Genomic DNA, 57,671 nt, shown 5'->3' on the forward strand with positions numbered 1-57,671 from the left:
CTCCGGGCACGGGCTTTCCCTCCAATTTGGCCTGAATACGCCAGTTGTAAAGGGTAGCTTCCGATATTCCTTCTTGCTGTGCAAGTGCGCTAACAGTCATGTTGTGAGGAGGTAATAATTTGTCCAAAACAGCAGCTTTACGTTCAGGTGAATAACGTTTCATGTCAGGCTCCACTACCCCCAATTAGATTTTCAGTAGGGAGTGCCATCTATCCTGACAGGGGGGGTTAGCAAGCGCCATTGATGATCATAGAAAGACAATTAGTAAATAAGTTAAGATAATTATGGTTCAGACTTCCCATATTCCTATTTAAAAAATTTAAACTTTTATTTTTATCAAACCCAACTCACTAAAAGAAATGTCCTTCCTATTTTTATCGTAAAAAGCCTGATAGAATTTGAAATCTTCTCTTCCTGACTCTACACATTTCTTCTCGATAACTTTCATGATTTTTATTTTGTCATCCAGTTTAGTTTTGATACCAAATATGATACCTTTCGATGAATGAAAATCATAAGGCAACAGTCTGTCAGCTAATTTATTATGTTCTGAAAACATATCTGAAATTATCATTCTGTACTCATTTTCGTATTCCCAATCTTTGGATTTAACTGTAATATCTCTATAAAATTCCTTCCAGTAATTTTCTCTCCATAATGAGATTGATTCATTCATCTGCTTCGCACACAAACTCATTTCACCCTCAAAGGAGTACCAAACTTTATTGAGGGTTGGTATCGGTAATCGCCCTAACTTCCTGAAGAAATCAACTTCACCGTAGCCTTTCACATAGTCTATCGCATGTAATTTATGCAGCACATTATCGTAAACTGCACCGTTCATTCCATGCCCTACTTTACTTTTTAAATTTATAAAATGCTCTCCGTTTTTTTCTTCACCATTAAAGATTAGACATACTCCTGTATGGTTATCACCATAGCTCCCCCAAACTGATGAGTTTCTACACTCTGACATAAAACAAGCTGTATACCAGTTTGGGAAGACTAGCTTTTCCAATTGTTGGATATATTCATTAGGGAAATCCAAGAAAACCAAGAAAACCAAGAAAACCAAGAAAACCAAGAAAACCAAGTTCTTATTTTTAGTCTTTGTAGATGTTTTATTGGTTAAGTAGTTTATTATATCTAATTGCCCCAACGTATGCTTTTGATCTGCGAATAAAGTATCAATATCTTCTGACTTTACATTTTCTTCAATATTATTAATAAAACCAGAATCAATTACATCCTTTATTGGCTTTTCATAATCTATATCAGGCGTAGCATTATCTTGCGGAACTAATCCATTTTTCTGATAACAACTATGAATGATGTCAATTGCTAAAAAATGCACCATCCTAATATAAAAAAATAATTCATTTCGTCTTACGGCAGAGCTTCTTTTAGAAATAGCATTTATTAGATTTATTATTATTTCTTTTGAAAAGAATGATTCTGATACTTCATTAAATAATTTTTCATACTCAGGTATTGGAAATGTAAAGTCAGTCAACACTGGTATATCTTCTTCTGACAGCGGATGTTCTTCCCCTGATATCCATAATAAAGAATAACTTCGTTCGAGGCAAAACAAATAGTGTTTAAATAAGTTATTCCAAATTATCTCATCCCCGTCCCAAAAAAAATCCCTAAACCCTTCAATTGGATCATTTAATGACGATGGTTCAGCAAAATAAATAACTTGCTTTTCTAACTCTTTGTATTTTTCACCAATCAGTTTTTCAACACTTCTAAACCTATAAAAATCCTTAGTCATATCATCTCCATAATTAAATAATAAATTAAAGGGGTAATGGCGGATATTCTTTAGATGCTAACAAAGAGTTATATAAAATAGGTGATTTTGATAATATGTTTAGTTCAATCCTTTGTAAAGCTTCTCTTAGCCTTTTAAACTCAGGTTCCGCATAACGTTCAGTTGGATCAACAGTATTTCTATGATTTAGCAACCTTTTGACTACTGCATAAGAGGTTAGCTCTTCTGCAATGCGTCCGAATGTTCTCCTTAAATCATGCATACCTAACTTAACGATTCCAGCTTCCTCGCAGATTTTAATACGTAGTTCTTTCGAATCCGAATAATGCCCTGTTTTGCTAAACTTTGATCTCGCTGGAAAGACATATTTTTCTTTTCCAATAGAACCAATACTAACTTCGTTGATCAAAGACCTTCTTTCATCAAGAATACGATACATTGCATCGCATATAGGCAACGTATGATTATTCCTATTTTTAGTATCATAGAAAAAAAGTATCCTGTTATTAAGGTCTACGTAGTTCGTTCGCTTAGCTTCTTCATCTGTTAACTTTTCACGCCAACATAATGATGCTGATTCTTCTTTCCTTGTCCCAGATAGAATTGTCACGAGTAAATAGTCAGCACCTAACCTGTTAGTAAACCTTTTATAATAAAGTGCATCTAGGAACTGTTTTAAAGTATCGCGAGGTGATAGAGGGTTTCGGATGTTCTTTTCTCTATAACTATCTTCTAACTCTGAACGTGTTCTATATTTTTTTCTGCACCGCCAAAATTGTAAATGGATTATAAATAATGCTAGACTGTCTTTGTTGTGTTTGTGCATTAATAGCCTCAATCTCAATAGCATATTTCACTGCAACATTGATCCATCTAAATGTTTGTTCTGCGGCAGTCCGTGCTTTAACTGATATTTCGTCAAACTTTTTTAGGATCTCATTCCCAGTGAGATCTTTAACTCGTAATTTAGCCCAATCAGATAGCCTATTTTGTGCTTTATCGAAGACAATTAAAGTATTGGGTTTAGCTGGCTTTGAGCGTGTAGTTAAATGCCTTCTGTATTGCTCGAAGATCTCTTTTATCATTAGTTCCGAAGCATGTGTTTCACGTTTGACTTTATTTGGATTACGCTTCGTCTGTTTCATCTGTTGAACATAACGACGGGCTTCATCACGGGCTTGTGCAATGTTATCAAAGTCGCTAACGCTACCAAGAGTAGCCCGAATCACTTGCATTCCAGAATCCGAGTCAGAAACCCTTCTCTGGATATAGTAAACCTTCTTGTTGGTTGAAACCTTTACACCAAACCCGACTGGCGCGTCACGATGAGCATCTGTGATAAAGTACGGTTTACGGTCTTCGTTCAGTTCAAAGATCAATTGGCCGTCAGTTAAGATCTTCGGCTTATAATCAATAGATAATGTCTTAGCTACAAGCTGTTGATTTAGATTGATTTTCATATGATTTGTATACCAGTTCTTTTTTTGTTCAGCAGCAAGAGTGGCTGATATACATATAGTATACATTTTTTGCAGTGCGTGTGTTTATGTATACCAAAACACACTCACTCCAGAGCTTTATAAAATGGAAAAATACAGTAAAATCAACGACAAAAATGTTATAATTAAAGGCACGGAAAACCACACACCGATGATGCAGCAGTACTTCAAGCTGAAATCGCAACACCCGGAAATTCTGCTGTTCTACCGTATGGGCGACTTCTATGAGCTATTCTATGACGACGCCAAACGCGCTTCTCAGCTTCTGGATATCTCCCTGACCAAACGCGGCGCTTCCGCCGGCGAGCCGATTCCCATGGCCGGCGTCCCGCACCACGCGGTTGAAAACTATCTTGCCAAGCTGGTGCAACTGGGCGAGTCAGTCGCTATTTGCGAACAGATCGGCGATCCGGCCACCAGCAAAGGACCGGTAGAACGCAAAGTGGTACGTATCGTGACCCCCGGCACCATCAGCGACGAAGCCTTATTGCAGGAAAAACAGGACAACCTGTTGGCTGCGATTTGGCAGGATGGCCGTGGATTCGGCTATGCCACGCTGGATATCAGTTCCGGCCGTTTCCGGGTTGCCGAACCGGGCGATCAGGAAACCATGGCTGCCGAGTTGCAACGCACCAATCCAGCCGAATTGCTTTATCCGGAATCGTTTGAATCCATGCCGTTGATTGAACATCGTCACGGTCTGCGCCGCCGCCCATTATGGGAATTTGAACTGGATACCGCCCGTCAGCAACTCAATCTGCAATTTGGTACGCGCGATCTCAGCGGATTTGGCGTTGAACAGGCGAAGCTGGCGCTGAGAGCAGCCGGTTGCTTGCTGCAATACGCCAAAGATACCCAGCGCACGTCTCTGCCGCATATTCGCGGCATCACCATGGAACGGCAGCAGGACGGCATCATCATGGATGCCGCCACCCGGCGTAATCTGGAACTGACGCAGAATCTGTCCGGCGGAACAGAAAATACACTGGCGGCGGTGCTCGATCGCACCGTAACCCCCATGGGCAGCAGGATGTTGAAACGCTGGATCCATATGCCGATCCGGGAGATCGCCGCGTTGACACGGCGTCAGCAGGCTATCAGCACGTTACGGGACATTGCGCCAGATTTGCAGCCTTATCTACGGCAGGTCGGCGATCTGGAGCGAATTCTGGCGCGTCTGGCGCTGCGCACTGCCCGTCCGCGCGATCTGGCGCGCATGCGTCACGCTTTCCAGCAATTTCCCGCTATTCGGGCGCAACTGGCCCCGTTGGAAACCGACGCTATCCGACAGTTGGTGGATCAGATTGGTCAATTCGACGCGTTGCAGGATCTGCTTGAGCGCGCCGTCGTCGAAACGCCGCCGGTACTGGTTCGTGACGGCGGCGTAATCGCGCCGGGTTATCATGCCGAAATGGATGAATGGCGGGCGTTGGCTGACGGCGCCAGCGATTATCTGGACAAGCTGGAAATCCGTGAACGTGAAAAGCTGGGGCTGGATACGCTTAAGGTCGGTTTTAATGGCGTACATGGCTATTATATTCAGGTCAGTCGCGGCCAAAGCCATTTGGTGCCAATACATTATGTGCGACGCCAAACGCTGAAAAATGCCGAACGCTATATTATTCCTGAACTGAAAGAATATGAAGATAAGGTGCTGACATCCAAAGGCAAAGCGCTGGCATTGGAAAAAGCCCTTTATGAAGAATTGTTCGACCTGCTGCTACCCCATCTGGCCGAACTTCAGCAAAGCGCGGCGGCCCTCGCCGAGTTGGATGTGCTGGCGAATCTGGCGGAACGCGCGGATACGCTGAACTATGTGTGTCCGACGCTCAGCGATAAACCCGGCATCAAGATTAGCGGCGGTCGTCATCCGGTAGTGGAACAGGTTCTCAGCGAACCCTTTATCTCGAATCCGCTGGCGCTCTCCCCTCAGCGTCGCATGCTGATCGTGACTGGTCCGAATATGGGCGGGAAGAGCACCTATATGCGTCAGGCGGCGCTGATCGTACTGATGGCGCATATTGGCTGCTTCGTTCCTGCTGATCATGCCGTTATCGGTCCGGTGGATCGCATCTTCACCCGTGTTGGCGCCGCGGACGATCTGGCCTCCGGTCGTTCAACCTTCATGGTGGAAATGACGGAAACCGCCAATATTCTGCATAATGCCACGGAAAACAGTCTGGTGCTGATGGACGAGATCGGTCGCGGAACCTCAACCTATGACGGTTTATCCTTAGCCTGGGCCTGTGCTGAAAATCTGGCTAACCGCATCAAAGCCATGACGCTGTTCGCAACCCACTATTTTGAATTGACCAACTTGCCTGAAAAAATGGAAGGCGTTTTCAATGTGCACCTGGACGCGCGCGAGCATGGCGATACCATCGCATTTATGCACAGCGTTCAGGACGGCGCCGCCAGCAAGAGTTATGGGCTGGCGGTGGCGGCCTTAGCCGGTGTCCCGAAAGATGTAATAAAGCGAGCGCGCCAAAAGCTCAAAGAGTTGGAGACGCTATCCAACAACGCATCCGCCAGCCATATTGACGGCGCGCAACTGGCCTTACTGGGGCAAGAAGCATCTTCACCGGCGCTGGACGCGTTGGAATCAATCGATCCCGATGCGCTGACGCCACGTCAGGCATTGGACTGGTTGTATCAATTGAAGAAAATGCTGTAAGCGGGACGAAGAGAAATCAAGGCGCCGTGCCTATCGCGGCACCTTGATTTCTCCCTGTTATATGCGGGCAATTTGCCAGTCGGCAAAGGTAATTTCCAGACTATTCTTATCATCCGACAGCCAGATCGTACCTTCCTGCAAAGTGGCCTGTAATGTCATGTTCCGTTGGACCAGAGTAGCAAGCTGAGCTAACTGGCGATCATCAAGAAAACGGATAGTCAGGTTTTTATATCCGGCAACGTTATCCGCGATATTTTGCCACCACACCTGCGCGGCACGCTCGCTGTAGGCGTACAACACCACCGAACGGGATTGATTACACGCTTTTTTCAAGCGCCGTTCATCCGGTAACCCTAACTCAATCCATAATTCAAGTTCCATCGTGTCATTACGCAACCAGATTTCAGGCTCATCATCAGCACTCAATCCTTTGGTGAAGCGCAAGTTTTCATCCGCATGACCGATCCAGGCCAGCAAGCGCAGCATCATGCGTTGCTCGGTTTCTGAAGGGTGTTGGGCGATAGTCAGGCTGGCATCATGGAAAAAATGGCGATCCATGTCCGCAATATTAATGGTTGCTTTGTAAACCGTTGCTTTTAATGCCATCTGTTACCTCGTATTTATCCGCCCACAGTGTACTTGAGTTCGTACTATCCTCACAGTAATGGTGATATTCGCCACATAATGGGTGGATTAGGTGTCTGAGGAATACTGATATCCTGCCGGAGCCTATGCTATAGTCGTTTAGATAAAGAGTTTATCTTAAAGGGCTTATAACATCAGGTGCCGTCAAAGTGATGATGCATGAATGTCTACCGGGTTAAGCTTTGAAGGGAGGATATAGTGCAGCAATACTGTGAATTAGTACGCCGCTTATACGCAGAGATCGCCAGTGGCGATCTGGGCTATATACCCGACGCGCTGGGTTGTGTATTGAAAACCCTGGATGAAATCGCTGCGAATACGGCATTGCCATCCTCTGTCAGGGAACAGGCGGCCTACGCCGCCGCTAACTTATTGGTGAGCGATTATGTCAATGAGTAACGAATATCAACCCATCAACTGTGATGATTACGACAACCTGGAAGCGACCTGTCAGCAGAATTTAACGCTGACGCTGGAACTGCGTAATGGTGAGATCGTTACCGGCAAAGCCAGTGATATGATCTCGCGTAAACATGTGGAATACCTGGTGATCGAAGAAGCGGGTTCGACACGCGAACTGCGACTGGATCACATCGTCAGCTTCAGCCATCCCGAAATAGGAAAAGTCGTCGTCAGCGAATCCTGACGCCCCGCCCGCTTTCCTGCAAAACGGACAACCTGTGAACACCCCCTGGTTGTCCGTTTTCATTTCAACCTTTAGCAAAAATGACTCAATTTTTTCGCCAGGCGATATGCCAGCAGGGACGCTGTTTTTCCGCCTGACCTTCCCAGGTGACGAACCGTCCCAGTGCGGCGATCAATTGGTCGCCATAAAACACCAATGGCGTTCTGTCGCGGCACCACGGCGGCACCTCCAGTTCTTGCCAGAGTTTCTTGATCTGACGCCCACGCGATCGGCCAACCATATGGATCATGCCAGTTACCGTAAAGCGGATGCTGACAGGCTCATCCGCTCGCGGCACGCGTATCGCGGTTCCGTGTTGCGCTAATGCCAGCGATCCCAATCCATCCGGCAAGGTCAACGGCCCCCATAGCGGTTGCCACGGTAATACACAGCGTTTCAGCGATAACATCAGCGGCAGCGCATAAAGATGCTGACGAAAGCGCCGGATTTGCCATCGACCAAGCTGTAGCAGCGGCTCGGCATCCTGACGACTGATCGCCACCTCATGCCATAATCGCTGTAATTGGCCACGTGTCGGCATTGGCACATCATGCTCCGATAGCCAACGACGCAGTAATGCGCCGCGCCGCGCTGGGCTCAACGGACGCAATCCCTCAATACTCAGCGCCCCGTCAGACTGACGTAATGCATGCAGCGATTCAGCCAGCAGTTCATCCAGCAGTTGTTCCTGCTCGGCGCACAGTTGCGCACTACGCGCCACGGCGGTGGGAAAATGCGGCCAACGCGCTGTCAGCGGCGGCAGGATCTGACGCCGCAAAAAATTCCGGTCAAAGCGTTCGTCCTGATTACTGTCATCTTCAATCCAGCTTAGTTGATGCCGCGTAGCGTATTGCTCCAACTGCTGACGGGAGAAACCTAACAATGGTCGTAATAAGCGGTGCTCAGCAAGCGACGCGCTAACGCCCATGGCGGAAAGACCGGCTGGCCCGCTGCCGCGTTTGAGCGCCAGCAAAAAAGTCTCGCACTGGTCATCAAGATGCTGTGCTGTCAGCAAGATTTCATCGCGGTGCAAATGTGCGCTCAACGCCTGATAACGCGCCGTCCTCGCCGCCGCTTCAATCCCCCCGTTTTGCGCATCCACGGCGACAGGCAACGAAGCAAACGGCACCTGCCACTGTTGGCAGCGTTGCCGACAATGTTCCGCCCAACTGTCCGCCAGCGGATTCAGGCCGTGATGCACATACGCGGCGCGGATAACCCGCTCATCGCGCTGGCGTAACGTAACCAGAAGATGCAATAACACGCTGGAATCCAATCCACCGCTATACGCCACCAGGATCTGCCGATGGCCTGCGGTACATTCAGCTACCGCGTTGAGTAAGGTTTCCGTGTTCTTCACGGGTTAAACCTCATACAGTTCTAAGGGCAATCCATCGGGATCGCAGAAAAAAGTAAATCGCCGCTGCGTTTCAGGATCGATACGCACTGGTTCGCAGTTCACACCGGCATCAGCCAGCGAAGCCATCGCCTGCCCGACATTCTCAACAGCAAAAGCCAGATGTCGCAGGCCGCACGCTTCAGGCTGAGTGACCCGCGGCGGTGGAGAAGGAAAGGAAAACAGTTCGATGACATAACGGTCGTTCAACGACAAATCGCCTTTCCACGAATCTCTCCCGGCGCGATATACCTCGTTTTTCAGCGAAAAACCCAGCACATCACAGTAAAATGCCTTGCTGCGCTGATAGTCAGCGCAAATAATCGCCACATGATGAATATCGAGTATTTTTAGCATGATCACCTGTTTGTACGATATATGACGAATTTGGTGATAATCGCAGACCAGCAGCCGGACGCGCCTTTCCGCATCGTCTCAGATCGTCGTCAGCATAGCAAAAGTCCGCTCTCATTGCTGACAGCGGACTTTTGAATGACGGCATTATGAATAAAATCAGCAGTAGCCGTAATTCATCAGCCGCTGATAACGACGGTTCAACAGTTCTTCTTCGCTCAGGCTATCCAGATCGAGCAGATCGGCCAGCAGTTGTGCTTTCAAGGACGCCGCCATCGCAGCAACATTGCGGTGCGCCGATCCCAACGGTTCAGGGATAACCGAATCAATCAGTTTCAGTTCTTTCAGACGCGGCGCCGTAATGCCCATCGCTTCTGCGGCTAATGGCGCTTTGTCCGCGCTTTTCCACAAAATTGAGGCACAACCTTCCGGGGAAATCACGGAATAGGTGCTGTATTGCAACATGTTCACTTTATCGCCGACACCAATAGCCAGCGCGCCGCCGGAACCACCCTCGCCAATCACGGTACAGACAATCGGCACCCGCAGCGTCGACATTTCACGCAGGTTACGCGCAATCGCCTCGGACTGACCACGCTCTTCCGCGCCAACGCCAGGATAAGCGCCCGGCGTATCAATAAAGGTGATAATCGGCATGTTGAAACGTTCAGCCATTTCCATCAGGCGCAACGCTTTGCGGTAACCTTCCGGGGCGGGCATGCCGAAGTTGCGACGAATTTTTTCTTTGGTTTCGCGTCCCTTCTGATGACCAATGATCATCACCGGACGCCCATCCAGCCGCGCAATGCCGCCGACAATCGCTTTATCGTCTGCATAGGCGCGATCGCCCGCTAATTCATCAAAGTCGGTAAAGATATGCTTAATATAATCAAGCGTGTACGGACGCTGCGGGTGACGCGCCAATTGCGCGACTTGCCAGGCGCCAAGATCGGAGAAGATTTTACGCGTCAGTTCAACGCTCTTTTCACGCAGACGCTGTACTTCTTCGTCCAGATTAATATCTAATTTTTCGTCTTGACGGCTGACTGCGGTCAGCGAGTCAATTTTCGCTTCCAACTCTGCAATCGGCTGCTCAAAATCAAGAAAATTCAGACTCATAGTATTCCTATATTAGTCAAATTCCAGTTCCACCTGCTCATTACCCACTAATGTGCGCAACTCATTGAGTAACGACTCCGTCGGCGTTATACGCCATGCGGCGCCGAAACGTAACCGGGCTCGCGCATCTTCCCGCTGGTAGTAGAGATGCACTGGGATCGTCCCCGAACGATGGGGTTCCAACGATTGACGAAGACGGTTTAATAGCTGGTCATCAATTTGCCTGTCAGTCAGCGAGATAGCAAGCCCGCGCGCATATTTTTCCCGCGCTTCGCTGATATCCATTAATTCGCGGACCATCATTTTAAGTCCGCCGCTAAAGTCATCAAAGCTGACCTGTCCACTGGCGATCAGAATACGGTCTTTTTCCAATAAATGCTGATATTTTTCCAATGCATCGGTAAACAGCATAATTTCAAGGCGACCGGAACGATCGTCCAGCGTACAAACGCCAATGCGGTTTCCCCGCTTAGTCACCATGACGCGGGCCGCTAAAACCAGCCCGACGGCAGTGGTCATTTTGCCCCGATCCGTCGGGTGCATATCTTTCAAACGCAAACCGGCGGCATAGCGTTCGATCTCCTTAAGATACTGCGTGATCGGGTGGCCGGTCAGATACAACCCCAGCGTCTCCCGTTCGCCATCCAGCACCACCTGTTCCGGCCACGGCGGAACCGTGCTGTAGGATTGCTCAACCTGTTCGGGCGCTTCCGCCAGCACGCCAAACATATCAACCTGACCGATGGCTTCCGCTTTGGCATGCTGATCGGCTGCTTTGAGCGCATCGCCCAGCGAATTCATCAGCGCGGCGCGGTGCGGCCCAAGACGATCAAACGCCCCGGACATAATCAGCTTTTCCAATACCCGACGGTTCAGTTTCTTGATGTCCGTCCGGGCGCAAAGATCAAACAGTTCTTTGAAATAACCGTCCCGGTTACGCGCCTCGATAATGGCTTCGATCGGGCCTTCGCCGACGCCTTTGATCGCCCCGATGCCGTAAACGATTTCACCTTCATCATTGACGTGAAAATGGTAAAGCCCGCTATTGATATCCGGCGGCAGGATTTTTAACCCCATCCGCCAGCATTCGTCAACCAACCCCACCACCTTATCGGTGTTGTCCATATCGGCGGTCATCACCGCCGCCATAAACTCCGCGGGATAGTGCGCTTTCAGCCATAAGGTTTGATAGGAAACCAGCGCATAGGCCGCCGAGTGCGATTTGTTAAAGCCGTAACCCGCGAATTTCTCCACCAGGTCGAAAATTTTAACCGCCAGTTCGCCATCCACACCGCGCGATTTGGCCCCTTCTTCAAAACCGCCGCGTTGCTTGGCCATTTCGACCGGGTTCTTTTTACCCATCGCCCGCCGCAACATGTCAGCGCCGCCCAGCGTATAGCCAGCCAGAACCTGAGCAATCTGCATCACCTGTTCCTGATACAGAATAATACCATAGGTCGGTTCCAGCACCGGTTTGAGCGATTCGTGCTGCCACTCGATATCAGGGTAAGAGATCGCCTCACGTCCGTGCTTACGGTCGATAAAGTTATCCACCATGCCGGACTGCAACGGGCCGGGACGGAACAACGCCACCAATGCGATCATATCTTCGAAGCAGTCGGGCTTCAGGCGTTTGATCAAATCTTTCATGCCGCGCGATTCAAGCTGGAATACCGCCGTGGTTTCCGAACGCTGCAACATGTCAAAACTCTTCTTGTCATCAAGCGGGATCGCGGCGATATCTATCGGCTCAAGCCCCTGTTTCGCCCGCCGGGCATTGATCATTTCAAGCGCCCAGTCGATGATGGTCAGCGTGCGCAGGCCAAGGAAATCGAACTTAACCAGTCCGGCGTACTCCACATCGCTCTTATCAAACTGGGTAACCGGATGATTACCTTCCGCATCGCAATACAACGGCGAGAAATCGGTGATTTTGGTGGGCGATATCACCACCCCGCCGGCATGTTTCCCGGCATTGCGCGTCACCCCTTCCAGCTTGCGCGCCATATCGATCAGGGCTTTGACTTCCTCGTCAGCCTCATAAATCTCCGGCAACTGAGGTTCGGCGGCGAAGGCTTTTTCCAGCGTCATTCCCGGATCGGGCGGCACCAGTTTGGAAATACGATCGACAAAACCATAAGGATGGCCCAGCACCCGGCCCACATCGCGGATAACCGCTTTCGCCGCCATCGTACCGAACGTAATAATCTGCGAAACCGCATCGCGGCCATACATTTCCGCAACATGTTCAATCACCAGATCGCGTTTTTCCATGCAGAAATCGACGTCAAAGTCAGGCATGGAGACACGTTCAGGATTAAGGAAACGTTCGAACAGCAGGTCGAATGCCAGCGGGTCAAGATCGGTAATTTTCAGCGCATAAGCCACCAGCGATCCGGCGCCGGAACCTCGTCCCGGCCCCACCGGGACATTGTTATCCTTGGACCACTGGATAAATTCCATCACGATCAGGAAGTAACCGGGGAACCCCATCTGGTTGATAACGCCAAGCTCGATATCCAGACGCTCATCATATTCGAGGCGTCTTTGTGCGCGGACTTCCGCCTCAGGAAACAGAAATTCGAGGCGTTCTTCCAGTCCCTCTTTTGCGCGTTTGACCAGATAGTCTTCGGTGCTCATGTCCCCGGTGGGGAACTGCGGCAAGAAGTATTCGCCCAATTGGATGGTAACGTTGCAACGTTTGGCGATTTCGACGCTGTTGACTAATGCTTCCGGCACATCGGCAAAGAGCTCGCACATTTCATCTGCCGTGCGCATATATTGCTGCGGACTGTAATTGCGAGGACGTTTGGGATCGTCGAGCGTATAACCGTCGTGGATAGCAACCCGAATTTCATGCGCGTCGAAATCTTCTTCACTGATAAAACGCACATCGTTGGTGGCCACCACGGGAATGCCGTGTTTGGTCGCCAGCGCAATAGCGGAATGCAGATAACTTTCTTCGTCGGGACGACCGGTGCGGATCAATTCCAGATAATAACGGTCAGGGAAGTACTGTTGATAAAACGCCAGACACTGCTCGGCCTGCGTCTGGTTGCCGCGTAGCATGAACTTGCCGACATCGCCATGACGTCCGCCCGATAACAGAATCAGACCGTGCTGATGCTCAATGAGCCAGGCACGATCGATTGTCGGGCCAGCCGCACCATAGCCACGCTGATAAGCGCGTGAAATCAGCAGGGTTAAATTCTGGTATCCCTCATTGTTCATCGCCAGTATCGTAAGCTGCGCCAGTTCATCGCCCAGTTCTTCACTGGCGACCAACACATCGGCGCCAATAATGGGTTTGATGCCCGCGCCGTGCGCGCCGCCATAAAACTTCACCAGTCCGCACAGATTGGTGAAATCGGTGATCGCCAGCGCCGGCATATCCAGCGACGCCGTTTTTTTGACCAGCGGCCCGATCTTTGCCAGACCATCGATCATGGAATAGTCACTGTGAACACGCAGGTGAACAAAACGTGGTTCGGCCATCTCCAGATCCCAGAATTTATCGATTAGTCAGCGCTGCAATAATGACATCACAGCATTGAGAGTTAATGATGACGGCGTTTTACGCCAGCCCCAACACCCGTTTAACCGGCGCGAAACTCCGACGGTGGAACGCGGTGGCGCCAAACAACGCCAGTTTCTCTAAATGAAAGGCGGTCGGATAACCTTTATGCTGCGCAAAACCATATGCAGGGAAAAGTTTATCCAACGCCACCATTTCACGATCGCGCGTGACCTTCGCCATGATGGAAGCCGCGCTGATTTCCGCCACACGGCTATCGCCTTTCACCACCGCTTGCGCCGGCATAGGCAAAGCAGGACAGCGATTACCATCGATCAGCACAAAATCAGGCGTGATTGTCAGTCCGGCAACCGCACGCTGCATTGCCAGCATGGTAGCATGCAGAATATTCAGTTGATCGATTTCTTCAGGCTCGGCGCGTCCCAGACTCCAGGATAGCGCCTTCTCTTTGATTTCATCATAAAGCGCTAGACGTCGTTTTTCGCTTAGCTGCTTTGAATCAGCCAAACCGATAATCGGACGGGTCGGATCAAGGATAACCGCAGCGGTCACCACCGCGCCAACCAACGGCCCGCGCCCAACTTCATCAACGCCCGCAATGCAGTGCGCCTGCGGGTAGAGAAACACCTCATTCATGATTTTACCAATTCCAGTACCGCCTGGGCCGCCTGCTCGTCCGCATTACAGCGAATCTGCTGGTGCAACGCCAAAAACGTTGTCTGTAGCTCCGCTGTCTTGGCGGCATCCGTCAACCAGGGCAGTAACGCTTCAGCCAGTTTATCCGGCGTGCAATCAGTCTGTAGCAGCTCCTTCACCAGTTCGCATCCAGCCAATAGATTCGGCAAGGACACCCACGGCGTTTTCACCAGTTTCCGCGCCAGCCAGAAAGTGAAGGGCTTCATGCGATAGCCCACCACCATCGGACATTTGGCCAGCATACATTCCAGCGCCGCCGTGCCTGAAGCCAGTAACGCGGCATCGCTGGCGATCATCGCCTCCCGCGCCTGACCATCCAGCATATGTACCGGCAAATCAGGCGCTACCGCCTGTTTTATATGTTCAAACTGCTCGCGACGTTTACTGTTAACCAGCGGCGCCACAATTTCCAGCGCCGGGAACCGCTGCTTCAACAGCACAGCCGTATGAAGAAAATCCGCGCTCAGCATTTCAACTTCAGCACCGCGGCTGCCCGGCAACAACGCCAGACACAAGGCGTCCGGCTTAATGCCCAATGTAGCTCGCGCCACTATTTTATCCGGGTGCAGTGGCATCGCGTCCGCCATGGTATGGCCGATAAAACGGCAGGGAACATTGAAACGATCGTAAAACGCTTTTTCAAAAGGAAGAAAGGCCAGAACCTGATTGGTCGCTTTACCTATTTTGAAAACGCGCTTTTGACGCCAGGCCCAGACCGACGGGCTGACATAATGGATCGTACTGATGCCGCGCTGTTTCAGCTTCCCTTCCAGCGTGATATTAAAATCAGGCGCGTCAATCCCGACAAAAACATCCGGCTTGAGCTCGGTGAAACGTTGGGTCAAATCCCGGCGGATTTTGAGCAGACGCGGCAACCGCTCAAGCACCTCAACGATGCCCATGACGGCCAGTTCTTCCATTTCGTACCAGGCTTCGCAACCTTCAGCCTGCATACGCGGCCCGGCGACGCCGACAAAACGTGCATCCGGCATCCGTACTTTCAGGGCGCGGATCAGGCCCGCGCCAAGAATATCGCCGGAGGTTTCTCCGGCGACTAATCCGATCACTAAAGGGCGTTTCGACATAGCTTAACGAATAATGCCGCGGGTAGAACGCGCGAAGAAATCGATAAACGCCTGAACCGCGGGATGCTGCACCGCCAGCGCTTCGATCTCCGGTTTCACCTCATCCAGCGTTTTCCCGCTGCGGTAAAGCAGTTTGTAAGCATTGCGGATCGCATGCAGGGTGTCTTTGTTAAAACCGCGCCGCTTCAGCCCTTCAATGTTCAAACCAAACGGAGTGGCATGGTTGCCTTGCGCAATCACATAAGGCGGAACATCCTGTACGACGCCAGAGCAACCGCCGACCATCACATGTGCGCCGATAATACAGAACTGATGCACCGCCGTCATACCACCGATGATGGCGAAATCATCAACGGAAACATGGCCGCCCAATGTCGCGTTATTAGCAAAAATGCAACGGTCGCCAACGACGCAGTCGTGCGCGATATGGGCGTTGACCATCAGCAGGTTATCGCTACCGACTTTAGTCAACCCGCCGCCCTGCTCCGTGCCACGGTGGATGGTGACGCTTTCGCGAATACGGTTGCGATCGCCGATCTCAACGCGAGTCGGTTCTCCTGCGTATTTCAAATCCTGATTCACTTCGCCAATGGAGACGAATTGGTAGATTTGATTATCGCGACCAATCCGGGTAATACCGTTGACCACAATATGCGATTTCAGCACCGTCCACGCACCGATCTCAACCTGAGCACCGATATAGCAGAATGGGCCAATACGAACACCGGCACCAATTATGGCGCCGTCTTCAACAATGGAACTGGGGTGAATAAAGGCGGTTTGATCAATCACGATATCAGGCCTCCCGACGACGAGCACACATCATTGACGCTTCACAGGCTACTTCACCATCAACTTTGGCTACACCTTTAAAGCGTGCAACGCCGCGACGCTCTTTAATGAATTCAACCTCCAGGATCATTTGATCCCCTGGCTGCACAGGGCGCTTAAAGCGCGCCTCATCAATTGCCGCAAAGTAATAAAGCTCACCTGGCTCCAGTCTACCGACGCTTTTAAACGCCAGAATCCCCGTTGCCTGCGCCATCGCTTCCAGAATCAGCACGCCAGGGAAAATCGGTTTTCCTGGGAAATGCCCCTGAAAGAAAGGTTCATTGAAAGAAACGTTTTTCACCGCCCGTAAAAATTTCCCTTCTTCAAAATCCAATACACGATCAACCAGTAAAAACGGGAAACGGTGCGGTAATAATTCCAAAATCTCTTCAATATGCAGAGTATGAGTGTCAGTAGTCAAAATACTCTTCCTGTCCAAAAAAACTGATGCCATCAACAACACGGCCTGCTCAGACCCTAAAAAGGGGGATCTTCAGGCAGGCCGCAAATAAGAAAACGCCAATGATTAGCGGTTATCGACTTTTCGTTCAACGGCTTTCAACCGTTTGCTTATATCATCAATATTCAACACCAGCGCCGCAGTTTTACGCCAAACTTTATTGGGTTGTAGCGGAATGCCTGACGAGTATACTCCAGGTTCGGTAATTGGTCGCATGACCATTCCCATTCCCGTTACGGTCACTTTATCGCAGATTTCCATGTGTCCGTTAATCACACTGGCGCCGCCGATCATGCAATAACGGCCAATCTTCAGGCTACCCGCCATAATGACGCCGCCTGCGACCGCCGTATTGTCGCCAATCAGCACGTTGTGCGCAATCTGGCATTGATTATCAATGATGACGCCGTTGCCGATGATAGTATCGTCCAACGCGCCGCGATCGATCGTGGTGCTGGCGCCGATTTCAACCCGGTCGCCAATTCTGACCGTGCCCAGTTGCGGGATCTTGATCCAATTACCGCGATCGTTGGCATAACCAAAACCATCAGCGCCGATCACCGCACCAGACTGAATCAGACACTGTTCACCCAGTTCAACATTGTGATAAATCGTGACATTCGCCCAAAGCCGGGTGCCAGCGCCAATGCGGGCATTTTTACCAATAAAGCAACCCGGACCGATGATCACACCGTCACCCAGTTGCGCGCCGGATTCAATCACCGCGTTTGCGCCGATCGCCACCTGTTTGCCTAATGCAGCGTCTGGCGCAATCACCGCGCTGGGCGCGATATCCGCTGCCGGCTGTGGCGTGGCATCCATCAACTGCGCCATGCGCGCATAAGTCAGATAAGGATTTTTCACTACCAGCGCAGCAACCTGACAGTAAGGTAAATCCGCTTCCGTCAGCACCACGGCAGAAGCCTGAGTTCCCGTCAATTGCTCACGATAGCGGCTGTCAGACAGAAACGTAATCTGTCCTGCCTTTGCCGAATGCATAGAAGCAACGCCGGTGATGACGAGATCGCCATCACCGTGTAATTGTGCATCCAACTGTTGGGCTAACGCGTCCAGTCGAATTGAATACATGTATTATTTAACCTGTTTCAGCACATCGGCGGTAATGTCTTTTGCATTGGCGGCATACGCAACGGCGTTGGCGTCAATCACAACATCATAACCTTCTTTGCTGGCAACCGATTTTACCGCATCCTGAATACGGCTCAGGATTTTATTACGCTCTTCCATCTGGCGACGGCGGTTATCCTGATCAAAAGCCTGCGCTTTTGTAGAGAACTGCTCCCGTTGCGCCATGATGTCTTTTTCCATTTTGCTGCGATCGCTCGCTTTCATGGTAGAACCATCACGCTGCAACTTCTGCATTTTGGTCTGTAAGCTGTTTTCCATTGTCTGCAACTCGGAAGCGCGGCCTTTGAACTCGTTCTCAAGTTGTTTGGCGACCGTTTCACGTTGCGGTAACTGCTGGAAAATGCTCGATACGTTAACAACCGCGATCTTATCGGCAGCCTGAACGCTTGCAGAGGCAGCCAATGCTAAACCGAGGCCTGCGGCACACAACCACTTTTTCACTATAAACTCCTCAACCTAACCTAATTTGTGTCTTGACACATTCAATGTGTATAGCGTCATAGCATTATCAGGATCCCTGGCTACTTCCGCCATACGATTTGTCTTGCATACGACCTTCCGACGTCACATTACCAGGTTTTGCCAATATTAAACTGGAACTGTTCCGACTTGTCTCCATCGTATTTTTTAACCGGCTGGGCATAGGAGAACACCAATGGCCCAAGCGGAGACATCCATTGCAAGGCGATCCCGCTGGAAACGCGGAAATTGCCCGGTTTGCTGTAATCGGGCACGCCCGCATCAATCGTGGCCTGGGTGTTTTCCCAGTTGGTATCCCAAACCGTACCGCCATCAATAAAGAATGAAGTACGAACCGAGTTGGCATACTTGTCACTGATAAATGGCGTCGGCACGATCAGTTCGGCGCTAACGACCGCCATAGCGTTACCACCGATCGCATCATCCAGATTGTCTTTATCAATCGGGCAATTTGCGTAAGAAGCCGCGCCGGAAGCGCATTGATAATATGCCGCTTTAGGGCCGATGGTATTCGACTGGAAGCCGCGCACCGTACTCGAACCACCCGCATAGAAGTTATCGTAGAACGGCACTTCCTTACCGCCCAGACCATCGGCATAACCCGCGCGGGTGCGACCCATAATGACCCATTGTCCACTGTCACTTAACGGATAATAGGTCGCCGAGTCAAACGTCAGCTTGTAGTATTCGTTATCCGAACCAGGGATGGTTACTTTGGCGTTGGCGGACGCACGCGACCCTTTGGTCGGGAAATAACCGCGATCCAGATTGTTGTACGACCAACCGGTATTGAGGAAGAAATCATTCGCTTTGAAGTCAGCGCTGGATTTATCGTTTTCAGTAACGACATCCGGGTTAACACCGACTGAATCCAGATAACGCCACATGGCAACCTGCGGTTTCATGTCCGACAGGTCATTGTGAACATAATCCAACCCTAAACGCAGCGAGTTATTTTCGTTGATCGGGAAGCCCAACGTACTGCCAATGCCATAGCTGACATTGGTATAGTCGGACAGATCCGCATCATAGGCTTCAAATTTGTTGTAGAAGATACGACCACCGAGGCTGACGCCATCGACCGTGAAATAGGGATCGGTCAGCGACAATTCAACATAAGTCTGATAATCGTTTTTCGTACCGCTGATGCCCACGGAGTTACCTGTGCCCAGCCAGTTATCCTGCTGGACGCCGGCCTGGAAGCTGACGCCGCTTTCCGTACCAAAACCTACGCCAAAATTAAATGTACCGGTGTTACGCTCTTTGACTTTATAGGTCACATCCACCTGATCGGCAGTCCCCGGTACGCGCTGCGTTTCCACGTCGACGCTTTCAAAGTACCCCAGACGGTTAAGACGCTCTTTACCCTGCTCAACCAGATCATTACCTAACCAGCCGCCTTCCATCTGACGCATTTCACGGCGCAGGACAGAATCTTTGGAGGTATCGTTACCTTCGAAACGGACTCGGCGGACATAAAAGCGGTTACCGGCATCAACATTGATGTTCAGTTTCACGCTCTTATCGGCATCATTGATTTCCGGCTGAGTGACAACACGCGGATAAGCGTAACCATAGCGGCCCAGAAGCTTTTTGATGTCTTCTTCCATTCGGGTCACTTTGGCGCCGTTATACAACTCGCCCGGCTCGATTTTCGTTAATCCTTCAATTTCCGCGGAGTGACCGGCCAGGTTACCGTTAACCACCACGCCGGAAAGCGTGTATTTATCGCCTTCCGACATGTTGATGGTGATGTAGATGCCTTTTTTGTCAGGCGTCAGGCTGACCTGCGTCGAATCAATATTGAAACGGGCATAGCCGCGATCAAGGTAGAAACTCCGCAGCGTCTCCAAATCACCCGACAGCTTCTGTTTCTGGTATTTGCGATCGCCCACCACGTTCCACCACGGCACTTCATCACGCAGTTGAAAGCGGGAAATCAGTTCATCGGAACTGAAGGCTTTATTACCGACAATATTGATTTGCTGAATCTTGGCGGAAACGCCTTCCGTGAACACCAGTTTCAGGTCGACGCGGTTACGGGGCAACGGCGTGACGACGGCCTTCACCGACGCGCTGTATTTGCCCACGCTGTAGTAGAAATCCTCGAGACCTTTCTCGATGCTGGAAAGCGCTGTGCGATCCAGCGCTTCGCCAACCCGCACGCCTGACGCTTCCAGATTCTCCTTCAGCATGTCGTCTTTTACCGACTTGTTGCCGGAGAAAGTGACGCTGGCGATGGTCGGACGCTCCTTCACCTGCACGATCAGCGTTTCACCATCACGCAGGACCCGGACATCTTCGAAATTTCCGGTAGCGAACAAGGCACGGATAGTATTACCGATATCATCATCGCTGATGGTATCGCCAACACGGACCGGCATACTGAGTAATGCCGCCCCGACGGCAACCCGTTGCAGGCCCTCGAAATGAATGTCCTTCACTACGAACCCGTCTGCACCGTATACGGTGGCGCTGCTAAACAGCAGCGACGCTATGAGCAACTTTTTCATCGCCATCGTTGTTATGCGTTTTTCCTAACCTAATCCCGCGCCTAGAGGCGAGAGAAATCATTGAAAAGTGCGAACCCCATTAACAACATCAGCAATACAGCGCCGATGCGGTAACTAAAGTCCTGCACACGCTCAGAAACCGGCCTGCCCTTCACTTTTTCAACGGCAAGAAAGAGCAGGTGTCCACCATCCAACACCGGCAGAGGGAACAGATTGATGATCCCCAGATTGACGCTGATCAAGGCCAAAAACATCAGGTAATAGATTAATCCGTAATCCGCCGACATTCCCGCTCCCTGCGCGATCGAAATCGGACCGCTCAGGTTATTCAGCTTAACATCACCCGTTACCAGTTTGCCCAACATACTGACGGTCAATCTCATCAATTGCCAGGTTTTATCCGTCGCCTGATAGATGGCGCTAAACGGCCCGTACTGACGCACCGTTTTATATTCTTCAGGCAGCGGCGCCACACTCGGCAACACGCCCGCCAGTCCTTCTACCTTGCCATTGCCGACAGATTTACTGTCCGGCGTCAGCGTCAGAGGCAATGTTGATCCGCCCCTTTCGACATCCAACGCAATAGGTTGCCCCGGATTATCACGCACGGCGGCGACAAAATCACGCCAGCGCGTCAAATCCTGCCCGCCGACTTTAACTATCCTGTCTCCAACTTGCAAACCCGCTTTTTCCGCCGCCGACCCCGATTGGATCTGAGTCAGCACCGCTTCAATCTGCGGTCCGCGAGGCACCATCCCCAGCGACATCACCGGATCCTGCTTATCCGGCTCGAACTGCCAGTCACGCAAATCCAGCGTTTTCCGCACGATTTGACTGGAACCTAAAGGCGCGGCATCAATCACAACTTCATGCCCGCCGATCTTGCCTAACAGCGCCAGACGCGCCGTATCCCAGTCAGGCGTTTCGATGCCGTCAACCGACTTTAGTTCAATTCCTGCCGACATTTCCGCCTGGGAAGCGATGGAGTTGGGCAATATTTCACCAATCACTGGCTTGACGCCAGGGACGCCGATAATAAATACCAGCCAATACGCAACGATGGCAAAAAGGAAATTGGCAATAGGCCCTGCGCTGACAATAACAGCACGCTGCCAGACAGTCTTGCTATTAAATGATTGGTGGCGAAGTTCTGGCGCGACGGTATCGACGCGCTCATCAAGCATTTTGACATAGCCGCCAAACGGGATCAGCGCGATCACATATTCCGTGCCGAGTCGATCCCGTCGACTCCACAAGGCCCGGCCAAAGCCGACAGAAAAACGCTCAACCTTGACGCCACAACGACGAGCAACCCAGAAGTGACCAAACTCATGCACGGTAATCAACACACCCAGCGCGATAATAAAAGCGGCCAGACTCCAGAGGAAATTCATCATATTTTACCGTTTCATCCTAAACAGTTTTAAATATCAACAACATCAGACAGGAAAATACCGGTACGGCCGCTGTCAGGCTATCAATGCGATCCAATACGCCGCCGTGTCCGGGAATCAAATGACTGCTGTCTTTAATCCCGGCCTCCCGCTTGAACATACTTTCGGTTAAATCACCCAGCACCGAAGCCAACGCCGCCACGATGGAACAAACCAGCAATGTTGATGACGATACCGTCAACGGCGCATAACGGCTGAACAACAGGGAAATCACCGCCGATGTGACCAGCCCGCCGATAAGACCTTCCCAGGTTTTTCCCGGTGAAACTTTTGGCGCCAGCTTACGTTTGCCAAACAGTTTGCCGAACAGGTAAGCACCGCTGTCCGCGCCCCACACCAGCAACATAACGTATAACAACCACCATGCGCCGGTAAAAGGATTCACATCATAGTTATATTGACGCAGCGCGACCATGCCCCAGAAAAAAGGCACGATCGTAACAAGCCCGAACACCAGCCGCAAAATGCGTGAGTGTCGCCACAACGATGCGGAAGCGGGATAAAACAGAACCAGAAATAACGCAACGCTCCACCAGATCAACGCGACCCAAAGCGCTGCGCTGATTTGCGGAACATAAACCGAATAATGATAAGCTGGAAGGGTCAGCAGCATTAGCGCCAGTAAGAAACCACACAAAATAGCCAGCCAGAGCCGCTGACTATAGGACACAAACCCTGACAGTTGTCCCCATTCCCAGGCGGCCAGCATACAGACGGCCAGCGTAACCAGCGTAAATCCAAGCGGGGGCAGCAAAAACAATGCCGCAATAACGATCGGAATTAAAATTAAAGCAGTAATCAGGCGATACTTCAGCAAAAGTTCCCCCTAGGATGCATCCGCATCGATAGGTGTTGTTCTCCCGAAGCGACGCTCGCGTTGAGCAAATGCATTCAGCGCACCTTCAAAAACTTGTTCATCGAAATCAGGCCAGAGGACATCGGTAAAATAAAGCTCGGCGTAAGCGATCTGCCACAATAAAAAGTTACTTATGCGATGTTCTCCACCGGTTCTGATTACCAAATCGACCGGGGCCAGTTCGTTCAGGCAAATATATTGGCATAAAGCCTCTTCATCAATGCTGTCAGGACGTAATGTGCCTTCCTGCACCTGCTCTGCAAGCCGCCTTACTCCCTGAATGATATCCCAACGGCCGCCATAATTCGCGGCAATATTCAGTGTGAGGCCCTGATTATTTTCTGTCAGCGCTTGCGAACGGCGAATACGTTCTTGTAAACGCGGACCAAAACGGCTGATATCGCCAATGATGCGCAAGCGAACATTATGTTTATGCAGACTTTTTACTTCACTATCCAGCGCACGGACGAAAAGCTCCATCAATGCGGTCACTTCCTGGGCGGGGCGGTTCCAGTTTTCACTGCTGAACGCGTAAAGCGTTAATGCATCAAGTTCATGGCTAACGGCGAAACTCACCGCCCGACGTACAGATTTCACTCCAGCCTGATGGCCGAATATCCGTAGTTTTCCTCGGTTTTTCGCCCAGCGACCATTCCCATCCATAATGATGGCAACATGCCGCGGCCTGGCAAACGACAGATTATCGACATTTTTTTGATTATCGGACGGCATAACGCGTACTTATTTCCTCAAGTAAGAAATACAACAGTCCTTCCGTAACATCAGACTCGGTTAACGTAAAAAGCCGTGAACGATCACGGCTTAACGTCACCGCCGGCGCGAAGCGTGTCGCAGAGCCGACCATTGAGTGGCGCAGACTATACCACCTCAACCGTACATGAACAAATCGCGCCTTCCGCACACATTATCGGGCATACCCGTAATGCATCAGCGCCTGCTTCGCAGCCTCCCGCGCCCAGAGATCGATAGAAAGAACCTCATCGACACTTGCCGGCTCAGGCAATGTCAGTTGCTCAATCACATGCTGGTTAACCGCAGCAATATCGGTAAAACGAATCTGCGCCTGTAAAAATGCAGCCACTGAGATTTCGTTGGCGGCGTTTAGCGACGTCGTCGCGGCCTGCCCATGATTACAGGCGTCGATCGCCAGTTTTAAACACGGATAACGCGCATAATCCGGCGCAGAAAACGTCAGCGCGCCCATCTGACAGAAATCCAGTGTCCTGGCCCCTGACGTGACACGCTCAGGATAAGCCATCGCGTGGGCTATCGGGGTCCGCATATCCGGCGAACCTAACTGCGCCAGCACGCTGCCGTCTCGATAGCGCACCATTGAATGAATGACTGACTGGGGATGAATGATGACTTCCATTTGTTCCGCAGAAGCATTAAACAACCAGCGCGCTTCAATATACTCCAACCCCTTGTTCATCATGGTGGCGGAATCGACGGAAATCTTGCGTCCCATTGACCAGTTCGGGTGCGCACACGCCTGATCGGGCGTCATCTCCGCCAACGCCGATATCGCCGTTTCGCGAAATGGCCCGCCGGAACCGGTCAGGACAATGCGCTCAACACCGTACTGCGCTAATGAAGCGTAGCCTAATTGCCGCTGAATTTGCTCAGGTAAACTCTGAAAAATCGCATTATGTTCACTATCTATCGGCAAAACTCTTGCGTTGCTCTGTGCGACAGCCTCCATAAACAGACGTCCGCAGGTAACCAAAGACTCCTTGTTAGCCAGCAAAACCTGCTTGCCCGCCCGAATCGCCGCCAGTGTCGGCAACAGTCCCGCAGCGCCGACAATCGCCGCCATCACCTGATCGACATCATCCAGCGCAGCCAATTCACAAGCGGCCTGCTGGCCGGATAACACTTCAGTCCGGCATCCATGCCGCGCCAAACTCACGCGTAATTTTTTGGCGGACGTTTCATCCGCCATTGAAGCGTAGGCTGGGCGGAATGTCAGACATTGTTCCAGCATACCCTCGACATTGCGCCCGGCCGACAGCGCTTTAACAGCGAATTTGTCTGGGTGCGCCTGAATAACCGCCAGTGTACTGAGGCCAATAGAACCAGTAGAACCAAGAATTGTCAGTTGCTTCATTGAAGTGCTCTGAATTACTGGATTTGATTACAGAACGGTACACCAATCTGAGACGATTGCCATAAGGCGCCCATACTATCAATAATAAAAGATGATTTACCGCCCAAAGGCGCCGTGTCCGATAAAAACAAAAGCGCCGCGGAAAAGGCGGAATAATAGACTCCCGCCATTCCAGCGACGCTTCTCAGGACGATGAGATTAAAACGCCATCAGTTCCGCTTCTTTCTCTGCCAGCGCGACATCCACTTTCTTGATGAAAGCATCCGTCAATTTCTGAATCTCATCCTGAGCGCGGCGTTCTTCATCTTCGCTGATCGCTTTGTCTTTCAGTTGGGCTTTCAGTTTATCGTTGGCATCACGACGCACGTTGCGCACGGAAACACGGCCTTGTTCAGCTTCGCCGCGCACCACCTTAATCAGATCTTTACGACGTTCTTCCGTCAACGGCGGCAACGGAACACGGATGACCGTACCGGAGGAAGAGGGGTTCAACCCCAGATCGGACGTCATAATCGCTTTCTCGACCGCCGGACCGAGAGTGCGATCAAAGACGGTGATCGCTAGCGTGCGGGAATCTTCCACCACGATATTAGCCAACTGGCGTAGCGGTGTGGCGCTGCCATAGTACTCGACCTGAATACCGTCGAGAATACTGGGTGATGCGCGGCCAGTACGAATTTTGCTGATCTGATTTTTGAAAACCTCTACACATTTTTCCATGCGAGTTTCAGCATCTTTTCTGATTTCATTAATCACGTTGTAACCCTTCAATACTGGTTGCCTGACAGGTCGCGCGCCGCGCGACCCGGTGAATAATTAGCGCCAGCGCAGGCTGGCGATATCTGTCAACAAAACAGGATATTACCTTATTTTTAAGGTTATCCGTTATTACTGATCAACGTCCCTTCTCTCTCACCCATGACCACTCGGCGCAGTGCGCCGGGTTTGTTCATGTTGAACACCCGGATAGGCAAATTATGATCGCGCGCCAGGGTGAAGGCGGCCAGGTCCATGACTTTTAACTCACGCTCCAATACTTCCTGATAGCTTAGTGTTTCATACAGAGTCGCGGCAGGATCTTGCACCGGATCGGCAGAATAGACGCCATCAACTTTCGTCGCTTTCAATACGACATCGGCTTCAATTTCAATGCCGCGCAGACAGGCAGCCGAATCCGTCGTAAAAAAAGGATTCCCCGTACCCGCGGAGAAGATCACCACACGGTTATTGCGCAACAAACTGATGGCCTCAGCCCAGCTATAATTGTCACACACGCCATTGAGCGGGATAGCCGACATCAGGCGAGCGTTCACATAGGCGCGATGCAGCGCGTCACGCATCGCCAGGCCATTCATCACGGTCGCCAGCATTCCCATGTGGTCGCCTACAACACGGTTCATACCCGCTTTCGCCAGACCAGCGCCACGAAATAGGTTGCCGCCGCCGATGACCACGCCGACCTGAATGCCTAACTCAACCAGTTCTTTTACTTCCTGAGCCATGCGATCCAGAATGCTCGCATCGATACCAAAACCTTCGGTTCCCTGTAAAGCTTCGCCACTCAGCTTAAGCAGGATGCGTTGATATACGGGTTTTGCATTGGTTGCCATGGTGTTCTTGTCCTACAGGCTGTCGTCGTATTGGGAATCGTTACTGTCACACTTCACTCCTTCACCGCAAGGTGAACGATTAAGTGTACTGAAATTTTTGGCTGGATAAAAAGGAACCGCCAACTGGCGGCCCCTTTATTTTACGATTAAGACGGCTTACTCATTGCCGCAACTTCAGCAGCAAAGTCAACTTCAGCTTTCTCAATACCTTCACCCACTTCAAAGCGGATGAAGCTGATTACGTCGGCATTGTGCTCTTTCAGCAGAGCGCCAACGGTTTTACTTGGGTCCATCACGAAATGCTGACCGGTCAGAGAGATCTCACCAGTGAATTTACGCATACGGCCTTCAACCATTTTCTCCGCGATTTCACGCGGCTTGCCAGACTGCATCGCGATGTCCAACTGAATCTGGTGCTCACGGGCAACCACATCGGCAGGAACATCTTCAGCTTTGACGTATTCCGGTTTGCTGGCGGCGATGTGCATGGCGATGTGCTTGATCAATTCTTCATCAGCACCCTGTGCTGCGACCATCACGCCGATACGCGCACCGTGCAGGTAAGAACCCAGCACGTCGCCTTCCTGAACAGCGATGCGACGGATATTGATGTTTTCACCAATTTTAGCCACCAGCGCGGTACGCTGTTCTTCAAATTTCGCTTTCAGGGCTTCAACATCGGAAATGCGATCGTTCAGGGCGGCGGCGGCGACTTCCTCACCAAACGCCTTGAAGCCGGCGTCCTTGGCGACAAAATCGGTTTCGCAGTTCAGTTCAACGATGACGCCGTATTTGCCGTCAGTAGAGATCTTAGTCAGGATAACGCCTTCAGCAGCAACGCGGCCTGCTTTCTTGGCGGCTTTCGCCTGGCCGGATTTACGCATGTTGTCGATAGCCAGTTCAATGTCGCCATTCGCTTCAACCAGCGCTTTCTTACATTCCATCATACCTGCGCCAGTACGCTCACGCAGTTCTTTTACCAGAGCAGCGGTAATTTCAGCCATTATCTTTTCCTCGTTTATCTCACGGGGAGATAAGTAAAAAAGGGGCCTTGTCAGGCCCCTCTAACCAACATATGTCAATACCTGGTTAATAAGGGCTCAATGAGCCGGCCTTATTATTCAGCTTCTACTAAGCCTTCTTCCGCCTGCACAGCCAAATCTTGAGAACGGCCTTCGCGAATGGCGGTCGAAACAGCGCTCAGGTACAGGTTAACTGCACGGATTGCGTCATCGTTACCAGGGATAATGAAGTCAACGCCATCTGGATCGGAGTTGGTATCAACGATAGCGAATACCGGGATCCCCAGGTTGTTAGCTTCTTTGATTGCAATGTGTTCATGATCGGCATCAACAACGAACAGCGCGTCCGGCAGGCCGCCCATATCTTTGATACCGCCCAGGCTATTTTCCAGCTTGTCCAGTTCACGAGTGCGCATCAGCGCTTCTTTCTTGGTCAGCTTGTCGAAAGTGCCATCCTGGGACTGAGTCTCCAGATCTTTCAGACGCTTGATTGACTGACGAACCGTTTTCCAGTTAGTCAGCATACCGCCCAACCAACGATGATTCACGAAAAACTGATCACAGCTGTTGGCAGCGTCTTTTACCGCTTCGCTTGCTGCGCGTTTCGTACCAACGAACAGAATTTTACCCTTGCGAGAAGCAATTTTGCTCAGTTCAGCCAGAGCATCGTTGAACATCGGTACAGTTTTCTCAAGGTTGATGATGTGCACTTTATTACGAGCGCCGAAGATGAACGGCTTCATTTTCGGGTTCCAGTAACGAGTCTGGTGACCAAAGTGTGCGCCAGCCTTGAGCATATCGCGCATGGAAACAGTTGCCATGATTACCTCTATTAATTAAGTATGGGGTTATGCCTCCACATGTCCCATTGCGCCGACTCCGCAGGTCGAAAACCGTTGGAGCACCCCGGCGAACGTGCCGACATGTGTGTGTTATATACACAAAGTGAGTTTAGTCGATGCGGTCAAATATCATACAGATATATCCAACCGGATCATCGGCGCGCTTTATACCATAATTCCCCCTGAGACACCAACTTTTGTTGTGTCCCACGCCGCCGCCCGGAATGATAATTTGGCAAGCCAATAGCAGGGCTGATAACATAAGTTATTACTTATCACCGAGCTTAATTTCCTGTGGTTTGCACAGGACTCCTGCGGACAATAATTTTATGGCAATATCAATCAAAACTCCTGAAGACATCGAGAAAATGCGCGTGGCCGGTCGTCTGGCCGCCGAAGTGCTGGATATTATCGAACCCCATATTGTTCCCGGCGTAAGCACTGGGGAACTGGACAGAATCTGCCACGATCATATCGTCAATAAGCAGCACGCCATTTCAGCTTGTCTGGGCTATCATGGTTTTCCGAAATCAGTCTGCATTTCCGTTAACGAAGTGGTTTGCCACGGCATTCCCAGCGATGAAAAAATCCTGAAAGATGGCGATATCGTCAATATTGACGTTACTGTTATCAAAGATGGTTTTCATGGCGACACGTCGAAGATGTTCATTGCGGGTAAACCGACCATTCTGGGCGAACGTCTGTGCCGCATTACCCTGGAAAGTCTGTATCTGGCGTTGAAAATGGTGAGACCGGGCATTCGTCTGCGCACGCTGGGAAAAGAGATCCAGAAGTTTGTTGAAGCGAACAACTTTTCCGTCGTCCGTGAGTATTGCGGACACGGCATCGGCGAAGGATTCCACGAAGAACCGCAGGTCCTGCACTACGATGCGGATGACGGCGGCGTGGTGCTACAGCCTGGCATGGCGTTCACCATTGAACCGATGGTCAACGCCGGCGATTATCGGATTCGCACCATGAAAGATGGTTGGACGGTCAAAACCAAAGATCGTAGCTTGTCGGCGCAATACGAGCATACGATTGTGGTAACCAAAAACGGCTGCGAAATCATGACGTTGAACAAGGATGACACCATCCCCAATATCATCGTGCATCAAGGGTAATGGTAATAGTGGGCCTACGGCGGCCAGCTTTTATGGCGGGCTTTCCCCCGCCCACCTCGCTTCGCGCCTCTGGGCAATGAATTCGGCATTTAACTCGCTCACAGCGATTTGTTACGGGTTGCGCATATGATCCAAAAAAATCCTTCGCCAGATACGCCTGCGCAATCCACCGTGGTTGCACAACCGCCAGCCTCGCCGCTGACTTACCGCGACGACATGCTGGACTGCCAGACGCTGAAACAGCAACTGGAACAATTTCAAAGCTGGTTGGGCAGCGAGTTCACATCTGGCGTCAGCGCGGAAACGCTGATTGATGCCAGAACGCTTTTCATCGATCGCCTGCTGCAACGATTGTGGTTCTACTACGACTTTGAAACCATCGCCCACACCGCCCTGATCGCCGTTGGCGGCTACGGGCGCGGGGAATTGCATCCGCTTTCCGATATCGATGTGCTGTTCCTGAGTCAGGATAAGCTCAGCGAGCAGGAATCACAGCGCGTTGGCCAATTCATTACCCTGATGTGGGATATCAAGCTTGAAGTCGGCCACAGCGTCAGAACGTTGGAAGAGTGCCTGCAAGAAGGCCGTGCCGACATTTCCGTGGCAACCAACCTGATCGAATCCCGCATGATATGCGGCGATGTCGCCTTGTTTCTTAATCTACAAAAACACATTTTCAGCGATACATTTTGGCCGTCATCAGACTTCTTTCCAGCCAAAATCGCCGAGCAACAGGAGCGTCACCAGCGCTACCACGGCACCAGTTACAATCTTGAACCTGATATCAAAAGCAGCCCAGGGGGATTGCGCGACATTCATACCCTGCTGTGGGTGGCGCGCCGTCATTTTGGCGCCACCTCGCTGGATGAGATGGTAGGCTTTGGCTTTTTGACCGAAGCGGAACGCAAAGAACTGAACGAATGTCAGAGCTTTCTGTGGCGCATTCGATTTGCCCTACACCTGATGTTGCCGCGTTACGACAACCGGTTGCTGTTCGACCGACAACTCAACGTCGCGCAATTGCTTCAGTATCAGGGAGAAGGCAATGCCCCGGTCGAACGGATGATGAAAGATTTCTTCCGTATGACGCTGCGCGTCAGCGAGTTGAATCAGATGCTGCTGCAATTGTTTGATGAAGCGATTCTCGCGCTGGAAGCCAATGAAAAGCCGCGTATGATCGATGAGGAGTTTCAACTGCGCGGCAATCTGATCGATCTGGGTGATGAGGCGCTGTTCATCCACAAGCCGGAAGCCATTATGCGCATGTTTTACCTGATGGTGCGCAACCACGATATTACAGGGATTTACTCGACCACGGTGCGTCAGCTTCGTCATGCCCGGCGCCACCTCGCCAGCCCGCTCTGCACCATTCCCGAAGCCCGAAATCTGTTTATGAATATTCTGCGCCATCCCTATGCCGTGAGCCGTGCGCTGCTGCCCATGCATCGTCACAGCGTTCTGTCGGCCTATACGCCGTTGTGGGGAAATATCGTCGGGCAGATGCAGTTTGATTTATTCCATGCCTACACCGTTGACGAACACACCATCCGGGTGCTGCTGAAACTGGAAAGCTTCGCCGATGAGGAAACGCGTCCGCACCATCCGCTATGTGTGGAACTCTACCCGCGTTTACCCCAGCCCGAATTGCTGCTGCTTGCCGCATTGTTTCACGATATCGCCAAAGGACGCGGCGGCGATCACTCAGAACTTGGCGCACAAGATGTGTTCGAATTCGCCGCGCTGCACGGTTTGAACTCACGGGAAGCCCAACTGGTTTCCTGGCTGGTGCGTTGCCACCTGCTCATGTCGGTTACCGCACAGCGTCGGGACATCCAAGACCCCACCGTCATTCAGCAATTTGCCACCGAAGTGCAAAGCGAAACCCGTCTGCGTTATCTGGTTAGCCTGACCGTCGCGGATATCTGTGCGACCAATGAAACCCTGTGGAACAGTTGGAAGCAGAGCCTGTTGCGCGAGCTCTATTTCGCCACGGAAAAACAGTTGCGCCGCGGAATGCAAAATACGCCGGACCTGCGTGAACGCGTACGCCACCATCGTCTGCAAGCGCTGGCGTTGCTGCGTATGGATAATATCGATGAAGAAGCGCTGCATCATATCTGGAGCCGCTGCCGCGCCGATTACTTCCTGCGTCATACACCCAACCAACTGGCGTGGCATGCCCGTCATCTGCTGGAGCACGATGTTAATAAACCACTGGTGCTTATCAGTCACCAGGCAAGCCGCGGCGGTACTGAGATCTTCATCTGGAGCCCGGACAGACCTTACCTGTTCGCGGCGGTGGCAGGAGAACTGGATCGCCGCAATTTGAGCGTGCACGATGCCCAGATTTTTACCAGTCGGGACGGCATGGCGATGGATACCTTTATCGTGTTGGAACCCGACGGCAGCCCGCTGGCGCGGGATCGTCACGAGATGATTCGCCATGCGTTGGAGCAGGCGCTGACGCAGCGTGATTATCAGCACCCACGCGGGCGTCGTCCTTCGCCGAAGTTACGTCATTTCAGCGTCCCGACCGAAGTCAATTTTTTGCCTACGCATACCGATCGACGCAGCTATGTGGAGCTCATCGCACTCGATCAGCCAGGTCTGTTGGCCCGTGTCGGTGAAATTTTCGCCGATCTGAACCTCTCCTTGCACGGCGCCCGTATTTCCACTATTGGTGAGCGGGTAGAAGATTTATTTATCCTCGCCGATAAAGACCGACGGGCTCTCAAACCGGAATTGCGCCTTAAATTGCAAGAACGGTTGACAGAGGCCCTAAACCCAAACGATAAAGTACCATTGAGTTAATTTTCACTATCAGGAAAGAGAAAACAGGATGCACCAACAACTACAAAACGTTATCGAAACTGCTTTCGAGCGCCGCGCCGAGATTACCCCGGCAAGCGTAGACACGGTCACACGCGAAGCGGTTAATCAGGTTATCAGCCTGCTGGATAGCGGCGCGCTGCGTGTCGCGGAAAAAATCGACGGCCAATGGGTCACGCATCAGTGGCTGAAAAAAGCTGTGCTGCTCTCTTTCCGCATTAATGATAACCAGATGATGGAAGGCACGGAAACGCGCTACTATGATAAAGTCCCGATGAAATTCGCTGATTATGATGCGGAACGTTTTCAACGCGAAGGCTTTCGCGTTGTACCGCCAGCCAGTGTGCGTCAAGGGGCCTTTATCGCACGTAATACGGTACTGATGCCTTCTTATGTCAATATCGGCGCTTATGTTGATGAAGGCACCATGGTCGACACCTGGGCCACCGTCGGATCCTGCGCCCAGATTGGTAAAAACGTTCACCTGTCAGGTGGCGTCGGTATCGGCGGTGTTCTGGAACCACTGCAAGCCAACCCGACCATCATCGAAGATAACTGCTTCATCGGCGCCCGTTCTGAAGTCGTTGAAGGCGTGATCGTCGAAGAAGGTTCGGTTATCTCTATGGGCGTGTTTATCGGCCAGAGCACCAAGATTTATGATCGTGAAACAGGCGAAGTTCACTACGGTCGGGTCCCTGCCGGTTCGGTGGTGGTTTCCGGCAACCTGCCGTCCAAAAATGGCAGCTATAGTCTGTACTGCGCCGTGATTGTGAAGAAAGTGGATGCGAAAACCCGCGGTAAAGTGGGCATTAACGAGTTATTGCGCACCATCGACTAATTGAATCTGGCGGGCTATTTAACCCGCCATTTTTACTGTGGTTCAAATAGGGTGGGCTGTCACAGATGGAACGGATCGTTTATCAGTAAAATAAACCGAGTTATCTAAAAACCACTATTTTAAAAACCACTATTTTTAAAAACCATGATTTAAAAAACTATGTTTTAAAAAACAACTATTTTAAAAATAACGAGGTGGCGCTATGTATGACAATCTGAAAAGCCTGGGGATCACCAATCCCGACGATATCGATCGCTATAGCCTGCGCCAGGAGGAAAGCAACGACATTCTGAAAATATACTTCCACAAGGACAAAGGGGAGTTCTTCGCCAAGAGCGTAAAATTTAAGTATCCGCGTCAGCGCAAAACCATCATGGCCGACAACTCAGGGCAGGGTTATAAAGAGATCAACGAAATCAGCCCAAATTTACGTTATGTGATTGATGAACTGGATCAAATCTGCCAACACGAGCAGGTGGAAGTGGATTTGAAGCGCAAGATCCTTGACGATCTGCGCCATCTTGAAAGCGTGGTCTCCAACAAAATCGCCGAGATTGAGGCTGATTTGGAAAAACTGACCAAAAATCGCTAACAGCGTTTTACTCGCCTTGCCGAGAAAACGGGAGCCGTTCGCTCCCGTTTTTCATATTACTGCATCACTGCGCTTCCACCAGCCCCGCCCACTGTTCAACCCACGGGCAGGAGAGCACTTCCGGTTCAGGGTTTTCGATAACATCAATATCCAGAACATCACCCAGGCGTTTGGCGCCGATGTTCTGCAACAGTTCATCAAACTGATGACCGCCGCCGCAAAAATTCTCATAGCTGCTGTCGCCCAGAGCGATTAATCCATAACACAGGTCGGGCTGATAACCGCCTTTCTCGCGCAACGCCACATACAGAGGCGCGATGGAGTCCGGCAACTGCCCCTGCCCCGTCGTGGACGTCACCACCAGCGCATAGCGCCCACGGTACTCAAGCCATTGCTCCAGCGAGGCATCCTCAAAAATCTTCACTTCATGTCCACGTTCTCTGAGGATATTCTCCGCTTCTTCTGCTACCAGAAGTGCATTCCCGTAGACTGTACCGACAAAAATACCAATCTGCGCCATGCTTCCCACTCCCTCTTTATTCAACGCGTGGTTTATTGACTACTGAATCAAACGCCCGCTATCCTGACCCGATGCGCCGGGAAACTCAACCCTTTCAACGTCAGGGAGAATACCCTGCCAGCCAAACTGCGACATCACGCCTTGCCAGGGCGCATCCCAACGGGCCTGCAAATTCAACTGCTCCCCACTCACCGGATGGGGCAAGGTCAATTGGCTGGCATGCAACATCAATCTCCCGCAGGAAAAATGCGCCGCCATCCCACGGTTCTGACGTAAATCGCCATGCGCACTGTCCCCGATAATCGGATGACGAATATGCGACAGATGACGACGCAACTGATGCTTGCGCCCGGTTTGCGGGCTCAATTCCAGCAGGCTGTAACGTGATGTTGGATAACGCCCTATCGCCACGGGCATTTCAGTCTGCGCCAGCACGCGATAATTGCTGACCGCTGGCTGAGGCGCCTTATCAGGGGTGGCGAATTTATCCGCAATTTTATCCAGTTCTTCCGTCAGAGGATAATCAATTACTCCGTCATCCGCTATATAGCCACGCACCACCGCATGATAGATTTTCCGCATCCGATGCAGTTCAAACTGCTGAGACAATGAACGCGCCACTTCGCTGGACAACGCCAGCAACAGTACGCCGGATGTCGGGCGGTCCAGACGATGAACCGTATAGACATGCTGCCCGATCTGATCGCGCAGAGTCTGCATCACCACCACTTTTTCTTTACGATCCAACCAACTGCGGTGCACCAGCCAACCAGCAGGCTTATTGATCGCGACCAGATGCTCATCCTGATAAATGATTTCAAGCATTGCGGTTTTCATCAGCACGATGCTTTTCATCTTCATCCATATCAAAGCCATCTTGCGCATGCTGGATGAACAGCGCATCAAGTTGGTCGATATAGCGCAAAACCGGTTCGATCTCTTCTGGCGCGCCATCCAGCGCTTCTTCGAAATAAGGCGATAGCGCAAATTTTTCAGGCAGTGGCGCTCTGCTATCCAGCAATGCGTGCATACGGGGCAACAGCACCCACTGCAACCATTGGGCTGCCGGCATGGTATCGACGCAGAAAGGTTCAACGCTGTTAAAAGCAGCAGCTTGCGGCGGCGATAATTCCCAGAAAGGGCTGTCTCTTAAGGCACGTTCAAGATCAAATAAAGCCTGACGAACCTGATTCTCAATACTCATGCGGTTTCTCACGACTGAAGCTAGTTCAATTGGCGGCAAAGCATAGCATTGATATCAGTCTCGCCCAATATTCGCGCTTTAGCGTGGCTACAGTACAAAAAAATGGGGGTACTGATCACTCAGTACCCCCTATTCGTTTTATAGCTATCCCGCTAAACCTTTGCATCCCTGCTCATCCATGAAAACTTTTCCTTGATGGTCTTCCTAACCAGCCATCCATGCTGTCGTCCAACTTTCTTCCTGACTTGGCCATCCCTGTATATCATCCATGATCCAATCCTTTTAGGCTCCTGCCCCACCAACACTCCTAATCGGCTCTCAGTCTCCGTCCTGGAGGTGTCCCTGATTTCATCCTGAAAACGGGTTTCATCCTGAAAGAAAGCGGCAAACCAAATACAAGATGAAAAGACCGCCAACTACCGATGATAACCATAACACTCAGTGTTACCGGTAACCAAATTAAGTAATAAGATGTATTAATTGTTAGTATTCAGCAAGAGGTAACTGACAGTCTTTATCGATTAGCTTACAAAAAAATGAAAAGCGTAAAGATAATTACCTGATTAATAGTATAAAAATAAAAAAGAAACCTCACTTTCACACGAAAGATAAGAGATATCGCACAGTAAATGTAAGAGATCTCTTACATCAGGGAAAGTGAAACCCGATTAACCATTAACGTATTTGTGCACGAAGCGCACAAAGAAATTCAGCCAGCGTGGGCGCCACTATCTGATGTCGCGTAGTACCGAACTCTTCCAGCATAACCTGCCCGGAAACATTGCACAGAGAGAGTATCGTCATTTCAGAGTCGGTAGTGGCTAAAAATAGCGTCGGCGATAATTTCAGATGTTTCTGAGTCAATAAATGCCCGATCAGATTTTCCTGCATGCGGATGAAATCGTCTTCACTCCAGACTTGTAACAAGGTATATGAACGCGAATCGAATTGCGCCGCCATGTCCCCTGCATACTGCGCGGTGTAAAAAGCATGAATATCCGGATGCAGACTGATATCCAATGCTCGCTCCACGCCATCCAGCGAGCTAGCGGGCAAAAACGGCTGCGGCAGCCAGTAAACCGTCTCTTCCCCGGTTTCGGTAATGCAGGGCGAAGGTACGCCATATAATGCGTCACTGGCTGGCGGATGACCGGTTCCCTGCTGCCAGAGATCGATATAACGCCGGGTAAATGCCGCCAATGCCTGGGTGACTCCACAATCCATAATTTTTCTCATCATTCTGTTAGTCAGGTTACACTACTCACCATGATATCTTTTTACATCAGGCAACGGCATGTCCATCTATGACAAGCATCAGGCCCTGAGCGCACTGACGCTGGGCAAACCCACACCTTATCACGATCATTATGATGCGGGACTGTTACAACCGGTGCCGCGCAGCCTCAACCGCGAGCCACTCGGTATTTTCCCGGATAGTCAGCCATTTCATGGCGCCGATATCTGGACACTCTACGAACTTTCCTGGCTCAACCCCAACGGCGTGCCTCAGGTGGCCGTGGGTGAAATGCATCTGGATGCAAATAGCCTGAATCTGATTGAGTCTAAAAGCTTCAAACTTTATCTCAACAGTTTTAACCAGACCCAATTTGCCAATTGGGAGGAGGTTCGCACGACCTTGATAAAGGATCTCGGTCAATGTGCGCAAGGTCAGGTCAGCGTCGCACTGTTTAAGCTCAGTGAACTGGAAGGTCAGCCAATCGCCGGATTTGCAGGCGAATGTATCGACGATCAGGATATTCGCATCGATAGCTACGCGTTTAACGCGGATTATCTGGCCGCCGGTTCACAGGGGGGGCGTTCGTCGGCAGAAACGAATCAGATCGTCGAAGAGACGCTGGTCAGCCACCTGTTGAAATCCAACTGCCTTATAACCCATCAACCCGATTGGGGATCGGTGCAGATCCGTTATCGAGGACAACGTATTAACCGGGAAGCGCTTCTGCGCTACATCGTATCATTCCGTCATCATAATGAATTTCACGAGCAATGCGTGGAGCGTATTTTTAACGACCTGATGCGTTATTACCAACCGGAAACACTCAGCGTCTATGCCCGTTACACGCGTCGGGGCGGGTTGGATATCAATCCGTGGCGCAGCAACGGCGCATTCATCGCCCCGAATGGACGGTTGCCGCGTCAATAATTGCGAAACGTTACGCAATATGATGTTTTTGCCCACCGCCATGATTGGAAAAAATGATGGCGGCACGTTAAGGTGAAGTCACGGGAAAGCCAGAGTACTTGTCCCGGCTCATTTAAGCCATCGACGAAATGGCGGATTACACTGCGTTCAAGGAGTAAAATTGATTACACATATCAGCCCATTAGGGTCTATGGATTTGTTATCGCAGTTGGAAGTGGACATGCTGAAAAGCACAGCCAGCAGCGATCTTTACCGTTTGTTCCGTAATTGTTCCCTCGCCGTCTTAAACTCAGGCAGCCAGACGGACAACAGTAAGGAACTGCTTTCACGCTTTGAAAACTTTGACATCAACGTGCTACGGCGCGAACGCGGCGTGAAACTGGAGTTGATCAACCCGCCGGCAGAAGCCTTTGTGGACGGTTATCTCATTCGTTCATTACAGGCCAATCTGTTTGCCGTGCTGCGCGATATTCTGTTTGTTAACGGACAGATAACCAGCGCGGGTCACTATCAGAATCTGAATCTGGAAAACTCAGCGCATATCACTAATCTGGTATTTTCCATTTTACGTAATGCCCGCTCCCTGCATGTCGGCGAAGAGCCGAATATGGTGGTGTGCTGGGGCGGCCATTCCATTAACGAAACCGAATATCTGTATGCCCGTAAAGTCGGCAGCCAGCTTGGTCTGCGTGAACTGAATATCTGCACCGGTTGCGGTCCCGGCGCGATGGAAGCGCCGATGAAAGGCGCTGCTGTCGGACACGCGCAGCAACGCTACAAAGATGGCCGGTTTATCGGGATGACGGAGCCCTCCATTATTGCGGCCGAGCCACCGAATCCGCTGGTGAATGAACTGATTATCATGCCGGATATTGAGAAACGCCTGGAAGCGTTTGTTCGTATCGGACACGGCATCATCATTTTTCCCGGCGGGGTGGGAACCGCGGAAGAATTCCTTTATCTGCTAGGCATTATGATGAACCCGGAAAACAGCGAGCAAGTGCTGCCGATTATCCTGACCGGCCCGCAAGAAAGCGCCGATTATTTCCGCGTACTGGACGAATTTATTGTCGGCACGTTGGGACGTCAGGCCCGCCGCTACTACTCCATTATCATTAATGACGCGGCGGAAGTGGCGCATCAAATGAAGAAATCGATGCCGCTGGTCAAAGAAAGCCGCAGACACACAGGCGATGCCTATAGCTTTAACTGGTCACTGCGGATTGCACCGGACTTGCAGATGCCTTTCGAGCCCACACATGAAAACATGGCTAACCTGAATCTGCATCTCGATCAGCCGGCGGAAGAACTGGCAGCAGCGTTGCGCCGGGCGTTTTCAGGCATCGTGGCGGGGAACGTCAAAGAAGTGGGGATCAAGGCAATAGAGGATCAAGGGCCTTATAAGATCCACGGCGATACGGCGCTCATGAAGAGCATGGACAAACTGCTACAGGGATTTGTCGCGCAACAACGCATGAAGCTTCCCGGCAGCGCATACATTCCTTGCTACGAGATCTGCGCTTAACGCTACTGCGCCTCTAGCGTCGTCGAAGAGCAATCGGGTTGGCTTTTACAACGCGCAATCCGATTCATCATCACCAATGGGGAAGCCACCCTTCCCCCTACAAACGCCATCAGGAAGTTCGTTATGCCTGTCCATCTGCTGATTGTCGATGCGCTTAATTTGATCCGCCGCATTCATGCGGTTCAGGGTTCCCCGTGCGTACCGGCCTGCCAACATGCGTTGCATCAGTTATTGCAACACAGCCAGCCGACCCACGCCGTTGCGGTCTTTGACGACGAAGAACGCGATACCAGTTGGCGACATCAGATTTTACCTGACTACAAAGCCGGACGCCCCCCAATGCCTGAAGATCTCAAACAGGAACTGCCGCAGATCAAAGCCGCGTTTGCCGAAATGGGTGTAGTCAGTTGGCACTCGCCGGGCAATGAAGCCGACGATCTGGCCGCGACATTGGCAACCAAGGTGGCGGCTTCCGGACATCAGGCGACAATCGTGTCAACGGATAAAGGCTACTGTCAGCTACTGGCGCCAACCATCCAGATCCGTGATTACTTTCAGAAACGCTGGTTGGATTTACCTTTCGTTGAGCAGGAGTTTGGCGTGTTGCCGCAACAGCTTACCGATTATTGGGGACTGGCGGGCATCGGCAGCAGCAAAATCCCTGGCGTCAGCGGTATCGGCCCCAAAAGTGCCGTCCAGTTATTGCAACAGGCCGGTAGTCTGGAAACGCTGTATCAGGATCTGGCGAGTGTACCGGAGAAATGGCGAAACAAGCTTGAACAACAGCGGGAAATGGCGTTTATCAGCCGCCGAGTCTCAACCCTCAGCACGGATTTGGCGCTGAATGGCAATCTGCAACAGTTAAGGTTGCCGCTGACAGATCGCCCATGAAAACATATTCTAGCGCTCGTCGCGGCGTCCCGGCACCGCGGCCCAGAAGCGCCGCGCATGCACCGTCACTTCTTCACGATCGTGGTATAACTGTTTGGCGCGCACTTGTGCATTGATGCCGCTCTGGGCCAGCCGTTCATTAAGTAAAGCCAGATTCTGCGAAACTTCCTCATAACGCTTTTTCATCGGCAGTTTCAGATTGAATATCGCCTCGCGGCACCAGCCTTTTACCAACCAGTCGGCAACCAGACTGGTGACCTTGGCCGGTTTTTCCACCATGTCGCATACCAGCCAGTAAACGTTGCTACGCGGCGGTTCAAAACGGAAACCGTCGGCCTGATGATGCATAACCTGTCCGGTGTCCATCAAACTGGGTGCCATCGGGCCATTATCCACGGCGTGCACCATCATGCTGCGTTTCACCAGTTGATAAGTCCAGCCACCGGGACATGCGCCCAGATCAACCGCATACATCCCGCTGGCAAGCCGCTCATCCCATTCATCCGCCGGGATGAAAACATGGAAAGCCTCTTCCAGTTTCAACGTCGAGCGGCTAGGCGAATCTGACGGAAACTTAAGACGAGGGATCCCCATATAGAACGGTGAATGGTTAAAGCTGTAAGAGTAACCGACATAACAGCAACCGGGCGCGATAAACAGCACATGCAACACAGGGCGGTCAGCTTTCTCATACCCCAACAGGATCTTGTTCTCGCGCAGCGCCGCACGCAACGGCACGGTAAACTTGCGGCAGAACTTCATCAGTTCCTTGCTTTCATTGGTGTCCGGGACTTCGACGCGCAATTCGCCGGCCCCCTCAATCGCCCCCGTCAACATGCCGACAATCGGCGTAATGCGATCTTCCGGCGGCAGGTCGCGCAGCAACTCACCGCTAACGAACATCTGACGCGCGAAAATCAGTTCATGAAACGGCAATTCTTTTATCAGTCGTTCAGCATCTTCATGCTGATAGCATTCAAAAATCACATAGCCGCTGTTTTCTTTTACTCTGGCAAAACCATAAGCATTATAGTGCGTTGCTTTTTCCGTTATTTCCGCCGCACACTCTTTTTCAAACCCCGGACGACAGTACAGAATAACTTTATTCATGGCGTTCAGCCTTTCTCTTCAGGCGCAATGCGCCAACCAACATTAATAACCAGCCAACCAGAAAACAGAATCCGCCAATCGGCGTGACATAAACCCAAAGCTTTAGATGCGAAAGCGCCAGACAGTATAAACTGCCGCTGAACAACACGGTTCCGAGGGCTAGAAGGACGCTACTCCAGTAAAACCAGAGATTAGTGCGCTGATACATGGTGACGGACAATGCCAGGATAGCCAGCGTATGAAATGCCTGATATTCCAACCCGGTTTGCAGCCAGGCGAGTTCGGTCGGTCCCAGGGTTTTGCTTAACACATGGCTGCCAAATGCCCCCAGCGCGACAAAAACAAAACCGCTGACGGCGGAAAACACCAGCATGAAACGACTATTCATCGTTGTTATCCAATAAAATCATCTGTGAATATCTGAGGCGCAATAACCTTCGCCTCAGCGTGTAGTGTTATCATAGCGGAAACAAAATTTTTCCTGCTCGCTGGCGGCACGAGCCAGTATCCAGTGACGGAAGGCGGCTATTTTACCCAGTTCCGCCTGACTGTCATGACATACCAGATAAAAAGCATTTTTACTGACCAAAACATCGTTGAACGGACAGACCAGCCGCCCGGCCTCAATTTCGGTCTGCGCCATGACGTTATTGGCCAGCGCCACGCCCTGACCGTGAATGGCCGCCTGGAGCACCATCGCGCTATGACTGAAAATCGGCCCCTGCTGGACATTAATCTGCACGCCAAGCTGACGCGTATAGGCCAGCCAGTCACGGCGCGACGCATCATGCAGTAAGGTATGCGCCGCCAGATCGTTTGGCGTTTTCAACGGATGGTTGCCCGTCAACAACACCGGCGAACAGACCGGCAAAAGGTATTCGGCATACAATTTTTCTACCCGCAATCCCGGCCAGTTGCCACGGCCATAGAAAATGGCGACGTCCACATCGTCCGATAGCCGGTCTTCATCCCGATCAACAGCCTGGATCCGCACATCAATCCCCGGATAGTCGGAATTAAAACTCGATAACCGGGGAACCAGCCAGTGAATGGCAAAGCTGGGAAGCAGGCTGACCGTCAGCGCGCCTTTGGCGCTGCGCGACTGCAATTTTCGCGTGGCGTCATTAAGCGATGAGAAAATTTCCTTAATATCAAGGTAATAACTCTGACCTTCTTCCGTCAGCAGCAGCGAACGGTTACGGCGGCGAAACAACTTAAGCCCCAGAAAATCTTCAAGCGACTTGATCTGATGACTGACCGCGGCCTGGGTAACGAACAACTCCTCCGCCGCTTTAGTAAAACTGAGGTGACGGGCGGCGGCATCAAATACACGCAAAGCATTAAGCGGAGGCAGACGTTTCGACATGGATGAAATTCTTTTATTTACCGGTAAATAGCACAGTTAATCCGTGTATTTAACCATTAGTTTTTATAATCCGAGGCATTATAATTTGTCCGTTGAGGATGTACCAGCAAATACCTATATTAGCGCAACTTCCTGAGCCGGAACGAAAAGTGCGGAGGGGTGACCTGAGGTGCTTTTGGCTTGTGGTTGTGATGTTGTGTTTGCTATTTACTGTCTGCTTTTCAGACGCGGTAGCGAGTCTACCTTATTTCACTTATTGTACAATTACCCTGTCTGTCCAAAGTGATTTTTATATGTAGCACCGCGATCGCGGTGCTTTTTTTATACGTGAATGTTATCTGCATATCCCAGGATGGCGGCGATCATGATTACTTCGCTTCAACCATCTCCCGCACATTATCACGGCTGATCTGCTGATTCTGACCATAAGCATCGGTATAACTGATCATACCGGTTTCATTATCCACTTTAGGCTTACCATCAGCGACGATAGTGCGTCCGTCATTGGTATGCATGACGTAATTACTGGAACAGCCTGCCAGAGAAAAGGCCAATACCACAGCGGCGAAAATAGAGATTTTATTCTTCATCGTTAACTCCATGTGAATTAAAATGTCTTTTTGTTGACTATATACATAAGGAAATACTAAAACTTAACATTTTAAAGCTTAGCAAGCTTTCACCGCTTTTCCATAAAGTCGTATTAAGTATAGTCTTAAACTTGTTTCCCCCGGCAAAATGGGACAGGATCTGGCTCGCCAAAAGAGGACGATCATGACACCGTTTAACGCCACAATGTTTCGCCAGCAGTTCCCCGCGCTCAGGGATGCCGCCGTCTATCTGGACAGCGCGGCCACCACCCTGAAACCACAGCCCGTCATTGATGCCGTACAGCAGTTTTACAGTACCGAAAACGCGACGGTTCACCGCAGTCAGCATCAAGCGGCGCGTGCGTTGACGCAACGTTTTGAGCATACGCGGGAACAGGTGGCGGCCCTTCTGCATGCGCAAGATCCTCGCGCCATTGTCTGGACGAAAGGCACCACGGAAGCGATCAATCTGGTTGCCCAAAGCTATGCCCGTCCGCGTCTGCAACCGGGTGACGAAATCATAGTCAGCGAAGCGGAACACCATGCCAATTTGATTCCCTGGTTGATGGTGGCGCAACAGACCGGCGCACGCGTGATAAAACTGCCCATCGGCGCGGATTGGCTGCCGGAAATCGCTCAGCTTGCCGATTTACTGACGCCGAAAACCCGGTTGCTGGCATTGGGACAGATGTCCAACGTCACGGGCGGTCAGCCCGATCTGGCCAAAAAGCCATTCAGCTTGCCCATCAGTACGGCGCGGTGGTTATGGTCGATGGCGCACAGGGCATGGCGCACTGTCCACCTGACGTTCAGGCGTTGGATTTTGATTTTTATGCGTTTTCCGCACATAAGTTGTATGCGCCGACCGGGTTGGGCGTGCTATACGGGAAAACCGCACTGCTGGAGCAGATGGCTCCCTGGCAAGGCGGCGGCAAGATGATGAGCCATGTCTCTTTTGACGGATTTACGCCGCAGACGATCCCTTATCGGTTTGAAGCCGGTACGCCGCATATCGGCGGGGTACTTGGCCTGTCTGCGGCCATGGACTGGTTGTCAGAACTGGACTGGCGGGGGGCGGAGCAGTATAGCCAGGATCTGGCGGGACTTGCAGAAGCCCAGTTAGCGCGGTTCCCAGGCTTTCGTAGTTTCCGCTGTGCCAATGCCAGCCTGTTGTCCTTCGAGTTTGCGGGCGTCCATCCTAGCGATCTGGTAACGTTACTGGCGGAAAGCGGCATTGCGCTGCGAGCGGGCCATCATTGCGCGCAACCGCTGATGGCGACGTTGGGTATCAACGGCACGCTACGCGCCTCGTTTGCGCCCTATAATAATGAGCAGGATGTCGCCTCGTTCATCACGGCGATGGGCAATGAGCTTGAACTTCTTGCAGATTAACGGACACCATGCGCCATGACCGACACGACAAACACCGCTCACCCTTTTGGACATCAAATCCGCGCAACAGATTTGCAGGCGCGTTTCGCTGCCTGCCGGTCATGGGAAGAGCGCTACCGGCAGTTGATTTTACTGGCGAAAGACTTGCCTCCCCTGCCGCAAGCGCTGAAAGACGATGCTATTTCACTGTCAGGGTGTGAAAACCGTGTCTGGTTGGGCTATCAGCTTCAGGCAGACGGCACGTTGCACTTTTACGGCGACAGTGATGGACGTATTGTTCGCGGTTTACTCGCCGTGTTGCTTACCGCCGCTGAAGGAAAAACGGCTGAGGTTTTATTACAGGAGGATCCGCTGGCGCTGTTTGAACAGTTGGGGCTACACGCTCAACTCAGCGCCTCGCGTTCAAGCGGTCTGGCCGCGCTATCGGCCAAGATCAGGAGCATCGCAGGATTAGTCGCCGCGGGAGAGTAATAACGCGTCGAATAATGCGTCACACAATTAGCGATACGCGGTTTCCCGCGCCATCTTCGCCATCATCTTTTTCAACACATGTGAAACCGCCACAAAACCAAACGTGGCGGTCACCATCGTCGCGGCGCCAAAACCTGAAGCGCAGTCCATGCGCATGACGCCTTCGGCGGTGTTGCGGGACGCACATACCGAACCATCAGGCTGCGGGTAGACCAGCGGTTTGCTGGAAAACACGCAATCAATTCCCAGTTTTCCTTTGCTGTTTTTCACCACGTTGAAGTCGTGCTTTAAACGCTCACGCAGCTTGGCGGCTAACGGGTCCTGAATGGTTTTCGCCAGATCCGCCACTTCTATACGCGTCGGATCAATTTGCCCGCCCGCGCCGCCGGTCGTGACCACCGGGATTTTATAGCGCCGGCAGTATGACAGCAGCGCGGCTTTGGGACGCACGCTATCAATCGCGTCAATGACATAGCTGAAATTGCGGTCGAGTAATTCCGCCACATTTTCGGCACTTATGAAATCATCCACGCAGCTAACCTGACATTCCGGGTTAATCGCCAGAATGCGTTGCGCCATCACTTCCGTTTTTGACTGTCCGGTATGCTGGCGCAGCGCATGGATCTGTCGGTTGGTGTTGCTGACGCATACGTCATCCATGTCAATCAGTGTGATTGCGCCGATACCGGTGCGCGCCAGGGCTTCCGCCGCCCATGAGCCCACGCCGCCGATGCCGATCACACAGACATGTGCCTGGGAAAACAGCGCCAGCGCCTGCTGACCATATAACCGCGCGGTGCCGCCGAAACGTTGTAAATAGGCTTCGGATAATTGCGTACTCATGACAACCAACCTTCACTCAAGGAAAATAAACGCGCCACAGGATAGCGCTAAACCCGCACCACATCCACCAGACAACTCATGGCATTCGGGCCCTGAGTCAGTGGAGAAGTGCCGATATCCAACGTCAGTACGTTCGCATTCCCGGATTGCTCCACCGGATGCCATTGCTGACGACCAAACCCCGGTTCAAACCAGGCGCCGGTGGACATAATCACCACCCCCCGGCGTTACGCCGTCGGTAATCTGCACGCCAGCCAAAATACGTCCGCGATCGTTCCTGACTTCCACTTGGGAACGATCGGTGATCGCGCGCGCCGCCGCATCCTGCGGATGCATATACAGCGTTTCCTTGCCTGCGGTTTTATTGGCCGCAACCTGCGGCGTCGCCGCCAGTTGGCTATGCAGTCGATCGGCGGGCTGGATAGAAATAAAGTGCAGCGGCCATGTTTTGCTCGCCGGCGCGCCCAGCCATTCCACTGGCGGACGCCATTCAGGATGCGGGGCGAAATCGGGATAGTTATACCCGGCGATAGTCGAACTGAACAATTCGATCTTACCGCTTGCTGTTTGCAACGCATGCTGCTGCGGATCGCGCCGGAAATCTTCAAAGAACACAAACGGCTGCTCATCCATCGGGATCTCGACATGCCCTTGCCGCCAGAACGCATCAAATGACGGCCAGGATTGCCCCGCCTCTTTCTGTCTGGCACGGCACTCATCATAAAGCGTTTCCAGCCATTGCCGCTCGTTGCGATTCTGCGTGAACATCTCCCGATAGCCCAGCCGCTCGGCCAGTTCACTAAAGATATCAACGTCATGACGGGCCTGATGCTGCGGCGCAATCGCCTGATGCATGGCAAAAATGAACCGATCGCGCGACGAACCGCCGATATCATTACGTTCCAGTGAGGTGGTTACCGGCAGAACGATATCCGCCATCTGCGCCGCTGGCGTCCAGACGATATCCTGAACGATGACCGTGTCCGGCTTGCGCCAGCCTTCCACCAACCGATTCAACTGTTGGTGGTGATGGAAAGGATTGCCCCCGGCCCAGTGAATCAGATGAATATCAGGATAGGTGTGCGTTTCTCCCTGAAATGTATAGGGTTCGCCCGGCTTCAATAGCATGTCGGCGATGCGCGCGACCGGGATCGTCCGCCCCGCATTCGGGTAGGCGGGCGATGCGGGCGCGGGTGTAGCAATACGCTCGTTGCCGACACTGTTCATGGAGCCATGTCCGAACGAGAAACCGCCGCCCGGTAAACCAACCTGTCCCAGCATGGAAGAGAGCGCAATCATCATCCAGTAAGGCTGCTCGCCGCGGTGCGCGCGCTGCACCGAATAGGAGCAGGTAATAAAACTGCGCATGCCGATAAGCTGTCGCGCCAAACGCTGGATACGCACCGCCGGAATGCCGGTAATGGCGCTGGCCCAATCCGCGGTTTTAGCAATACCGTCGCCGCGTCCTTGCAGGTAATCCGTCAGTTGCTCGTAGCCCACGCAGTAGCGTTGCAAAAATGCTTTATCGTCCGCGCCCAGTCGCTGAATTTCATATCCCAGCGCCAACATCAACGCCACATCGGTATTCGGGCGAATGGGTATCCATTCGGCGTTGACAAACGCAGGACAATCATCGCGCATCGGGCTGACGTTTATCACCGGAATGCCTTTCTCCACCAGCTTCTCCAGTGCTGGCCGGAGCGTATGATGTCCGGCGCCGCCGGAGGCGACCTGGGCGTTTTTCAGCGCCAGACCACCAAAAGCGAGGAAAATCTCACAATGCTCGGCGACGCTGCGCCATTCCGTCACTTTGCCGGTCAGGGGATGAAATGTGCCAATGACATACGGCAGGAAAAACTGCGCGGCGCCCCAACTATAGTTGCCGGCTTGATCGACCGCGCCGCCGCCGGAAAAGTAAAAGCGCCGTACCTGCGAACGGGCATGATGGAAACGTCCGGCGGAAGACCAACCATAAGAGCCGGCAAACAGCCCGTCGGCGCCGTATTGATCGCGCACGCGGCGGTTCTCCGTGGCGACCAAATCCAGCGCCACATCCCAGTCGACCTCGACAAAATCTTCCCTGCCCCGTAGCGTGCGATCGCTGTTCTCACGCTTTTGCAGCCACGAACGGCGCACCGCGGGACGCCGGATCCGACGTTCGGAATAGACCAGCGGCACAATTGAGTCGAGCATGGCGGAAGGAGAAGGATCATCGGCAAAAGGTTCACAGCGAATCAATTTTCCATCCTCAACGACGACGGTAAACGCGCCCCAATGCGCAAGATGTGGATAACGCTTAATCGACATGACAACCTCAGGATAAATAATTAGCAGGATGGATAATAAATCGGAGATAACATTTATCCCAGCGCTAGCTGGGATATCAGGAAGGTAAAATTAATTTTGCGGATTATTGACCAATAACGAACCTGAGTTAAAGAGCGTCCCGTCGCGCTGATTATTTTTCAGCACCCATACCCGGCCATAGTGATTATAGAAACCAGCCGCATGCCCGGCATCCTGACCAATCCCCTGATAGATATCGAAGTGTTGGCCTTTAATCGCCCCGCCGACATCCAGCGCAATCATCAGCCGCATTTCATACTTACCGGTAAACTTGCCTTGATTATCCAGCAACGGCACTTCCGCCAGTATGCTGGTTCCCGGCGGGATCAGCGAGCGGTCGGAAGCGACAGAGGCTTTCGCCACCAGCGGCACCGCGCTGGCGCCTTTAACAGGCGAGGACATCATGGGTTTGAAGAACACAAAGGACGGATTTTGTTCCAGCAGTTCTCGAACTTCATATTCGCTATGTTCCGCCGCCCACTTGCGGATAGCCTGCATGGACATATCCTCACGCGCCACTTCGCCACGATCGATCAGCACCTTTCCTATGCTGCGATAGGCATGTCCATTTTTACCGGCATAACCAAAGAACGTCAGCGGGCGTCCATCCCCGAAATCAATATAGGCGCTGCCTTGCACTTCCATCATGAAATTATCCACCAGCGAATTGCTCCAGGCCAGCACCAGACGCTCGTCCAATGCGCCGGCATAAATCGCGGCGCGATCCGGCAGGCGACGATTCTTCTTGCCGCGTGACGGCATGGCATACAGCGGATAGCGGAACTCGCCCTGACGGGTATAACGCGCTTGCAGCACTGGCGTGTAATAACCCGTGAACTGAACGTTGCCGAAGTTATCCACACCTTCCATCTGCCAGGCGCTTAAACCGAATTTGCTCAACTCGCGTGTATCGGCGCCAGACATCATCCAGTTTTCGATCGCCTGAAAGGTGTTGGTGTTGCTGGCATAGAGGTTTGGAGAAGCGTTTCTGATTTCCGCAACCTGCGTGATAAAATCGCGCGCATTGACCGGTTTTCCCTTGGCGTTAGGTTCATTCACCAGTTCCAGAGGCTGATTAAGACGCCCGTCTTTATATTGCTGTCCGCGATCGGTCGGTCTGGACTGACAACCCGCCAGAATCGCAATCACCAGGCCGGTCAGCACATATTTTCCCCAACTTCCTTTCATCTTCGTCGCGCTCTCTTTTGACATCATGTAGATCCACTGCCGAACGATAACAAACGGCTATAGATAAAGAAATGCGCCTACCCAAAAATCGCCCCCGCGATTTTTAAAGGTGCGCCCGCAATACGCCATTTACGGCTATCCGGTCATAAAACCCGGCACGCCGCGTTTAAAAAATAGACTATCCGGCGGTAAATTCAGCATCCGCACCGGCAATCCCATACTTTTTACAGAAATAGGTTGCATAGAAGCGAGTGGGGAGTATAGTGCGCATCCACGGACGCGGGGTGGAGCAGCCTGGTAGCTCGTCGGGCTCATAACCCGAAGGTCGTCGGTTCAAATCCGGCCCCCGCAACCAATTACCGATGTGTGCTAACCATCAGAAAAAAAGATATCAAGACGGACGCGGGGTGGAGCAGCCCGGTAGCTCGTCGGGCTCATAACCCGAAGGTCGTCGGTTCAAATCCGGCCCCCGCAACCAATTGATTATCAAGTTATTAAACACCCTGCCGGGTGTTTTTTTGCTTTCTGGCGCACCTCGCCCCACTACCTCATTCCTCAAAACCCGCGCCTTATCCTGCGCTTGCTACCCGCCCACGCTTATAGCCCCGACCGGCTGGCGAAATAGGCTTTGATTCCGGCAAGAATGGATTCCGCGATCTGCTGTTGAAAATGACCGGTGCGCAGCTTGCGCTCTTCTTCAAGATTGCTGATAAAGGCGGTTTCCACCAGAACGGAGGGAATGTCCGGCGCTTTCAATACCGCAAAACCCGCCTGATCGACACGGTTTTTATGTAGACGGTTCACTTTGCCCAACCGGGTCAGGATTTCTTTGCCGAATTTCAGGCTGTCGTTGATGGTGACCGTCTGCACCAGATCAAACATAGTATGGTCGAGGTAGCGATCGCCGCTCATGCTGACCCCGCCGATTAAATCCGATTCATTCTGGGTTTGCGCCAGAAAACTGGCGGCGGTGCTGGTTGCGCCTTTCTTGGAAAGCGCGAAAACCGATGAACCTCTGGCCGCGCGATTGGTAAACGCATCCGCATGAATAGAGATAAACAGATCGGCCCGCTGCTTACGCGCTTTCGCCACTCGCACGCGCAAGGGAATAAACACATCTTCATTGCGGGTCATATAGGCTTTCATATTGGATTCGCGATCGATCAATGTGCGCAGACGGCGGGCGATTTGCAGAACGATATCCTTCTCCCGCGTCTTGTTTTTACCAATCGCACCGGGATCTTCACCGCCGTGGCCGGGATCGAGCATAATAACCAACGGACGATCGCGTCCCGCCTTCCCTTGCTGCGGCGCTTCCGCCGGCAAGGTACGCTCAAGGTCACCCTTGTTGTAGTCTTCCAGCAACGCCAGCAGCGGATCTTCTTCGTTATCATACTTACCGACATCCGGGTAGAGATCCACTACCAGACGATGTTTGAACTCCGCCACCGGCGCCAACGTAAACAGCTTGGGGCTGGCGCTTTGTTTCAGTTCCAGCACCAGCCGCACCGCATCTTTATCAAACTGACCAATACGCGCCGCTTTGATTAACGGATCATTTTGTTGAAACTGACTCGGAATGTTCTTTAACACGCTATTGAGATGAATATTTTCAATATCCACCACAATGCGGTTCGGATTACTGAGCATAAACTGCTTATATTTCAGCGCAAGATTTGATTCCAGCGTGACGCGGGTATAAGAAGAAGAAGGCCAGACACGCACGGCAATCATCTGTGCTGCCGCAGCCAGCCCAACGCCGCTCACACTTAACAGCCAGGTTGCCGCTGCGCTTTGTAACAGGCGTCGCCGAGTCAGATTGTGATTCAAATGAGACATGCAACCCCGGTCTGATTACTGTGCTCTTGCCAAAAGCTGAAAGCAGGAATATGAAAATTATCAAAAACTTTAACCAATCTCCCCTGCGCTGTCATGCAAAAATCCTGTTGGCGCCTTGAATGAGGCGAAGAAAGGGCTTGTCTTACCCCTTGCCTTTTGCCTCACAAAGAATAAAAATACAAAAATTACGAATAAAAATTCAAAGAGGGCTCGCAGTGAAGGAACGTAGTACAGAACTGGTTCAAGGCTTCCGCCATTCAGTCCCTTATATCAATGCCCACCGCGGCAAAACGTTTGTCATCATGCTGGGTGGAGAAGCCATCGAACATGAAAACTTCGCCAACATCGTCAACGATATCGGGCTACTGCATAGTCTGGGCATCAAGCTGGTCGTGGTTTACGGCGCTCGCCCGCAGATTGATGCCAACCTGACAACCCATCACTACGAGCTCCGCTATCACAAAAATACCCGTATCACGGACAGCGTTACACTGGAACTGGTCAAACAGGCCGCCGGTATGTTGCAGTTGGACATTACCGCCCGGCTGTCCATGAGTCTGAATAATACGCCGTTGCAGGGTGCGCATATCAATGTCGTCAGCGGTAACTTTATTATCGCTCAACCGCTTGGCGTTGATGACGGCGTGGATTATTGCCATAGCGGACGCATCCGCCGCATTGATCAAGAAGCGCTGCACCGCCAGTTGGATAGCGGGGCGATTGTTCTGCTGGGGCCGGTCGCGGTTTCCGTTACCGGCGAAAGCTTCAACCTGATGTCGGAAGAAGTCGCCACCCAGTTGGCGATCAAGTTGAAAGCCGAGAAGATGATCGGCTTCTGTTCCTCACAGGGCGTGATCAACGACAAAGGCAATATAATCTCCGAATTGTTTCCAGACGATGCCCAACGGCATATCGAAGCGATGGAAGCGGAAGGCGATTACCATTCCGGTACGGTCAGATTCCTGCGTGGTGCGGTTAAAGCCTGCCGTAGCGGGGTCCGCCGCAGCCATCTGATCAGCTATCAGGAAGATGGCGCTCTACTGCAAGAACTGTTCTCCCGCGACGGCATCGGCACGCAGATCGTGATGGAAAGCGCCGAGCAGGTGCGCCGGGCAACGATTAACGATATCGGCGGGATTCTGGAACTGATTCGTCCGCTAGAGCAGCAGGGTATTCTGGTCAGACGTTCGCGTGAACAGTTGGAAATGGAAATCGATAAGTTCACTGTGGTGGTGCGTGATAACCTGACTATCGCCTGCGCCGCGCTCTACCCGTTCCCGGAAGAGAGTATTGGCGAAATGGCCTGCGTCGCGGTTCACCCGGACTATCGTAGTTCCTCACGCGGCGACATGTTGTTGCAAAGAATTGCCGCGCAAGCGCGTCAACAGGGGTTGAGCAAACTGTTTGTGTTGACCACCCACAGCATCCACTGGTTTCAGGAGCGTGGTTTTTTACCTGCGGAAGTGGAAATGCTGCCGAAAAGAAAACAGGAACTGTACAACTATCATCGCCGCTCAAAAATTCTGGTGCTGGATCTGTGAAACTCACCGGACGAATGACAATGGTGCTGGCGTTACGCACCATTGTCATCGACAAGAATAAAAAATTGCTGCCTCGGAGGAGTTCAAATCTACGCAACAGCAATGTGTCACAGCGACACGAATCCCTGATTATTGGGCTGGCGCCGACGCGATGGTGATCCGCTCCAACGGCCCGACAATAAACAAGTAAGCGATAAGCCCAATTCCCCCCATCGAACCTACATACAAAATGGCGTAATCAAACGATTGGGTGGAAGATAAAATAAAGCCAATAATCAGCGGCGTAATGATGCTGGCCATATTGCCGCACATATTAAAAACGCCGCCCGCGATGCCCAACACTTCTTTGGGCGAGGTATCGCTTAAGACACACCACCCCAGATTACCGAACCCTTTGGCAAAAAACGCCAGACTCATCGCGGCTATAACGACGACTTCTGAACAGGTGTAATTCGCGGCAATAATGGTACATGACAGCAACATGCCGCAGATAATCGGCAGTTTGCGAGATATCGTCAGGCTATAGCCGCGTTGCAGCAAATAGTCAGAAAATACGCCGCCGATGATCCCACCGATGAAACCGGCAATCGCGGGGATGGATGCGACCAAACCGACTTTCAATATTGACATCCCTTTGGCCTGATATAAATAAGTGGGGAACCAGGTAAGAAAAAACCAGGTGATGGAGGTAACGCAAAATTGACCAATATAAACGCCAATCATCATGCGGTTAACACAGACGGTTTTAATTTGTGAAAAAGTGATTTTCTCTTTCTTTATATTAACGCCGAGACTGGGCTCCCCGCCGCCGGAACGAATGTAGTCAAGCTCCTCCTGATTGATTTTTTTATGTTTAAATGGTTCCTGTACGTAGATAAACCAAAATAGCCCCAGAACGACGCCAATAGCGCCAATATAATAAAAAACATAGTGCCAGCTTAAATGATATAAAATAACCGTCATTAAAGGCGTTACCACGCCCAGAGAAATATATTGGGCGGCCTGATAAACCGAAGTGACGAACCCTCTTTCTTTATTCGGGAACCATTGAACGCTGAGACGGCTGTTGGCCGGAAATGCGGGCGCCTCTATCGCGCCCATGAGCAAACGCAAAATAACCAGCACCACGAGAGGGGAAGTAAATAGATAAATCGTCCCCTGGAACATCGTCACAACAGACCAGGCAATCAAAGCAAAACCATATACTAACCGCGAGCCAAATTTATCAAGTAATAATCCACCGGGAATTTGCATAATCACGTAGGAAATACCAAAGGCTGAAAACGCCAGTCCCATAGCCTCCGGATCGAAGCCTAATTCCTTACTCATAAAAGGTGCGACAACGGAAAGCGTCGCACGGTCCGCATAATTAAAAACCGTGGCTAAAAAAAGAAAAATTAATATTGTATATCTTACATTCGTGCGTTTTTTTAATGTATTCATGGCAGACAACTCCTGTCAACGAGGGTTGCATTTAATTGGATAAGTAGAGGTACAGTTAATTACCGTGACTGATAGAGAAAATATCAGTCACGGGACACATCAGGGATGTTTACCGAACTCGCAGGTCACTTCCGTCCATTTTCTTGCCTGCTCGCTCAGGGTAAAGCCAAGCCCCAGACGATCGGAAACCCACATGCGGCCATCACGTAACTCAAGCTGCTCATTAAATAGTGGGTTTAACCATTCGAAATGTTCAAGCCAGGGCTCAATCGGATAAGCCGCCGCCAGATGCAAATGCACCTCCATCGCGAAATGTGGCGCAAGCTTGCGACCATGCTTGGCTGCCAGATCCATGATTTTCAGGAAGGGCGAGATCCCGCCGACTCGCGGCGCGTCAGGCTGAACAAAATCGCTGGCGTTACCGAGGATCAACTGCTCATGTTCACGGAAACTGGTCAGCATCTCACCGGTGGCGATCGGTGTGTCGAGGGCGGCGGCCAGCGCCGCGTGGCCTTCGACATCGTAAGCATCGAGCGGCTCCTCAATCCAGATAAGGTTGAATGCTTCCATTTTCCGTCCCATACGAATGGCGGTTTCGCGATCCCATTGCTGATTCGCATCCACCATCAACGGGAAATCATCGCCCAACGTCTCGCGCAAAGCGGTAAGACGCCGGATATCTTCCGCCGTATTGGGTTGCCCTACTTTCAGTTTGATCCCGCCAATGCCGCTTTCACGCGAAATCACCACATTTTTTAAAACCTGTTCCAGTGGCGTATGCAGGAACCCGCCGGAAGTGTTATAGCACTGCACGGAATCACGATGCGATCCCAACAGCTTCGCCAGCGGCAACCCGGCGCGTTTGGCTTTCATATCCCACAACGCGATATCGATGGAAGAAATCGCCTGTACCGCCATGCCGCTGCGACCGACAGACGCGCCGGCCCACAGCAGCTTGGTGTAAATTTTGTCTATATCGTTAGGGTCCTCGCCGATCAGGTTATCGGCGATTTCTTTGGCGTGGGCATAAATGCCCTGCCCGCCTGCGCGTTTCGAATAGCTGAAGCCGACGCCTTCAAACCCATCTCTGGTGCTGATTTCAGCAAAAATGATAGCGACTTCGGTAAGCGGCTTTTGTCGTCCGGTCAGAACCTTGGCATCACTGACGGGCGCCGCCAACGGCAAAAAAGCCAATGACATTTTTACCCACTCGATCCGATCGCCGGTATCGGCGGCAGTTTTGGCATTAGTCGCTTTCGCGTAGCTTACGGCATCTGAATTAGCGCTAAGAGTCATGTGTTTTCTCCTTTAAAAATGATTGCGCTAACATATTTAATCCAAACGCCACAAATGAACATAAAAAGAACAAAAGGATGCAAAACAGATCACAAATTAATCAACAAATGAATTTTATCAGTAAAATCCATATAAAAACCACGAGAATAGCTTTCATGAAAAACAATAATGATAACGCAATCATATTATGCAAACGCACAAAAGCCACGCTAAAGTCACATAGGGGAAATAAGTGCGCCCTGTCGGAAGCGCGCGTGCTGACTTGCATTATCGCCATTCATCAATCTTGGCTGGAAAATACCCTACTTCAACGATAATCTGACAGACAGGAAGCCAGGAACATATTGGGGAATATCGAGTGAAGAGTGATAAACACGCCGTCAATAACCCGAACCGCCCCCCCACGCTGGAAGATGTGGCCCGTGCCGCGGGGCTTTCTCCGATGACCGTCAGCCGGGCATTGAACAATCCCAAAATCGTTCGTGCGGGAACCGTGTCTCGCGTCATGGAGGCGGTGCGTGTGACGGGTTACATTCCCAACATGTTGGCCGGCGGGTTGGCGTCGAAACGCAGCAAACTCATCGCGGTTATCGTTCCACAAATCAATAACAGTATGTTTGTTGACACGGTTCAGGCCATCAGCGACGAACTGGCCACGCGCGGTTATCACATGCTGTTGTGCGTTGCTGGTTATTCGCATGAATCCGAAGCCGATATCGTTACGACGATCCTCTCTCGTCGCCCGGATGGTATTGTTCTCACCGGTATTCATCATTCCCCTGAACTTAAGAAAATCATTCTTAATGCCAATCTTCCCGTTGTTGAAATCTGGGATTTAACGCCAACACCGCTTGACATGCTGGTCGGGTTTTCTCATGAAAAAATTGGCAATGCGATTGGTCGCTACCTGTTAAATAAAGGCTATTCACGATTCGGGTTGCTTTGGACAGAAGACAGAAGAGCGGGACAGAGGAAAAAAGGAGTTTATGAGATTATACAGAAAAAACCTGATTGCCAGGTTCGGGAAATTACGTTGCCTTTGCCAGCGACGCTGGCGCTGGGCCGCCAGGGACTCAGCGCGCTGCTGGCGAAAGATAACCCGTTCGATGCCATCATTTGCAGTTCTGATACCCTCGCTCAGGGCGCCATCATGGAAGCAGAGACAAGAGCGTTGAACGTGCCGGACAAACTGGCGGTGATCGGGTTTGGCGATCTGAATTTTGCCGCCCATAATAAGCCGTCGATCACCACGATCAGAATCGACCGCTGGAAAATCGGCACAGATGCGGCCATTATGCTGGCGGACAAAATTGAAGGCAAACCCGTGAGCGACCCCATCGTCGATATTGGATTTTCACTGATTGAGCGGGAATCGGCCTGATAGTTTTAAAACATAATGATGTTACGATGAACGAAAACGCCACGGCAAAGCGTGGCGTGTACAGGGCAATATCAATCATGGGAATAAAATATGATGCCTTTATTAATCAGGCAATCATATTGCACGCTATTGCCGACAGGTTGCCAGTCTGGAAGAGAAAATAACCGCATTGAGAAGGTTATCGTATATTCATCCTTAGACTTGTAACGCAGAATTTGCGCCACTGGTTTGCTTTCATTACTCACCGTCTGGCGGGTATCCGAAAAAGCCAGAGAACCGTCCGGTCTGATCAGATAGGAATTAATAACCAGTCCTCCTTTCATCGTCCCCGTGGCGCCGGTTTCGGGGTTGGCGCACTGTGTTAAATC

49 protein-coding genes, 2 tRNA genes and 3 pseudogenes (1 of these 54 running past the window's edge) are annotated in these 57,671 nt (G+C 51.5%); 16 read left to right on the top strand and 38 right to left on the bottom strand.

Annotated features, from left to right (window positions below; all coding sequences use genetic code 11):
* The 3 genes and pseudogenes from DES54_RS05080 to DES54_RS05090 all read right to left on the bottom strand — a co-directional run.
* The coding region (locus DES54_RS05080) for a transposase (RefSeq protein ID WP_147247260.1) at window positions 1-163 on the bottom strand (163 nt) is incomplete at its 3' end.
* Between the two features lie 156 nt (window positions 164-319).
* Entirely contained in the window at window positions 320-1,777 is a 1,458-nt protein-coding gene (locus DES54_RS05085) for a DUF2971 domain-containing protein (protein WP_113865522.1), read from the bottom strand.
* 25 nt (window positions 1,778-1,802) lie between these two features.
* Window positions 1,803-3,237 (bottom strand): annotated as a pseudogene (locus DES54_RS05090) (tyrosine-type recombinase/integrase).
* 124 nt (window positions 3,238-3,361) lie between these two features.
* Here DES54_RS05090 and mutS point away from each other — a divergent pair.
* The gene (mutS, locus tag DES54_RS05095; protein WP_338075493.1) at window positions 3,362-5,950 is read left to right on the top strand and encodes a DNA mismatch repair protein MutS; all 2,589 of its coding nucleotides are present in this window, start codon (window positions 3,362-3,364) and stop codon (window positions 5,948-5,950) included.
* 57 nt (window positions 5,951-6,007) lie between these two features.
* Here the strand turns inward: mutS and DES54_RS05100 are convergent, their stop codons facing one another.
* Window positions 6,008-6,556: a YaeQ family protein gene (locus DES54_RS05100; protein ID WP_113865523.1), complete on the bottom strand. Its 549-nt coding sequence runs from the start codon at window positions 6,554-6,556 to the stop codon at window positions 6,008-6,010.
* Between the two features lie 237 nt (window positions 6,557-6,793).
* Here DES54_RS05100 and DES54_RS05105 point away from each other — a divergent pair, with 237 nt between their 5' ends.
* Together DES54_RS05105 and rof are read left to right on the top strand one after the other, a co-directional pair.
* The gene (locus DES54_RS05105; RefSeq protein WP_109052818.1) at window positions 6,794-6,994 is read left to right on the top strand and encodes a YaeP family protein; all 201 of its coding nucleotides are present in this window, start codon (window positions 6,794-6,796) and stop codon (window positions 6,992-6,994) included.
* Complete coding sequence (gene rof / locus DES54_RS05110) at window positions 6,981-7,241, top strand: Rho-binding antiterminator (protein WP_113865524.1); 261 nt, start codon at window positions 6,981-6,983, stop codon at window positions 7,239-7,241. Before DES54_RS05105 ends, rof begins: the two co-directional genes overlap by 14 nt.
* Window positions 7,242-7,326: 85 nt before the next feature.
* Here the strand turns inward: rof and tilS are convergent, their stop codons facing one another.
* From tilS to rpsB, 19 genes are all read right to left on the bottom strand, one after another.
* Window positions 7,327-8,640 (bottom strand): tRNA lysidine(34) synthetase TilS, encoded by a 1,314-nt coding sequence (gene tilS, locus DES54_RS05115; protein WP_113865525.1) that lies wholly within the window; start codon window positions 8,638-8,640, stop codon window positions 7,327-7,329.
* Between the two features lie 3 nt (window positions 8,641-8,643).
* On the bottom strand, window positions 8,644-9,033 hold the full coding sequence (locus DES54_RS05120) for a VOC family protein (protein WP_113865526.1): 390 nt from the start codon (window positions 9,031-9,033) through the stop codon (window positions 8,644-8,646).
* A gap of 156 nt (window positions 9,034-9,189) precedes the next feature.
* The gene (gene accA, locus DES54_RS05125) at window positions 9,190-10,149 is read right to left on the bottom strand and encodes an acetyl-CoA carboxylase carboxyl transferase subunit alpha (RefSeq protein WP_113865527.1); all 960 of its coding nucleotides are present in this window, start codon (window positions 10,147-10,149) and stop codon (window positions 9,190-9,192) included.
* 12 nt (window positions 10,150-10,161) lie between these two features.
* Complete coding sequence (gene dnaE / locus DES54_RS05130; protein WP_113865528.1) at window positions 10,162-13,644, bottom strand: DNA polymerase III subunit alpha; 3,483 nt, start codon at window positions 13,642-13,644, stop codon at window positions 10,162-10,164.
* 79 nt (window positions 13,645-13,723) lie between these two features.
* Complete coding sequence (gene rnhB / locus DES54_RS05135) at window positions 13,724-14,320, bottom strand: ribonuclease HII (protein WP_113865529.1); 597 nt, start codon at window positions 14,318-14,320, stop codon at window positions 13,724-13,726.
* A complete protein-coding gene (lpxB, locus tag DES54_RS05140; RefSeq protein ID WP_113865530.1) occupies window positions 14,317-15,465 on the bottom strand; it encodes a lipid-A-disaccharide synthase in 1,149 nt (382 codons plus the stop codon). The genes rnhB and lpxB overlap by 4 nt, the downstream gene beginning before the upstream one ends.
* Window positions 15,466-15,468: 3 nt before the next feature.
* A complete protein-coding gene (lpxA, locus tag DES54_RS05145) occupies window positions 15,469-16,257 on the bottom strand; it encodes an acyl-ACP--UDP-N-acetylglucosamine O-acyltransferase (RefSeq protein ID WP_113865531.1) in 789 nt (262 codons plus the stop codon).
* Window positions 16,258-16,261: 4 nt separating this feature from the next.
* Entirely contained in the window at window positions 16,262-16,750 is a 489-nt protein-coding gene (gene fabZ, locus DES54_RS05150; RefSeq protein ID WP_205680183.1) for a 3-hydroxyacyl-ACP dehydratase FabZ, read from the bottom strand.
* Window positions 16,751-16,822: 72 nt separating this feature from the next.
* Entirely contained in the window at window positions 16,823-17,845 is a 1,023-nt protein-coding gene (gene lpxD, locus DES54_RS05155; RefSeq protein ID WP_113865533.1) for a UDP-3-O-(3-hydroxymyristoyl)glucosamine N-acyltransferase, read from the bottom strand.
* Between the two features lie 3 nt (window positions 17,846-17,848).
* The gene (gene skp / locus DES54_RS05160; RefSeq protein WP_113865534.1) at window positions 17,849-18,346 is read right to left on the bottom strand and encodes a molecular chaperone Skp; all 498 of its coding nucleotides are present in this window, start codon (window positions 18,344-18,346) and stop codon (window positions 17,849-17,851) included.
* 128 nt (window positions 18,347-18,474) lie between these two features.
* Window positions 18,475-20,904, bottom strand: a complete 2,430-nt coding sequence (gene bamA, locus DES54_RS05165) for an outer membrane protein assembly factor BamA (RefSeq protein WP_113865535.1) — start codon at window positions 20,902-20,904, stop codon at window positions 18,475-18,477.
* A gap of 35 nt (window positions 20,905-20,939) precedes the next feature.
* Window positions 20,940-22,295, bottom strand: a complete 1,356-nt coding sequence (gene rseP, locus DES54_RS05170; protein ID WP_113865536.1) for a sigma E protease regulator RseP — start codon at window positions 22,293-22,295, stop codon at window positions 20,940-20,942.
* 16 nt (window positions 22,296-22,311) lie between these two features.
* Window positions 22,312-23,169: a phosphatidate cytidylyltransferase gene (gene cdsA, locus DES54_RS05175; protein WP_113865537.1), complete on the bottom strand. Its 858-nt coding sequence runs from the start codon at window positions 23,167-23,169 to the stop codon at window positions 22,312-22,314.
* Window positions 23,170-23,178: 9 nt separating this feature from the next.
* Entirely contained in the window at window positions 23,179-23,940 is a 762-nt protein-coding gene (gene ispU, locus DES54_RS05180) for a (2E,6E)-farnesyl-diphosphate-specific ditrans,polycis-undecaprenyl-diphosphate synthase (RefSeq protein WP_113865538.1), read from the bottom strand.
* A gap of 193 nt (window positions 23,941-24,133) precedes the next feature.
* Window positions 24,134-25,336: a 1-deoxy-D-xylulose-5-phosphate reductoisomerase gene (gene ispC / locus DES54_RS05185; protein ID WP_113865539.1), complete on the bottom strand. Its 1,203-nt coding sequence runs from the start codon at window positions 25,334-25,336 to the stop codon at window positions 24,134-24,136.
* Between the two features lie 198 nt (window positions 25,337-25,534).
* A complete protein-coding gene (gene frr / locus DES54_RS05190; protein WP_113865598.1) occupies window positions 25,535-26,092 on the bottom strand; it encodes a ribosome recycling factor in 558 nt (185 codons plus the stop codon).
* 122 nt (window positions 26,093-26,214) lie between these two features.
* Window positions 26,215-26,946: a UMP kinase gene (gene pyrH, locus DES54_RS05195; protein ID WP_113865540.1), complete on the bottom strand. Its 732-nt coding sequence runs from the start codon at window positions 26,944-26,946 to the stop codon at window positions 26,215-26,217.
* Between the two features lie 146 nt (window positions 26,947-27,092).
* Complete coding sequence (gene tsf, locus DES54_RS05200; RefSeq protein WP_113865541.1) at window positions 27,093-27,950, bottom strand: translation elongation factor Ts; 858 nt, start codon at window positions 27,948-27,950, stop codon at window positions 27,093-27,095.
* A gap of 113 nt (window positions 27,951-28,063) precedes the next feature.
* The gene (rpsB, locus tag DES54_RS05205; protein ID WP_113865542.1) at window positions 28,064-28,789 is read right to left on the bottom strand and encodes a 30S ribosomal protein S2; all 726 of its coding nucleotides are present in this window, start codon (window positions 28,787-28,789) and stop codon (window positions 28,064-28,066) included.
* Window positions 28,790-29,139: 350 nt separating this feature from the next.
* On the opposite strand from rpsB, the gene map reads away from it, so the two are divergent.
* The 4 genes from map (at window position 29,140) to DES54_RS05225 (ending at window position 34,193) form a co-directional block, all read left to right on the top strand.
* Window positions 29,140-29,934, top strand: a complete 795-nt coding sequence (gene map / locus DES54_RS05210) for a type I methionyl aminopeptidase (protein WP_113865543.1) — start codon at window positions 29,140-29,142, stop codon at window positions 29,932-29,934.
* A 126-nt stretch (window positions 29,935-30,060) separates the two neighbouring features.
* On the top strand, window positions 30,061-32,745 hold the full coding sequence (gene glnD, locus DES54_RS05215; RefSeq protein ID WP_113865544.1) for a bifunctional uridylyltransferase/uridylyl-removing protein GlnD: 2,685 nt from the start codon (window positions 30,061-30,063) through the stop codon (window positions 32,743-32,745).
* A 28-nt stretch (window positions 32,746-32,773) separates the two neighbouring features.
* The gene (dapD, locus tag DES54_RS05220) at window positions 32,774-33,601 is read left to right on the top strand and encodes a 2,3,4,5-tetrahydropyridine-2,6-dicarboxylate N-succinyltransferase (protein ID WP_113865545.1); all 828 of its coding nucleotides are present in this window, start codon (window positions 32,774-32,776) and stop codon (window positions 33,599-33,601) included.
* Between the two features lie 202 nt (window positions 33,602-33,803).
* Window positions 33,804-34,193 (top strand): DUF3461 family protein, encoded by a 390-nt coding sequence (locus DES54_RS05225; protein ID WP_113865546.1) that lies wholly within the window; start codon window positions 33,804-33,806, stop codon window positions 34,191-34,193.
* 64 nt (window positions 34,194-34,257) lie between these two features.
* Here DES54_RS05225 and DES54_RS05230 read toward each other — a convergent pair whose 3' ends face one another.
* The 4 genes from DES54_RS05230 to syd all read right to left on the bottom strand — a co-directional run bounded on the left by DES54_RS05230 (window position 34,258) and on the right by syd (window position 37,141).
* Window positions 34,258-34,713 carry a flavodoxin gene (locus tag DES54_RS05230; RefSeq protein WP_113865547.1) on the bottom strand — a complete coding sequence of 152 codons (456 nt, stop codon included), beginning with the start codon at window positions 34,711-34,713 and terminating at the stop codon, window positions 34,258-34,260.
* 39 nt (window positions 34,714-34,752) lie between these two features.
* The gene (gene truC / locus DES54_RS05235) at window positions 34,753-35,538 is read right to left on the bottom strand and encodes a tRNA pseudouridine(65) synthase TruC (RefSeq protein ID WP_113865599.1); all 786 of its coding nucleotides are present in this window, start codon (window positions 35,536-35,538) and stop codon (window positions 34,753-34,755) included.
* Window positions 35,531-35,917 carry a YqcC family protein gene (locus DES54_RS05240; protein ID WP_113865548.1) on the bottom strand — a complete coding sequence of 129 codons (387 nt, stop codon included), beginning with the start codon at window positions 35,915-35,917 and terminating at the stop codon, window positions 35,531-35,533. The genes truC and DES54_RS05240 overlap by 8 nt, the downstream gene beginning before the upstream one ends.
* A 675-nt stretch (window positions 35,918-36,592) precedes the next feature.
* A complete protein-coding gene (gene syd, locus DES54_RS05250; RefSeq protein ID WP_113865550.1) occupies window positions 36,593-37,141 on the bottom strand; it encodes a SecY-interacting protein in 549 nt (182 codons plus the stop codon).
* A gap of 70 nt (window positions 37,142-37,211) precedes the next feature.
* Between syd and queF the strand changes: the two genes are divergently transcribed.
* The 3 genes from queF (at window position 37,212) to xni (ending at window position 40,497) form a co-directional block, all read left to right on the top strand.
* On the top strand, window positions 37,212-38,081 hold the full coding sequence (gene queF / locus DES54_RS05255; protein ID WP_113865551.1) for an NADPH-dependent 7-cyano-7-deazaguanine reductase QueF: 870 nt from the start codon (window positions 37,212-37,214) through the stop codon (window positions 38,079-38,081).
* Window positions 38,082-38,241: 160 nt separating this feature from the next.
* The gene (gene ppnN, locus DES54_RS05260) at window positions 38,242-39,606 is read left to right on the top strand and encodes a nucleotide 5'-monophosphate nucleosidase PpnN (protein ID WP_113865552.1); all 1,365 of its coding nucleotides are present in this window, start codon (window positions 38,242-38,244) and stop codon (window positions 39,604-39,606) included.
* A gap of 123 nt (window positions 39,607-39,729) precedes the next feature.
* The gene (xni, locus tag DES54_RS05265) at window positions 39,730-40,497 is read left to right on the top strand and encodes a flap endonuclease Xni (protein WP_113865553.1); all 768 of its coding nucleotides are present in this window, start codon (window positions 39,730-39,732) and stop codon (window positions 40,495-40,497) included.
* 9 nt (window positions 40,498-40,506) lie between these two features.
* On the opposite strand, the gene rlmM is transcribed toward xni, so the two are convergent.
* The 4 genes from rlmM to DES54_RS05285 form a co-directional block, all read right to left on the bottom strand.
* Window positions 40,507-41,607, bottom strand: coding sequence for a 23S rRNA (cytidine(2498)-2'-O)-methyltransferase RlmM (gene rlmM / locus DES54_RS05270; RefSeq protein ID WP_113865554.1), 1,101 nt, complete (start codon window positions 41,605-41,607; stop codon window positions 40,507-40,509).
* On the bottom strand, window positions 41,600-41,995 hold the full coding sequence (locus DES54_RS05275) for a DUF423 domain-containing protein (protein WP_113865555.1): 396 nt from the start codon (window positions 41,993-41,995) through the stop codon (window positions 41,600-41,602). Before DES54_RS05275 ends, rlmM begins: the two co-directional genes overlap by 8 nt.
* A gap of 54 nt (window positions 41,996-42,049) precedes the next feature.
* Window positions 42,050-42,973 carry a transcriptional regulator GcvA gene (locus tag DES54_RS05280; protein WP_113865556.1) on the bottom strand — a complete coding sequence of 308 codons (924 nt, stop codon included), beginning with the start codon at window positions 42,971-42,973 and terminating at the stop codon, window positions 42,050-42,052.
* A 368-nt stretch (window positions 42,974-43,341) separates the two neighbouring features.
* Entirely contained in the window at window positions 43,342-43,563 is a 222-nt protein-coding gene (locus DES54_RS05285; protein ID WP_113865557.1) for a YgdI/YgdR family lipoprotein, read from the bottom strand.
* Between the two features lie 184 nt (window positions 43,564-43,747).
* On the opposite strand from DES54_RS05285, the pseudogene csdA reads away from it, so the two are divergent.
* Together csdA and csdE are read left to right on the top strand one after the other, a co-directional pair.
* Window positions 43,748-44,955, top strand: a pseudogene (csdA, locus tag DES54_RS05290) (cysteine desulfurase CsdA).
* A 15-nt stretch (window positions 44,956-44,970) separates the two neighbouring features.
* Window positions 44,971-45,426, top strand: coding sequence for a cysteine desulfurase sulfur acceptor subunit CsdE (gene csdE, locus DES54_RS05295; protein ID WP_113865558.1), 456 nt, complete (start codon window positions 44,971-44,973; stop codon window positions 45,424-45,426).
* A 27-nt stretch (window positions 45,427-45,453) separates the two neighbouring features.
* On the opposite strand, the gene tcdA is transcribed toward csdE, so the two are convergent.
* The 3 genes and pseudogenes from tcdA to mltA all read right to left on the bottom strand — a co-directional run bounded on the left by tcdA (window position 45,454) and on the right by mltA (window position 49,803).
* Window positions 45,454-46,269: a tRNA cyclic N6-threonylcarbamoyladenosine(37) synthase TcdA gene (gene tcdA / locus DES54_RS05300; RefSeq protein ID WP_113865559.1), complete on the bottom strand. Its 816-nt coding sequence runs from the start codon at window positions 46,267-46,269 to the stop codon at window positions 45,454-45,456.
* A gap of 47 nt (window positions 46,270-46,316) precedes the next feature.
* Window positions 46,317-48,576 (bottom strand): annotated as a pseudogene (locus tag DES54_RS05305) (molybdopterin-dependent oxidoreductase).
* Window positions 48,577-48,666: 90 nt separating this feature from the next.
* Window positions 48,667-49,803: a murein transglycosylase A gene (mltA, locus tag DES54_RS05310; protein WP_113865600.1), complete on the bottom strand. Its 1,137-nt coding sequence runs from the start codon at window positions 49,801-49,803 to the stop codon at window positions 48,667-48,669.
* 278 nt (window positions 49,804-50,081) lie between these two features.
* Here mltA and DES54_RS05315 point away from each other — a divergent pair.
* Window positions 50,082-50,158 (top strand) — tRNA-Met (locus tag DES54_RS05315).
* Window positions 50,159-50,204: 46 nt separating this feature from the next.
* A tRNA-Met gene (locus tag DES54_RS05320) sits at window positions 50,205-50,281 on the top strand.
* A 119-nt stretch (window positions 50,282-50,400) separates the two neighbouring features.
* Here the strand turns inward: DES54_RS05320 and amiC are convergent.
* The gene (gene amiC, locus DES54_RS05325) at window positions 50,401-51,642 is read right to left on the bottom strand and encodes an N-acetylmuramoyl-L-alanine amidase AmiC (RefSeq protein ID WP_113865560.1); all 1,242 of its coding nucleotides are present in this window, start codon (window positions 51,640-51,642) and stop codon (window positions 50,401-50,403) included.
* A gap of 215 nt (window positions 51,643-51,857) precedes the next feature.
* Here amiC and argA point away from each other — a divergent pair, with 215 nt between their 5' ends.
* Window positions 51,858-53,183, top strand: coding sequence for an amino-acid N-acetyltransferase (gene argA, locus DES54_RS05330; RefSeq protein WP_113865561.1), 1,326 nt, complete (start codon window positions 51,858-51,860; stop codon window positions 53,181-53,183).
* A gap of 129 nt (window positions 53,184-53,312) precedes the next feature.
* Here argA and DES54_RS05335 read toward each other — a convergent pair whose 3' ends face one another.
* On the bottom strand, window positions 53,313-54,626 hold the full coding sequence (locus DES54_RS05335; protein WP_113865562.1) for an MFS transporter: 1,314 nt from the start codon (window positions 54,624-54,626) through the stop codon (window positions 53,313-53,315).
* Window positions 54,627-54,725: 99 nt separating this feature from the next.
* The gene (locus DES54_RS05340) at window positions 54,726-55,922 is read right to left on the bottom strand and encodes an L-talarate/galactarate dehydratase (protein WP_113865563.1); all 1,197 of its coding nucleotides are present in this window, start codon (window positions 55,920-55,922) and stop codon (window positions 54,726-54,728) included.
* A 358-nt stretch (window positions 55,923-56,280) separates the two neighbouring features.
* Here DES54_RS05340 and DES54_RS05345 point away from each other — a divergent pair, with 358 nt between their 5' ends.
* Entirely contained in the window at window positions 56,281-57,303 is a 1,023-nt protein-coding gene (locus DES54_RS05345; protein ID WP_113865564.1) for a LacI family DNA-binding transcriptional regulator, read from the top strand.
* A 71-nt stretch (window positions 57,304-57,374) separates the two neighbouring features.
* Here the strand turns inward: DES54_RS05345 and DES54_RS05350 are convergent, their stop codons facing one another.
* On the bottom strand, window positions 57,375-57,671 hold the 3' portion of the coding sequence (locus DES54_RS05350) for a VirK family protein (RefSeq protein WP_169050469.1). The gene runs 144 nt beyond the window's last position; only the last 297 of its 441 coding nucleotides appear in the window; its start codon lies beyond the right edge, outside the window — the gene reads right to left on this strand; it ends in the stop codon at window positions 57,375-57,377.

Origin of the sequence: Brenneria salicis ATCC 15712 = DSM 30166 (assembly GCF_003315515.1) — a bacterium.
Taxonomy (GTDB): Bacteria; Pseudomonadota; Gammaproteobacteria; order Enterobacterales; family Enterobacteriaceae; genus Brenneria; species Brenneria salicis.

Excerpts from the sequence above, each read along its gene's own strand:
- DES54_RS05085 (WP_113865522.1), bottom strand. The coding sequence starts at position 1,777 with ATGACTAAGGATTTTTATAGGTTTAGAAGTGTTGAAAAACTGATTGGT.
- mutS (WP_338075493.1), top strand. The coding sequence starts at position 3,362 with ATGGAAAAATACAGTAAAATCAACGACAAAAATGTTATAATTAAAGGC.
- DES54_RS05100 (WP_113865523.1), bottom strand. The coding sequence starts at position 6,556 with ATGGCATTAAAAGCAACGGTTTACAAAGCAACCATTAATATTGCGGAC.
- rof (WP_113865524.1), top strand. The coding sequence starts at position 6,981 with ATGTCAATGAGTAACGAATATCAACCCATCAACTGTGATGATTACGAC.
- DES54_RS05120 (WP_113865526.1), bottom strand. The coding sequence starts at position 9,033 with ATGCTAAAAATACTCGATATTCATCATGTGGCGATTATTTGCGCTGAC.
- accA (WP_113865527.1), bottom strand. The coding sequence starts at position 10,149 with ATGAGTCTGAATTTTCTTGATTTTGAGCAGCCGATTGCAGAGTTGGAA.
- dnaE (WP_113865528.1), bottom strand. The coding sequence starts at position 13,644 with ATGGCCGAACCACGTTTTGTTCACCTGCGTGTTCACAGTGACTATTCC.
- rnhB (WP_113865529.1), bottom strand. The coding sequence starts at position 14,320 with ATGAATGAGGTGTTTCTCTACCCGCAGGCGCACTGCATTGCGGGCGTT.
- lpxB (WP_113865530.1), bottom strand. The coding sequence starts at position 15,465 with ATGTCGAAACGCCCTTTAGTGATCGGATTAGTCGCCGGAGAAACCTCC.
- fabZ (WP_205680183.1), bottom strand. The coding sequence starts at position 16,750 with ATGGCATCAGTTTTTTTGGACAGGAAGAGTATTTTGACTACTGACACT.
- lpxD (WP_113865533.1), bottom strand. The coding sequence starts at position 17,845 with ATGTATTCAATTCGACTGGACGCGTTAGCCCAACAGTTGGATGCACAA.
- bamA (WP_113865535.1), bottom strand. The coding sequence starts at position 20,904 with ATGGCGATGAAAAAGTTGCTCATAGCGTCGCTGCTGTTTAGCAGCGCC.
- rseP (WP_113865536.1), bottom strand. The coding sequence starts at position 22,295 with ATGATGAATTTCCTCTGGAGTCTGGCCGCTTTTATTATCGCGCTGGGT.
- ispU (WP_113865538.1), bottom strand. The coding sequence starts at position 23,940 with ATGCCGTCCGATAATCAAAAAAATGTCGATAATCTGTCGTTTGCCAGG.
- ispC (WP_113865539.1), bottom strand. The coding sequence starts at position 25,336 with ATGAAGCAACTGACAATTCTTGGTTCTACTGGTTCTATTGGCCTCAGT.
- pyrH (WP_113865540.1), bottom strand. The coding sequence starts at position 26,946 with ATGGCAACCAATGCAAAACCCGTATATCAACGCATCCTGCTTAAGCTG.
- tsf (WP_113865541.1), bottom strand. The coding sequence starts at position 27,950 with ATGGCTGAAATTACCGCTGCTCTGGTAAAAGAACTGCGTGAGCGTACT.
- rpsB (WP_113865542.1), bottom strand. The coding sequence starts at position 28,789 with ATGGCAACTGTTTCCATGCGCGATATGCTCAAGGCTGGCGCACACTTT.
- map (WP_113865543.1), top strand. The coding sequence starts at position 29,140 with ATGGCAATATCAATCAAAACTCCTGAAGACATCGAGAAAATGCGCGTG.
- glnD (WP_113865544.1), top strand. The coding sequence starts at position 30,061 with ATGATCCAAAAAAATCCTTCGCCAGATACGCCTGCGCAATCCACCGTG.
- dapD (WP_113865545.1), top strand. The coding sequence starts at position 32,774 with ATGCACCAACAACTACAAAACGTTATCGAAACTGCTTTCGAGCGCCGC.
- DES54_RS05225 (WP_113865546.1), top strand. The coding sequence starts at position 33,804 with ATGTATGACAATCTGAAAAGCCTGGGGATCACCAATCCCGACGATATC.
- DES54_RS05230 (WP_113865547.1), bottom strand. The coding sequence starts at position 34,713 with ATGGCGCAGATTGGTATTTTTGTCGGTACAGTCTACGGGAATGCACTT.
- truC (WP_113865599.1), bottom strand. The coding sequence starts at position 35,538 with ATGCTTGAAATCATTTATCAGGATGAGCATCTGGTCGCGATCAATAAG.
- DES54_RS05240 (WP_113865548.1), bottom strand. The coding sequence starts at position 35,917 with ATGAGTATTGAGAATCAGGTTCGTCAGGCTTTATTTGATCTTGAACGT.
- syd (WP_113865550.1), bottom strand. The coding sequence starts at position 37,141 with ATGGATTGTGGAGTCACCCAGGCATTGGCGGCATTTACCCGGCGTTAT.
- queF (WP_113865551.1), top strand. The coding sequence starts at position 37,212 with ATGTCCATCTATGACAAGCATCAGGCCCTGAGCGCACTGACGCTGGGC.
- xni (WP_113865553.1), top strand. The coding sequence starts at position 39,730 with ATGCCTGTCCATCTGCTGATTGTCGATGCGCTTAATTTGATCCGCCGC.
- rlmM (WP_113865554.1), bottom strand. The coding sequence starts at position 41,607 with ATGAATAAAGTTATTCTGTACTGTCGTCCGGGGTTTGAAAAAGAGTGT.
- DES54_RS05275 (WP_113865555.1), bottom strand. The coding sequence starts at position 41,995 with ATGAATAGTCGTTTCATGCTGGTGTTTTCCGCCGTCAGCGGTTTTGTT.
- DES54_RS05280 (WP_113865556.1), bottom strand. The coding sequence starts at position 42,973 with ATGTCGAAACGTCTGCCTCCGCTTAATGCTTTGCGTGTATTTGATGCC.
- DES54_RS05285 (WP_113865557.1), bottom strand. The coding sequence starts at position 43,563 with ATGAAGAATAAAATCTCTATTTTCGCCGCTGTGGTATTGGCCTTTTCT.
- csdE (WP_113865558.1), top strand. The coding sequence starts at position 44,971 with ATGACCGACACGACAAACACCGCTCACCCTTTTGGACATCAAATCCGC.
- tcdA (WP_113865559.1), bottom strand. The coding sequence starts at position 46,269 with ATGAGTACGCAATTATCCGAAGCCTATTTACAACGTTTCGGCGGCACC.
- mltA (WP_113865600.1), bottom strand. The coding sequence starts at position 49,803 with ATGAAAGGAAGTTGGGGAAAATATGTGCTGACCGGCCTGGTGATTGCG.
- amiC (WP_113865560.1), bottom strand. The coding sequence starts at position 51,642 with ATGTCTCATTTGAATCACAATCTGACTCGGCGACGCCTGTTACAAAGC.
- DES54_RS05335 (WP_113865562.1), bottom strand. The coding sequence starts at position 54,626 with ATGAATACATTAAAAAAACGCACGAATGTAAGATATACAATATTAATT.
- DES54_RS05340 (WP_113865563.1), bottom strand. The coding sequence starts at position 55,922 with ATGACTCTTAGCGCTAATTCAGATGCCGTAAGCTACGCGAAAGCGACT.